This is a genomic window from Kitasatospora sp. NPDC001261 (assembly GCF_042896795.1).
In the GTDB taxonomy this organism is placed as follows: domain Bacteria; phylum Actinomycetota; class Actinomycetes; order Streptomycetales; family Streptomycetaceae; genus Kitasatospora.
Genome location: NZ_JBIAXP010000001.1, coordinates 449823 through 504490 on the forward strand (window position 1 = coordinate 449823; position 54668 = coordinate 504490).

The window sequence follows — 54668 nt, forward strand, 5'->3', positions numbered from 1 at the left end:
CCGGGCGGGTGGCGGGGCGGCGGGTGTTCGGGCCCGCGGCCCCGGGGGCGGCCCCCCCCCGGCCGTGTCACGTACGCCGGTTCTCCTGCGCCGAGCTCCGGTGTACGCCCTCCCGACGGGAGGGGAAGCGGTCAGTCGTGCCCGCGCGTGAGGTGGGGATGCCTACCCTCCTCAGCGCGAGTCGCTGCCCGCCGTCTCGATGGCGGCGCGGCCTGCCTCCAGGCGCGCCACCGGGATCCGGAAGGGGGAGCAGGAGACGTAGTCCAGCCCCACCTCGTGGAAGAAGTGGACCGAGTCCGGGTCGCCGCCGTGCTCGCCGCAGACGCCGAGCTTGAGGTCGGGGCGGGTGGCCCGGCCGGCCTCGACGGCGTGCTTGACCAGCGAGCCGACGCCGTCGCGGTCGATGGTCTCGAACGGGGAGACCCCGAAGATGCCCTTCTCCAGGTAGGCGGTGAAGAACGAGGCCTCCACGTCGTCCCGGGAGAAGCCCCAGACCGTCTGGGTCAGGTCGTTGGTGCCGAAGGAGAAGAACTCGGCGGCCTCGGCGATCTGCCCGGCGGTCACCGCGGCGCGCGGCAGCTCGATCATGGTGCCGAGCTTGATGTCCAGCTTGACGCCGGTGGTCCGGGCGACCTCGGCGAGCACGCGCTCGCACTCGTCGCGGACCAGCTCCAGCTCCTGGACGGTGCCGACCAGCGGGATCATCACCTCGGGGCGCGGGTCCCCGCCGGCCAGCCGGCGCTCGGCGGCGGCCTCGGCGATGGCCCGGACCTGCATGCCGAACAGGCCGGGGATCACCAGGCCGAGGCGGACGCCGCGCAGGCCGAGCATCGGGTTCTGCTCGTGCAGCTTGTGCACCGCCTGGAGCAGGCGCAGGTCGTTCTCGTTCGGGTCCTTGCGGGCCTCGGCGAGGGCGACGCGCACCGACAGCTCGGTGATGTCCGGCAGGAACTCGTGCAGCGGCGGGTCGAGCAGCCGGACGGTGACCGGCAGGCCGTCCATCGCCTGGAAGAGCTCCAGGAAGTCGCCCTTCTGCAGCGGCAGCAGGGTGGAGAGGGCGAGCTCGCGGTCCTTGTCGTTGTCCGCCAGGATCAGGTGCTCGACCTCCTTGCGGCGCTCCTCGCCGAGGAACATGTGCTCGGTGCGGCACAGGCCGATGCCCTGGGCGCCGTAGCGGCGGGCGCGCCCGCCGTCCTCGGCGTTGTCGGCGTTGGCGCGCACCGCGAGGCGGCGGCGGCCGTCGGCGTGCGACATCAGCCGGTGCACGGCCTGGACGAGGCCGCCCTGGACGTCGGCGCCGGCGTGCAGGGTGCCCTCGAAGTACTCCACCACCGCGGAGGGGAGCACGGGCACCTCGCCGAGGTAGACCTTGCCGGTCGCGCCGTCGATCGAGACGACGTCGCCCTCCTCCAGCACCAGGCCGTCGGCGGTGGTCATCCGGCGGCGCTTGGTGTCGACCTCCAGCTCCTCGGCGCCGCAGACGCAGGTCTTGCCCATGCCGCGGGCGACGACGGCGGCGTGCGAGGTCTTGCCGCCGCGCGAGGTGAGGATGCCCTCGGCGGCGATCATGCCGTCCAGGTCGTCCGGGTTGGTCTCGCGGCGGACCAGGATGACCTTCTCGCCGGAGCGCGACCACTTCACCGCGGTGTAGGAGTCGAAGACGATCTTGCCGATCGCGGCGCCGGGCGAGGCCGCGAGGCCCCTGGCGATCTGCTTCGACTCGGAGTCGGGGGCGAAGCGCGGGAACATCAGCTGCGAGAGCTGGCCGCCGGTGACCCGCATCAGGGCCTCGTCCAGGTCGATCAGGCCCTGGTCGACCAGCTGGACGGCGATCCGGAAGGCGGCCGCGGCGGTGCGCTTGCCGACCCGGGTCTGGAGCATCCAGAGCTTGCCGCGCTCGATGGTGAACTCGATGTCGCAGAGGTCGCGGTAGTGGTTCTCGAGCGTCTGCATGATCGCCATCAGCTCGTCGTACGACTTCTTGTCGAGCTTCTCCAGCTCGGACAGCTGCAGCGTGTTGCGGATGCCGGCGACCACGTCCTCGCCCTGGGCGTTGGACAGGTAGTCGCCGTAGACGCCCTGGGTGCCGGTGGAGGGGTCGCGGGTGAAGGCGACGCCGGTGCCGGAGTCCTCGCCGAGGTTGCCGAAGACCATGCTGCAGACGTTGACCGCGGTGCCCAGGTCGTTCGGGATGCGCTCCTGGCGGCGGTACAGCCGGGCGCGGTCGCCGTTCCAGGAGTGGAAGACGGCGTGGATCGCGAGGTCCATCTGCTCGCGCGGGTCCTGCGGGAAGGCCCGGCCGGTCTCGCGCTCGACGATGCCCTTGAACACCTCGACCAGCGTCTTGAGGTCGGCGGCGTCCAGGTCCAGGTCGTTGACGGTGCCCTTGGCGTGCTTGGCCTCGTCCAGGGCCTCCTCGAACAGCTCGCCGTCGACGCCCAGCACGGTCTTGCCGAACATCTGGACCAGGCGGCGGTAGGAGTCCCAGGCGAAGCGCTCGTTGCCGGACTGGGCGACGAGGCCGGCCACCGAGGCGTCGGAGAGACCGATGTTGAGGACGGTGTCCATCATGCCGGGCATGGAGAACTTCGCGCCGGAGCGGACCGAGACCAGGAGGGGGTTGTCGGCCTGGCCGAGCTTCTTGCCCATCTCCTGCTCGAGGGCGTCCAGGTGGGCGCTGATCTCCTCGTGCAGGGAGGACGGCTCGCTGCCGGTCTCCAGGAAGACCTTGCAGGCCTCGGTGGTGATGGTGAACCCCGGAGGGACGGGGAGGCCCAGGTTGGTCATCTCGGCCAGGTTCGCGCCCTTGCCGCCAAGAAGATCCTTGAGGTCCTTGTTTCCTTCGGTGAAGGAGTAAACAAACTTCTGCTGGGACGGCACGGGTCGGTCTCCTCGTACGCGGTTGCCCTGACGCCGGAGAACATACCCATTTCGAAGGCACTTCTCTGCCCTGAATAGGCCACCCGAGGCTGGTACCCAGCGGTAACCCGCTAGATCGAAAGCACATAAAGGCGTTCACCTCTGTTGGTGAAATCGTCCGCCTGACGCGAGCAAGCATTCAACTCTTGAAGGCATGCACCCGCGAAGATCGTGCGATCCGGACGCACCGTAGCGACCGCGGGTCCATGGCGTTGCCCCGGCTTGATTTCCTGCACCCGGATCGCCCGATCACCGGTCGACCGACTTCGGGAAGCGATTCACAGCCGACCTGTCCATTTCGTCCACTGACCGGCCGTCAGCCCCCACCGCGTGTGGCAAGCGTCACCAGAGCGTCTCACCGGTCGAACGTAGAGCGCCTGCGCCGATCGTCGCACTGTGTCCAGAAACGTGCCCGCTCCGTGATGATCGGACACCGAAAAGGAGCCCTCTTGTCCAGGATGGACAAGAGGGCTGGGACCGGGTGGCCATCGACCCGAACGGGTCATTTTCGCCAGGTCGTACAGATCATCCGCCGGAGGTGTCCGATTCGGCGTCAGCACCCGGGCGGGCGCAGTCGTACGGATCGTCCAACCAGCCCTCCGGCAGGACCACCCGGTTGTTGCCGCTGGTCCGCCCGCGCGGGCCGTCCGCACCGTCCGGCCAGCCCTGGGACTGCTCCACCTGGGCGAGGGTTTCGGCCAGTTCGGCCAACGAGGAGGAGCCGGCCAGCCGCACCCGCAGCTCGGAACCGACCGAGAAGCCCTTGGTGTACCAGGCCACGTGCTTGCGGAAGTCGATCACGCCGCGCGCCTCGTCGCCCAGCCACTCGCCGAGCAGCTGCGCGTGCCGCACCATCGCCGCGGCCACGTAGCCGAAGTCGGGGCGGGCGTAGTCCACGTCGCCCTCGAAGATCGCGACCAGGTCCTTGAACAGCCACGGCCGGCCCAGGCAGCCGCGGCCCACCACCACGCCGTCGCAGCCGGTCTCGCGCATCATCCGCAGCGCGTCGTCGGCCGACCAGATGTCCCCGTTGCCCAGCACCGGGATGTGCGCCGGGACGGACTCGCGCAGCCGGGCGATCGCCGACCAGTCGGCCGTGCCGCCGTAGTGCTGGGCGGCGGTGCGCCCGTGCAGGGCGATCGCGGCCACCCCCTCCTCGGCGCCGATCCGGCCGGCGTCCAGGTAGGTGAGGTGGTCGTCGTCGATGCCCTTGCGCATCTTCATGGTCACCGGCAGGTCGCCCGCGTTGGCGACGGCCTCGCGCAGGATCTCGCGCAGCAGGTTGCGCTTGTACGGCAGCGCCGAGCCGCCGCCCTTGCGGGTGACCTTGGGGACGGGGCAGCCGAAGTTGAGGTCGATGTGGTCGGCCAGGCCCTCCTCGGAGATCATCCGGGCGGCCTTGCCGACGGTCAGCGGGTCCACCCCGTACAGCTGGATGGAGCGCGGCTTCTCGCTCGGGTCGAACTTGATCAGCTGCATGGTCTTGGCGTTGCGCTCGACCAGCGCCCGGGTGGTGATCATCTCCGAGACGTACAGCCCCTTGCCGCCGCTCTGCTCGCGGCACAGGGTGCGGAACGGCGCGTTGGTGATGCCGGCCATCGGCGCCAGCACGACGGGCGGCCACACCTGGATCGGGCCGATGTCGAGCGGCGCGAACTCGGTGCCGGACGCGGTGCCGGACGCGGTGGGTGCGGGCGTGACTGTCATGCGCGGCTGACCTCGGGTGGTGGGGACGGGACTCTCCATTGTCCCCCACCCGGGTGAGCGGCCTCCGCCCGCGCCGGGGCTCCCCCGGTACGGGGCGCCTCGGCCACCGGCCGCCTCCCCTTACCGGCTACCTCCGCTACCGGCCACCTCCTCTACCGGACGCCTCCGGAACGGGCCGCCTCCGCTACGGGGCCGGCGAGGCCGACGGAGCCGCCGGGGCGGTGGGCGCCGACGAGGCCGGCGCCGGAGCGATGGAGATCGACCCGGAGGTGACCGCGGCGTGCACCCGGTTCGGGCTCGCCGAGTCCGCCAGCCCCGGGTCGATCCGGCCGTTGCCGCTGCCGACCTCGCTGGAGACGGCGTAGCGACTGTCCTTCGGCAGGCTCATCTCCACCGAGCCGGAGGTGGCCGTGGCGTCCACCTCGCGCGGCGCCCTCGCGAAGCTCAGCTGCACCGAGCCCGAGGTGAGCTGCGCCGTCAACCCCGGGGCGCTCAGGTTGGTGCCCTGCACCAGACCGGAGGTGGCGTGCACGGTCACGTTCCCGGAGGTGTCGGACAGCAGCAGCTGGCCGGAGGTCAGGTCCAGCCTCACGTCCCCGCTCAGGCCCTCCACCTGGACGGAGCCGGAGGTCACCGAGCCGGACACCTCGGTCGCGGCCGGCACCTCCAGCTCGATCTCGGCGCCGCAGCCGAGGTCCACGAACGGCAGGATCAGCCGGCAGTGCATCCCGACCGTGAGCACGCCCTTGTCGAAGACGGCGGACACCACCGGCTTGCGCACCAGCCAGTCCAGGCTCTGCCGGACCACCACGTGGCCCTCCCGTCCGGCCCGCACCCGGACCGACGCGGGGCCGGTCTCCAGCTGGACCCGGTGGATCTCCTCGTCGTACGGCCGACTGCTGCTGGTGCGCTGCTGCACCGCCATCGACCAGGTCTGCAGTCCGGCACCGATCATGACCAGGACGATCACGAGCGTCCCGGTGGCCCGCCAGCCCTTCACCCCCTTCACCGCTACCCGACCTCCAGGAAGCGCAGCACCGCCATCACCCGGCGGTGGCTGTCCTCGGCCTGCGGCAGTTCGAGCTTGGTGAAGATCGAGTTGATGTGCTTGGCCACCGCGCTGTCGCTGACCACCAGCGAGCCGGCGATCGCCGCGTTGGAGCGGCCCTCCGCCATCAGGGCGAGCACGTCGCGCTCGCGCGGGGTCAGCTTCTCCACCGGGTCCCGGTGCCGGCGGCGCACCAGCAGCTGGGCGACCACCTCCGGGTCCAGCGCGGTGCCGCCCTCGGCGACCCGCTGGAGCGCGTCCACGAAGTCGTCGACGTTGGCCACCCGCTGCTTGAGCAGGTAGCCGACGCCGCTGGTGTTGGTCGCCAGCAGGTCCGCGGCGTAGCGCTCCTCCACGTACTGGGAGAGCAGCAGGACGGCGGTGTCCGGCCACTGCCGGCGGATCACCATCGCCGCCTTCACCCCCTCGTCGCTGAAGCCCGGGGGCATCCGGACGTCGGCCACCACCACCTTCGGGCGGTGCTCCTCGACGGCGGCCAGCAGTTCGGTGGCGTCCCCGACGGCGGCCACGACCTCGAAGCCCACCGCCTCCAGGACCTTGACCAGGCCGACCCTCAGCAGGACCGAGTCCTCGGCGATCACAGCGCGCACGGCAACTCCACGGTGATGGTGGTGGGGCCCCCGAGGGGGCTGAGAACGGACATCGTGCCGTCGACCGAGGCGGCTCGCTTGCGCAGACCGGTGAGCCCGGTGCCGCGCGAGGCGTCCGCGCCGCCCACGCCGTCGTCGCTGATGACCAGGCGCAGCCGGCCGCCGGTCGTCCGCACCGAGAGGTCGACCCGGCGGGCCCTGGCGTGCTTGGCCACGTTGGTGAGCGCCTCGGAGACGGTGAAGTAGGCGACCGCCTCGACGGTCGGGGCGATCTGCTCGGAGAGGTCGACGTCCAGGTGCACCGGCAGCGGGGCGCGGGCGGCGATGCCGGACAGCGCCGCGTCCAGGCCGCGGTCCTCCAGGACGGCGGGGTGCAGGCCGCGGACCAGGTCGCGCAGCTCGTCGATGGCCGCCTGGGCCTCCTCGTGCGCGTCGATGATCACCTGCATCACCTCGGGCGGCACGTCCTTGAGGGTGCGCCGGGCCAGGCCCAGGTTCATCGCGAGGGAGGTGAGCCGCTGCTGGGCGCCGTCGTGCAGGTCGCGCTCGATCCGGCGGCGCTCGGCGTCCACCGCGTCGACCAGGCCGGCCCGGCTCTCGGCGATCTCCTCGACCCGCCGCTCCAGCGCCTCCGCCCGGTCCGGGCCGAGCAGCCGCCGGGCCACCCACACCTCCAGCCGGGCCAGCTGGGTGCCCGACAGCGGGAGCACCGCCAGCAGCAGCACCCCGCCGAGGGTGAGCAGGACGTCCTCCCCGGCGAGGCCGGTGCGCAGCGCGGTGCCGGCGGGCAGCAGCCAGATCCAGCCGTACACGGTGGCCAGCACCACGGCGGCCGCCCAGGCGTACAGCACCACCAGGGCGCCCGCCGCCAGCAGCGGGCCGGCCACCAGGTGGTGGAGGACCTGGCGCCAGGTCACCCCGAGCAGCCAGACCCGGCGCCCCGTCGGCGGGCGCAGCCGCGGCACCTCCACCCCGTACAGGGCGCGCAGCCGGCCGCGCTGGACGGCGGTCAGCGGGTGGGTGCAGAGCAGGACGGCGGCGAGCACCGGGAAGAGCAGCTTCGACTCGGTGACGGCCAGCCAGACCGGCAGCGCCACGGGTATCCCGGCGGCGGTGAAGCGGACGTCCCGCCAGACCTCGAGCGACCACGGGGGGCGCCGGAGGCTCCTGACGAACGCTCGGCGCAACGTGGTGGAGGGCATGGCCGACAGCGTAGGGCCCGGTGATCACGAGCCGCCATGAAGGGGGGTTCCCGATGGGGGTGTAGCTAGCTACACCCCCGATTCGGTGTGGAGCACCACCGACAGGAGGGGGGTCCGGGCGGAAGGCTTGAGGGCATGACGAGCACTGCACCGCACTCCGCCACTCCGCCGCACGGGCGGCCCGGCCCCGGGAGTGCCGCCGGAGCGGCGGCGGCCCAGGAGGCGCTGCCGGAGCGGGCGCTGCCGGCAGGAGCCCTGCCGGAGGAGACGCTGCAGGAAGGGGAGCTGCCGGAGGGCGCGCTGCCCGCCGGAGCCGGCCCCTGGTCGGTCCGCTGCGTCGCGTCCGGCCGCGGCCGCGCCGCACTGGAGCTGTACCAGTACGGGGAGTTGGCCGACGTCCTGGTCGCCGCCCGGCTCACCCCGCACCTGCTGCGCGGGGCCCGGCACTGCCCCTCCGCCGGGCGGAGCCGGCACGTGCTGGCCTGGGGCCGGCTGGCGGCCGACGGCACGGCGCCCGCGGTGGTGTTCACCGGGCGGCGGCCGTTCCGCCGGGTGTGCTCGACGGCCGAGGCGGTCACGGTGGCCGACCGGTTCTGGGTCGCCTGGGCCGAGGGGCCGTTCGACGCGGTGCGGGTCGAGCACACGGCGGGCGGGGCCGCCGAGCGGCTGCCGCTGGAGCGGGTCCGGGAGCGCGGCCGGGGTGCGGCGTGAGCGGCACCTTCGCCCTTGCCCTCGGCCCCGCCCGTTCGTCCGTCCTGCCCGCGCGCTTCGCCCAGGTCCCGGTCCTGGCCGCGGTCGCGCTGCTGCCCTGGCTGGCGGTCCTCGCCGTCTGCCACGAGACCCCGTGGGTCGTGCTCGACCTCACCGAGTTCGCCGCCCTGCTCTCGCTGGACGCGCTGCTGCGCCGCCGCAGCCCCGCCGCGCTGTGGGCGGGCGCGGCGGTGGCCCTGCTGCTCACCGGGGACGCGCTGGCCGACATCGCCTGCGCCGGGCCGGGCCACGCGGTGCTCGCCGCGCTGGTCATGGCCTCCTGCATAGAGCTGCCGCTCGCCGTGGTGTGCCTGCGGCTCGGGCGGGACGCGGCGGTACGGGGCTGAGGCACGTCGACGCCGCCCGGCCGACGCGAGCCCGAGGAACTCCCTAGGCCCCGGTGGGCAGGCGGTCCATCAGCGCGCGGGTCTCGTCGTCCAGCGGGGTGTACGTGATCATCCGTGTCCCCAGCTGCGGGCTGAGCCAGAAGTTGGTGTACTCGCAGCGCAGCAGCCCGACGTCCGGCACCTGGAAGCGCTTGATCCCGTTGCCCGGCCGCATCACGTCGTGCCGCTGCCAGACCTCCGCGAAGTCCGGCGAGGCCTTGAGCAGCCGGGCCAGCAGCGCCTTCCAGGCCGGCTCCGAGCTGTGGTCGGCCATCGCCGAGCGGAACCGGGCCACCATGCCGAGGCGCTCGGTGCGGTAGTCGATCAGCACCTCGCGGAACTGCGAGGGCGTGAACGCCATCCACATCAGGTTCCGGTCCTCGGGAGCCATCCGGTCGAGGTCGCCGACGACCGCGGTGTACTGGGCGTTGTACGCCAGCACCTGGTAGCGGGAGTTGAGCACCACGGCGGGGTACGGCGCCAGCCGCTCCAGCAGCAGCCGCACGCTCGGGGTCACCGAGGGGCACTCCTTCACCGGCGCCGGGTCGTCCGTGCCGGCCAGGGTGAACAGGTGGGCGCGCTCACTCGGGTCCAGCAGCAGCGCCCGGGCCACCGCGTCCAGCACCTGGGCGGACACCTGGATGTCCCGCGCCTGCTCCAGCCACGTGTACCAGGTCACCCCGACCGCGGCGAGCTGGGCGACCTCCTCCCGGCGCAGCCCCGGTGTCCGGCGGCGGCCGGTCATCGGCAGGCCCACCTGCTCGGGCCCGAGGCGCTCGCGGCGGCTGCGCAGGAACGCGGCCAGCTCGTGCCGACGGGCTTCGCCGGGGGCGCTCCGGCGCTGTGCGGCGCTGTGCGCGGCGTCTTGCGCGGCGGGGGTCATCAGGCTCATGCTCCCCAGCATGCGCCAGCCGTAAGCCTGTTGCCAGGTACTTCTTATACCTGGATAACCACACTCTGGTACCAGGGTACGGCGCGGCGGATCGTAGGACCCGTGACCCAACCACTCACCGTCGCCCCCGCATCGAGCCGCGCCGCCACCACCCCGGGCACCGCGGCCGCCCGTACCTCCGGCACCGGGCCGGCCGGCTCCACCGGTCCTGCCGGTCCTGCCGGTCCCGCCACCGGCTCCACCCGTCCCGCCGCCACCCTCGGCACCGCCGGACTGGTCACCGTCCTGCTCGGCGCCTTCCTGCCGATGCTCGACTTCTTCATCGTCAACGTCGCCCTGCCCACCATCGACCACGACCTGGCCGCCGGACCCGCCGTCCTGGAACTGGTCGCCGCCGGCTACGGCATCGCCTTCGCCGTCCTGCTCGTCCTCGGCGGACGCCTCGGCGACAGCTACGGCCGCCGCCGGCTCTTCGTCATCGGCGCCGTCGCCTTCGCCCTCACCTCGCTGGCCTGCGGCCTCGCCCCCGGCGCGTGGTCCCTGGTCGCCGCCCGGGCCGCCCAGGGCGCCTCGGCCGCGCTGCTGATCCCGCAGGTGCTCGGCACCATCACCGCCGCCACCGAGGGCGCCCGGCGCGGCCGCGCGCTCAGCGTCTACGGCGCCGTCGGCGGGATCTCGGTGGTGATCGGGCAGGTGCTCGGCGGGATGCTGGTCGCCGCCGACCTGTTCGGCACCGGCTGGCGCTCGGTGTTCCTGCTGAACGTGCCGTTCGCGCTGCTCGCCGTGGTGCTCGCGGTCCGCTACGTCCCGGAGAGCCGGTCCACCACGGCCGCCCGGGTCGACGTCCCCGGCACCGTCCTGCTCACCGCCACGCTGCTCTCCCTGCTCGTCCCGCTGATGGAGGGCCGGGCCGCCGGCTGGCCGCTCTGGTCCTGGGTGCTGCTGGCGCTGTTCCCCGTCTTCGCCGTCGCCTTCGGTGTCGTCGAGCGGCGCGCCGAGCGGCGCGGGGACACCCCGCTGGTGCCGCCGTCCCTGCTGCGCATCCCGGAGATGCGGCGCGGCCTCGGCATCGCGCTCCCCTACTTCGCGGGCTTCGGCGGCTTCATGTTCGTCATCGCGGTCGCCCTCCAGCAGGGCCTCAGGCTCGGCCCGGTCGCGGCCGGCTGGGCACTCGTCCCGATGGCCGTCGGCTACTTCTCCGCCTCGCTCGCCGGCCCGCGGCTGATCGGCCGCTGGGGCAGCCGGGTGCTCAGCGCGGGCGCCGTCGTCCAGGCCACCGGCCTCGCCACCCTCGCCCTGACCGTCCTGGCCGACTGGTCGCACTTCTCCCCGCTGCGGATGGCCCCGGGCGTCGCCCTCGCCGGCATCGGGCAGGGCCTGATCGGCACCCCGCTGTTCCGGGTCGTCCTCGCCAAGGTGCCCGCCGCCCGGGCCGGCGTCGGCAGCGGCGTCCTCGCCACCGGCCAGCAGTCCAGCCTCGCGCTCGGCGTCGCCACCCTCGGCACCCTCTACCTCTCCCTCTCCCCCGTCCTCGGCATGGACCGCGCGCTCGCCCTCTGCCTGGGCATCCAGCTCCTCGGGTCCTTCACCATCCTGTACCTGACCACCCGCCTGCCCCGCTCCATCGGCTGAGCCGTGGCTCCGGGGGCTCCGGGGGCCGGTTTCCAGGTTCTGGGCTCCGGGCTCCTGCTTCCGGGTCCGGTTTCCGAGCTCCGGGCTCCGGGCTCCGGGCTCCTGCGACGGCGGTGGACGGCCTCGCGACCGGTACGACCGGTCGCGGGGCCGTCGGCGTTCCCGGGGCCGGCCCTCAACGCGGGAGCGCGTCGAGCCAGTGGCCGACCAGGGAGCGGACGGTGCCGGCGGCCTCGACCTGGGGGTTGTGGCCGACCCCGTCGAGGACGGCGGCGGCCATCCGGGGGTAGTGGTCGAGCAGGGCGAGCTGGTCGCGCCAGCCGACCAGGGCGTCCTGCCGGGTGGTGACCAGCAGGTGGCGGCCGCGGTGCCGCGCGGCCCGGTGCTCGGGCCAGTGCGGCAGCAGGAAGTCGGCTTCGAGCTCGGCGGCGGCCGCCCGGTCGTGCGCCTCCCAGCCGGGCCGGACGTACCGCTGGAACAGCTCCCAACTCGGGCTGGTGTGACGGGCCATGACGTACCGGAACAGGTCGCGGTCGGCCGCCGGGAGACGGGCGAGGAGGTCCTCGTCGCGTTCGACCACGGACTCCTCCGGCAGGTCGCGGTCGGCACCCCAGCGCACCACCGGCACCAGCAGCGCCGAGCCCAGCACCTGCTCGCCGAAGCGCGCGGTCACCGCCCGGGCCAGCTGGCCGCCGAAGGACTGCCCGACCACGGCGAAGGGCCGCCCGCCGACCTGGGCCTCGATCCATTCGGAGAGCGCCTCGGCCAGGGCGGCCGCCGAGGTCGGGCCCGGCAGCCGGGGGCTGGCGCCGTGGCCGGGGAGGTCGAGGTAGAGGCGCCGCCAGCCGGGGCGGTCGGCGAAGGCGGGTTCGAGCGGGAGCAGGACGCGGTGGTCGACGGTGTAGCCGTGGATCAGGACGATCGGGGTGCCGTCGCCGAAGGCGGTGTGGTGGATCGCGGGGGCGGTCGCGGCGGTCGTGTCGGTCGCGGCGGCGTGGTTCAGGTCGGTCATGACGGCAGCGTCCAACCCTGACACCCGTGGCAAGGTCAAGCCGTCGAGTTCGGGTGGTGGATCAGGAGAGGCCCTTGACCACGTCCAGGTACTCCCGGATGGCGTCCCGGTTGCGCGTCAGGCACAGGATCCGGCGGGTCATCCGGTCCGTCTCGGACTCCAGGGTGGCGAGCATCTCCGGTGTGGCGTCGGCGAAGTGGATCGTCCGCGGGGCGTCCAGGGTGTCCAGGCAGGGCAGGATCTGCTTGATGATCCGGGTCGGCAGCCCCGCGTCCAGCAGCCCGCGGATCTGCAGCACCCGGTCCACGAGGTACTCGTCGTACGCGCGGTAGCCGTTCGCCTCACGGCGCGGTGTGATCAGCCCCTGCTGCTCGTAGTAGCGCAGCAGGCGCGGAGTGGTCTCCGCCCGCCGGGCGAGCTCGCCGATGCGCATGTGTGACCACCCTCACCCCGGGCCGGCGCCATCCCGGCTGGACCTTGACACGAATGTCAACGATAGACGATCGGGCCCATGCCCACTCCCGAACTCCGCGCCCCCGCACAGCCGGTGACCCCCGCACCGAGGCTGCCCTGGCCCGCACTGCTGGCCATGAGCACCGCCGGATTCGTCACGATCATGACCGAGGCCCTGCCCGCCGGAGTACTGCCCGCGATGAGCGCCGACCTCGGCGTCGGCCAGTCCGCCGCCGGGCAGTCCGTCACCCTCTACGCCGTCGGCTCCATCGCGGCCGCCATCCCGCTGACCGCCGTCACCGGCCGCCTGCCGCGCAAGCGCCTGCTGCTGGTCGCCGTCGGCGGCTTCGCCGCGGCCAACGCCGTCACCGCCGTCTCACCCGACTACCCGCTCACCATGGCCGCCCGGTTCGCGGCCGGCCTGGTCGCGGGACTGCTCTGGGCACTACTGGCCGGGTACGCCCGGGGCATCATCGCGCCGGAACAGCGCGGACGGGCGATGGCCGTCGCCATGGCCGGCTCGACGGTCGCCCTGTCGGTGGGCGTACCCACCGGCACCCTGCTCGCCGGCCTGGTGGGCTGGCGGGTCACCTTCGGGCTGATGAGCGTGATCGCCGTGGCACTGACCGGCTGGATGCTGCTCGCGCTCCCGCCACTGCCCGGCCGCGCCGACCAGGCCCGCGTCCCCGTCCGACGGGTGCTGCGGACGCCGGGCGTGGCCACCGTCCTGGCCGTCACGGCGACCTTCGTGCTCGCCCACAACGTCCTCTACACGTACGTCGCCGCCCTGCTCGCGCCGCTGGGGCTCGACGGCCGGACGGACACCGTCCTGCTCGTCATCGGACTGTCCTCGCTGGTGAGCATCCTCGGCACCGGCGCCCTGATCGACCGGTACCTGCGCCCCCTGACCATCGCCGCCTCCGTCCTCCTCGCGGCCGCGGCCCTGCTCCTCGCCGCCGCCCTGCTCGGCTCGACCGGCCGGCCCGCCTACGCCGCCGCCGCACTCTGGGGCCTCGGCTTCGGCGGCGCCGCCACCCTCCTCCAGACCGCCGTCGCCGACGCGGCCGGCCCGGCCGGGGACATCGCCCAGTCGCTGCTCGTCACCTGCTGGAACCTCGGCATCGCCGTCGGCGGCCTGGCCGGCGGCCTCCTCCTCGACCACGCCGGGCCGACCGCCCTGCCCTGGTCCGCCCTCGTCCTGCTGGCCGCCGCCCTCGCCACCACCATCGGCGGGCGCCGGCACGGGTTCCCGGGGCATGGCGGCACTCGTTCGTGTGAAATCGACGCACATTCCTCGTGATCGCCGCACGCTTGGCTCTACCGTGAGTCGTATGGCAGCCAGAGTCCCCATCCGACAGCTCCAGCAGCACGCCAGCGAGTTGATCGACCGGGTCGCGGCCGGCGAACGCGTGGAGATCACCCGCAACGGGCGGCTGATCGCCGTCCTCGCGCCGCCCGACCCGGAACAGCGGGTGCTGGAGGACCTCGTTCGAGACGGCACGATCGCCCCCGAGAACGCCGCCACCGCGCGTGGCCTGGCCGACTGGACGTTGCCCGAATCCGGCGCCGGGCTCGCGTCGGCCGCCGACGCCCTGCACGCCATGCGGGAGGAGGAAGGCCATTGATCTACCTCGACTCACGCGCGATCCTCAAACTTCTGGTACCTGAGGACGAATCCACCGCACTGCGCACATTCCTCTCCTCGCACGGCTCCGAGGGCCACGCGACCAGCGCGCTGGCCCAGGTCGAGGTGCCGCGCGCGCTGATCCGGGTCGGCGCACCACAGGAGTTGCTGGACGCATCGGTGGACCTGCTCGACCGGCTTCTCCGCATCCGGCTCTCCGAACCCGTCCTCAGGGCCGCCTGCCAGTCCCCCACCCGACACCTCCGCACCCTCGACGCCATCCACCTCGCCACTGCCGAGCACCTCGAGCACGCGCTCACCGCCTTCATCACCTACGACAAGCGCCTGGCCGACGCAGCCGAGGAGCGAGACCTGCCAGTGGTCGCGCCCGGGCGGCCGACCGACTCCCGGTAAGCGGGCATCCGGGCGCCCTTGGCCACGTCGGCGCCGGACGGTGGCACCGGCGGACGATGACCGGCTCGCTGCCGCGCTTCCACGAAACCAGGCAGTGATACCTGTCGACGTCGTAGCCGCGGTCGGGAACAACCGCTGCGGATGCGCGGAATCGCGTGCGGCAGCGGCGACAGCCGATCCCCTTGGATCCCGGTATGCGACACGAACAGGCTCCCCTGCGGACAGCCCCGGTCGCCCGGCGGCCGACGGCCGGGCTCCGGAGGTCGTCCGGTAACGACCACGGCCGTCTCTTCCCCCGGGGCTTCCTTCCCTACTCTCCCTTCGTCAGGGAGGCGACGAAGCGGTCCAGGCGGGAGGTGACCTGCCGCAGGACGTCGATCGAGCCCAGGGGGTCGTCCGGCAGCTCCAGACCGTGGTCGGCGGCGGGTACTTCCAGGACCTCGTGTCCGGTCGATTCGGCGGTCCGGCGGTCCCACAGCTTGTCGGCGCCGCCGCCGACGAGGAGGGTCGGGGCTTCGGCGCGGGCGAGGGCGCGGGCGACCAGCTCGGAGGTCAGGACGGGGGTCAGCCAGGCTGCGGCGAGGCCGCGGTCGGCGGCGACGCCGCAGGCGAAGGAGGCCAGGGACTTGCCGACGAGCAGGCGGCAGGCGCCGCGCTCGGCGTCGACGGCCTCGGCGACCTGCCGCTCGACCCAGGCGGTCCGGTCCTCCGGCTCGAACGCCCGGAAATCGTCCGGGAGTTGCCACCACAGCTCCTGGACCGTCCAGCCGTGCCGGAGGAGCACCGAGCGGGCGAAGTGGAGGAGGGGCCTGGCGGGCGTGTACCCGACGCCCGGGACGACGAGCGCGACGCGGTCGGGGGCTCCGTCGAAGCGGGTGGGGACGGCGAGCGGGGAGGGATCCGGCATGGGCGCAGGGTACGTGGCCGACCGCTGTGACGTGATGTCAACCCTGACCATCGTCAGGGGCATTGCTTGACTTTCGGGTCGGGCGCCAAGGGGGTCTCGGCCTCTACCGTCCGGACCATGACGTACACGGACAGGGATTCGAGGCAGACCGGCGCCGCCAGGGCCACCGCCAGGCCCAGGGCCAAGCCCAGGGTGAGGCCCAGGCCCGTCCTCGCCGTGGCCCTGCTCTGCGCGGGGGCCGGGGTGGTGGCGTGGCTGGCGCCGGAGCGGGGTGGCGGGGCGGGGCCGGTGCGGGTGTCTGCCGGGTGGTCGGCCGGCGGCTACCAGCGGGTGGCGGAGGCCGTCGGCGAGGCCCCGCACGCGGTGGCCTCGCTGCTGGAGCCGGCCACCGAGGTCGGGCTGCTGGTGCTGGGTCTCCTGCTGGCGTTCTGCTGGTGGACGGCCCGGGCCCGGCGGGCCACCGGGGTGGTCGCGGGGGTGGCGCTGGTCGGGCTGGGCACGGTGCTGGCCTACGGGGCGAGCGAGGTACTGAAGGTGGTCCTCGACGAGGAGCGGCCTTGCCGGGCGCTCACCGGGCTGCCGGGCACGGCGGTCGCCGCGTGTCCGCCGCCGGGCGACTGGTCCTTCCCCAGCAACCACGCCACCCTGGCGGTCGCGCTGGCCACGGGGCTGGTGCTGCTGCGCCCGCACTGGGCGGTGCTGGTCATACCCGTCGGCGGCGCCACGGCAGCGCTGCGGGTGGCGGCCGGGGTGCACTACCCGCACGACGTGATCGCCGGTGCCGCGCTCGGCGGCACGGTCACGGCGGCGGCGGTCCTCGCCCTGCGGCTGGCGGCCACCACCGCCATGACGGCCCTGGCCGGGGTGCCGGTCCTTGGGCGGCTGCTGTCGGCACCGCCGATACCGTCGGCCCCGGGCGCGGGCGCAGGCGCGGGCTCCGGCACCGCCCCGGGCGCGGCGGCCTCAGTCCCGTGGACCGCCCGCGCAGGTCGCGCCGAGGGTCAGTCCGGCCTCGTGCGCGAGGACGGCGGCGGCCGCCCGGTTGGCCACGCCCAACCGGGCCAGGATGGAGCTCACATGGGCCTTCACGGTGCCTTCCACCACCCCCAGCCGACGGGCGATCTGACCGTTGGACAGCCCGGCGGCGATCAGCGTCAGCACGTCCCGTTCCCGGGTGGTCAGGGCGGCCACCTGCTCCCGGGCGCCGGCACGCCGGTCGGCGGGGCCGCCGGCCCCGGTGGCGGCCAGGTGGGCGACCACCCGGGCGGCCACTTTGGGTGAGAGGTAGGCCGCCCCTCCGGCCACCGCGTGCACCCCGGCGAGCAGTTCCTCGGGCTCGCCGGACTTGATCAGGAAGCCGTTCGCGCCGCCGCTGAGCGCGCGCAGGATGTAGTCGTCCTCACCGAAGGTGGTCAGCATGAGTACTCCGGTGGCCAGGCCGTTCCGGCGGATCTCGGCGGCGGCCGTGATGCCGTCCGTCCCGGGCATCCGGATGTCCAGTACGGCGACGTCCGGCCGGTGGCGCCGGACCAGTTCGACGGCCTCCCGGCCGTCCCCGGTCTCGGCGACGATCTCGATGCCCGGGTCGGTGGCGAGCACCGCGCGCAGTCCCGCGCGGATCATGGGCTCGTCGTCGGCGAGCAGCACCCGGATCGGTGCGGTGGTCATCGGCGGCTCCTGTCGGTCGCTCGGTACGGAGGTGGTGGGGAAAGGGAGTTGCGGCGGGAGCGCGGGAGGTGGAAGGCCGGAAGCCAGGGCTTCAGGAGACGAGCACGTCCCGCGAGACCAGCCGGGAGTCCTGGAAGCAGAGCCGGTAGGCATCGCCGGCCCGGTCCACGAACAGCTGGGCGGTGATGGCGTAGTACGCGCACGAGACCCCTTCCCCCGTCGGCGGCGCGGGCGTCGCCGGCCCGCTCGGCGGGCGGTACGGCAGCCGGTGGCCCGGCAGCAGACGCTCGACGGAGGCCTGGTTCTGCCCCACCTGGAGGGCGGCGTAGACCTCCGGGTCCAGCACCGACAGGCTGACCACGTAGAGCGTCCATACTCGCAGCGCCACGGTCAGCAGTACGGCCGTCACCAGCGGGACGAGCACCACGGCGGCCAGCGTACGGCCCACCCTGCGCCGCGCCCGTCGCAGCTCGCGCACTGGCGACGACGGGGCGGCGGGCGGCAGCGGGACGGGCCCGGCGGCGCGGCGCGGCAGAGTGGCCGTGACCTCGAACCCGCCGTCCGGGCGGGCCCCGTGGGCGAAGGTGCCGCCCGCGAGCCGGACCCGCTCGGCCAGCCCGACCAGGCCGCGGCCACCGGTGGGCGGCACGGCAGGCGTCGAGGCGGACCTTCCGGCGGGTGCGGCGGACGTGCCGACGAACGCTCCGGTGAACGTTCCGGTGGGCGTTGCGCCGCGCGGGGTTGACGCAGGTGCCGAGCCCGTCGCCCGGGCGACGGTGAGCGCGGGCGCAGGTGCGGGCATGGGCACGGGCGCAGATGCAGGCATGGGTGCAGGTCCGGGCACAGGCCCGGGGCCGTTGGCCACCCGAAGGCGGGCGCCGTCGGCCGAGTACGCCACCTCCACGGTGACGGCCGCTCGTGGTGCGTGCTTGGCGGCGTTGGTCAGCGCCTCCTGCACCACCCGGTACGCGGCGTGCTCGGTGGCGCGCGGGAGTCCGTCCGGCTCACCGGTGACCTCCGAGCGGACGTCCAGGCCGGCGGCGGCCGCCTCGGCGACCAGGTGCGGGATGTCCGAGTCGGCCGGTCCGTGGGCCGTGCGGGCGGCGCCACCGCTCTCGTCCCCGTCGCGCAGGATGCCGATCACCTCGCCGAGCCGGTCGACGGCGGCGGCCGCGCCCGCCCGGATCTCCTGGACGGCCTCCCGGTGGGGCGGGGCCAGATCGGGGGCGAGCTTGAGGGCCCCGGCGCGCAGGGCGATCAGGCTGAGGTCGTGGCCGAGGGCGTCGTGCATGTCCTGGGCGATCCGGGCCCGTTCGCGCAGTCGGGCCTGCTCGGCGACGAGTTTCTGCTCGCGCTCCAGCCGCTCGGCCCGCTCCCACCCGGCGCGCACGAGTTCCTGCGACTGCCGCCAGAACCGGCCCAGCAGCCAGGGGCCCATCCCGGTGCTCACGGCGAGCGCGACGAACCGCAGTCCCAGGACGATCCAGGAGGGCACCGCCCCGACCACCAGCACCCCGGCCGCGACCAGCACGGCGAACACCACCGCCGCCGGCCGCACCCGTTGCATCCGCAGCCCGGCCAGGAAGGAGAACCCGATCGCTGGCAGCGCCCACCAGAGGCTCGTGACACCGAGCCCGATACACACCGACGCCACCACGGGCAGCGCCGCCCCACTCATCCGCATGCCCACGACCCTACGAGGGCCGCCGCCGCACCGGATCTGTCGAAAGTCATGCCCGAGGCGCTCCGCCCGGCACCCCGAGCCCCATTCCCCGGCCCCGGCCCCGGCCCCGGCCCCGAAAAATAGTAGCCATGGACATAGTAGCTATGTACTGTATCCGCCGTGAGTTCAACAGCTGAGGGCGCCACCGCAGGATTCCTGGTCTGGCGCCTGTCGATGAAGTGGCGGGTGGCGGTCGACCGGGCGGTCGCACCGCTGGGTCTGACGCACGCCCAGTACGCGGTGCTGGCCTCCCTGTACGGCATGTCGCGCTCCGGGCTGCGCCCCAGCCAGCGCCGCCTCGCCGACCACACGGGCCTCGAAGCGCTCTACGTCTCCAAGCTCGCCCGCGCCCTGGAGGCCGCCGAGCTGGTGGCCCGCACCCGGGACCCGGACGACCCGCGCGCCATGCAGCTGTCGCTCACCGAGCAGGGCGGCGACGTCACCCGCCGCGCGATCACGCTGGTCCAGGGCCTCCTGGACCAGCTGCTGACGCCACTCGGCGGCCAGGACAGCCCCCGCGCCCGGGAGTTCACCCGCGAACTGGCCGCCCTGCTCGACGCACCTCTGGATCCGCCGCACGCCGAGACCGACGAGAACGCCGAGGAGCCGTCATGACCACCGCCGCCGCGCCCGACACCGCCACCAACACCGCCGCCACGGCCAACGCCGCACCGGCGACGGCCCCCGCCGCCCCCACCGCCCCCACCGCCGTCAACGGCCGGGTCATCGCCCTGGCCCACTACGCGGCGCGCGCCCTCCTGGAGGGCGTGCTGGACCGCCACGGAGCGACCTTCCACCAGAGCGTGACGCTCCGGGTCGTCGCGGTCGCGGGCGGCTCCATCGCCCGGGACGCGCTCGTCCGCGACGTCACCGGTTCACTGAAGGCCGAGGAGTCGGTCGTCCACGGCGTGATCGGGGAACTGACCTCCGCCGGGCTGCTGTCGCAGGACCCGGCGGAGGCGTCCCGGCTGCACCTCACGGCGGCCGGCCGCGAACTCTACGAGCGCACCACCGCCGAGGCCGCCGAGATCACCGCCCGCATGTACGCCGGCATCCCGGCCGAGGACCTCGCCGTCGCGGGCCGCGTCCTGGCGCTGGTCACGGAGCGCGCGAACGCCGAACAGGCCCGCCCCTGACGCCCCGTACGGTCGCCGGAACAGTCGGCCGTCGCGACGGTCTGCCGTCCCGACCACCCGACTGTGCCGGCTGTTCCGACTGTTCCGACGACTCGGGTGCGACCGCCCTACGCCCGTGAGATAAAGGTTGGACGCATTCGAACGGGGGGAAGGTGACGGCATGGTCTTCGTCACGGTGTTCCTGGTCGCGCTCGTCGGCGCCATCGTCGGTGCCACGGCCTTCCTGGTACTCCGGGAACGCGCGCGGCGGCACCAGTCCGACAACGCCGAGGGAATGCTGATCGAACAGCACCGGACGGCTCACGCCACGCGCATGCGGGCGACGTACTCCAGCGTGTCCGTCCACCACGGGAACGGCGTGATCGGCGACGAGGGGAACCACCACCGCTCCTGACCGCTCACGGCCCGGCTATCACCTCAGCGGCACAGGGCGGCGTCGACGACGCCTTCGAGGTGCCGGGTGACGGCGTAGTCGGCCGGGATGGTGGTCATCGCGATGTTCACGGCACGGCCGTCGTCGGTGGCGCCGCCCCGGGTCTCGTAGCCCGGGATGTCGCCGCCGTGCCCCCAGTAGACCCCGCCGCAGGTGAGCGTCCGGCTGAAGATGCCCAGTCCGGCGGCCATGCCGTCCCCGACCGGGACGGTGGTGCGCATCTGGGCGAGTTGGGCCGCGGGCAGCAGGCGGTCCGGGACCAGCAGTTCGGTGAAGAAGCGGTTGAGGTCCGAGTTGGTGGAGATCATCTGCCCGGCCGCCCAGGCCGCCGACGGGTCCAGCTCCGTGAAGTCGGCCAGCGGCGCGTCGGCGGAATCCCTGCGGTAGCCCTTGGGGTGGGCCTCCCGGATCGTCCGGTCGCCCACGGCCGGGAAGTAGGTGTGCCGCAGCCCGATGCGCCGGATGATCCGTCGGTCGATCTCCTCGGCGATCGGCCGGCCGGTCACCCGCTGAACGATCAGGCCGGCCAGCACGTAGTTGGTGCTGCTGTAGCCGAACTTCTCCCCGGGCGCGAAGGCGGGCTTCTGCCCGAGGGCCATGTCCAGCAGCTCCCGGGGCTCGAAGTACCGGGTCCGCAGGGCGGTTTCCTCCAGCAGCCCCTCGTAGTCGGGCAGTCCGCTGGTGTGCTGGAGCAGCTGCCGGACGGTGATGCCGTGCCCGTCGATGCCCTCGCCGCGGACCAGGCCGGGGAGGTAGGTGTCGACGGAGGCGTCGAGGTCGACCTTCCCCTCCCCCACCAGCTGGAGCACGACGACGGCGGTGAAGGTCTTGGTGTTGCTGCCGATCCGCACCTGCCCGTCGACGGGGACCTTGGCGCCGGTGGCCAGGTCCCCCACCCCCGCGGTGTAGTCGCGGGTCCGGCCGCGCCCGTCCCGGACGGTCGCGAGCGCGGCGGGTATCCCGTCCGTCCGCACCAGCGCGTTCAGTCCCTGCTGCACGGCGTCCGAGGAGGCCGGGGCCGACGTGGCCGGCGCGGCCGCCGGTGCCGCCATGGCGGACGGTGCCGACGCCCCGACGGCCGCGACGGCCCCGGCGGTCGAGAGCGTGAGGGCGAGTGCCATGTGGCGGATGCGCGAACGACGCACGGGTCAACTCCTGTGGAATCGTGGGGGGTAGGAAACCCCCGGTCACGATCGCCAGTCTGTCCGCGCGACGGCCGGCCGACCTCCCCCGATCGAGGGAGCACCTTTCCCTCCCGACTCCCCTCCGACATCAGAGCCGGGTCCGACTCCCCTCCGACATCAGGGCCGAGCGGGCCCGCGCAGCGGCAGCGTCCGGCTGTAGACGACGCTCGTGGTGGTGCTGCCGAAGCCGGCCAGCTCGTCCACCAGAGTCTCCAGGTGCTCCATGGAGGTCGCCGCCACCTTGAGGGTGTAGCAGTCGTCGCCGGTGGTCCGCAGGCACTCCAGGACCTCCCGCCGCTCGGCGAGCAGTCGCCGCAGCGGCTCGTGCCGGTTGCCCGGGTACTTCAGCCGGACGACGGCGAGCACCGGGTAGCCGACCTTCGCCAGGTCCACCGTCGCGTGGTAGCCGGTGATGACGCCCAGCGACTCCAGGTTCCGCACCCGTTCCGTGGTCGCCGACGGGCTGAGGGACACCCGCCGCCCCAGCTCGCTGAGCGAGATGCGGGCCTCCTGTTGCAGCTGCTCGATGATCGCCCAGTCGGTGTCGTCAAGATTCACGGCCATGGCGCGAATCTACCGGGAAATCCCCGGCGATCCGCAGGTGACAGAGGGAGGATGCCGTTCCGTCCGCCATGATCACGGGGATAGCCTCGATCCATGCAACTTGGCGTCAACGTACCGAACTTCGGCCCCGGGACCGACCCCGGCGTGCTGCGCGAGTGGGCCCGGACCGCGGAGGGCCTCGGCTTCGACCTCCTCATGGTGTCGGACCACGTCGTGGTGACCCCGGACGTGGCCGAGCGGTACCCGGAGCCGTTCTACGAGCCGTTCACCACGCTGTCCTGGCTCGCCGGGACCGCCCCCGGCCTGCGGCTGGGCACGACCGTCCTCGTCCTGCCCTACCGGCACCCGCTGCTGGTGGCGCGGACGGCGAGCACCCTCGACCGGCTCAGCGGCGGCCGGTTCGTCCTGGGCGTGGGGATCGGCTGGGCGCGCCGGGAGTTCGAGGCCCTCGGCGTGCCGTTCGGCGCCCGCGGCAGACTGACCGACGAGTACCTGGCCACGCTGCGGGACACCTGGGCGGGCGATTCGGGCCACCGGCCGGTACCGGTGTGGGTCGGCGGCCACAGCGAGGCGGCGCTGCGCCGGGCGGTCCGGTTCGGCGACGCCTGGCACCCGCTGCGGCTCCCCGTCGCCCGGATGCGGTCGGTCCTGGCCGAGCACCCGCTGCCGGGGTTCGCCCCCCGCATCGCCCTGCGGCTGACCACCGCGCCGGTCGACGACCCCGAACGGCCCGCCGGCGTCGGCACCCTCGACCAGGTCCTCGACGACCTGCGCCAGTTGCGCGACCTCGGGGCCGAGACCGTCGTGTTCGACCCCTACCACGGCGATCCGGAGGACACCCGCCGACCGCGGCAGGCCTGGCGGACCCTCACCACCGTCGCCACCCACTGGAGGACCGCGTGATCACCGAAGCCGACGAGGCCCTGCTGCGCCGCGCCATCGCCCTCGCCGCCAACGCGGTCGCCCTCGGCGACGCCCCGTACGGCTCGCTGCTGGCCGGCCCGGGCGGCGAGGTCCTCGCCGAGGCCCACAACACCGTCCGGCGCGACGACGACATCACGGCCCACCCCGAACTGAAGCTCGCCCGCTGGGCCGCCCGCGAACTCGCCCCGGGCGCCGCCGCGCGCACCACGATGTACACCAGCTGCCAGCCCTGCGGCATGTGCGAAGGGGGCATCCTCCGCTCCGGCATCGGCCGGGTCGTGTACGCGCTCGCCACCGAGCAACTCGTCGAGCTCAACCCCGACTCGGGCGCCTGGCCGGCGGTGCCGACGGACGGCCCCGCCCTGCCCGAGGAGGCCCGGGCCCCGATCGCGGCCTACTACCGGCGCACCTGACCACCGGCCCCCGCGCTGAATCCGCTCCCGTCCGCCCGCACTCCGGCGAGGAATGTCAGTGGCACCGGGGACACTCGGTGGCCCGCGCCGTCGAGCAGGAGAGCCCGCACATGCCGATCCACATCGCCGGCCGTCGCCGTACGGCGGCCGCACTGACCGCCGCGTTCCCCGGCGCGGAGATCGTCGACGTCACCTCCAGGGCGCCGGACCCGTGGGTGCGGCTGAGCCCGTTCTACCCGCACGGCGGCATCCCGGTCCCCTACGGCGACGGCGCGACCAGCCAGTCCGTGGAGGGGATCTGGCAGGCCCTCAAGGTCTTCCGGGACGCCGATGTCGACCCCGCCAAGCTGCACGTCACCTCGATGAAGGGCCTCAAGCGAACGGTGCGCCGCTTCGGCCCCGTCCAGGGCCACCGGACCGGCCTGCACGGCGACCGGCTCCTGTCGTACGAGACGGCCCGCCGCCGGATCTACCTGCCGGCCTACCGATGGGTCCTCGAACACCGCGCCGCCGACCTGGTCGAGCGGCTCCGGGAGAAGGACGAGGTCGTGCTCCTAGACTACACCACCAACGGCGACGTCGCCGACCCCACCAGCCCGCTCTCCCACGCCGCGCTCGTGCGGCTGTACGCGGAGGGCCGCTGGCCCGCCGAGGACGGCACGGACCCGCACGCCGAGTAACCCCGGGGTGGGCGATGGAGCACCGAAGCCGTGCCGCCGGAGGGTGGGCTGATGATCATTCACTGAGTAGGGTGAATCACCGGACCGTGGGCAGCCGTTCGCACGCCGCCCTCGCGCGTCCGCAGGTGACCGCCGGCGCCTGCCACGCACGATGCAGTCCCCGCAGCCGGCCCAGTGCGCCGCAGGGGAACGGAAAGTGAGCAGTAGACAGATGCAACCCACCTTCGTCCTGGTCCACGGGGCTTTCGCGAACTCCTTCTCCTTCGCGCCGCTCCAGGCCGAACTCGGCCTCCTCGGACACCGCTCCGTCGCCGTCGACCTCCCGGGGCACGGCTTCGCCGCGACGTACCCCCGGGCCTACCAGGCGCCGCAGGACCTCGAAGGGCTCTCCACCGCGCCCGGGGCCATCAAGGGCGTCACGCTCGCCGACAACGTCGCGCACCTCATCGGGATACTGGAGCGGGCCAAGCGGAACGGGCCCGTCGTCCTCGTCTCCCACAGCCGCGGCGGCCTGACGGCCACCGCCGCGGCCAACCAGCGGCCCGACCTGGTCGACCGCATCGTCTACGTCTCCGCCTGGTGCCCCGTCGACCTCGACGTCAACGCCTACTACGCCGAGCCCGAGATGGCCACGGCCGACGCCGCGGGGCTGATGGCGGCGCTGGTCGGGAACCCGGCCGAACTCGGTCTGCTGCGCATCAACTTCCGCACCGCCGACCCCGGCGTCCTCGCCTCCTTCAAGGCGTCCTTCCTCGCCGACGGCACGGACGACGAGTTCATGCTCTTCCTCAATACCTTCCAGCCCGACGAGAACCTCGACACCGGCACCCCCGACGACCGGGCCCGGCCCGACACCTGGGGACGGATCCCCAAGTCGTACGTCCGGCTGGCCGAGGACGCCGGCATTCCGCTCGCCATGCAGGACCGCATGATCCGCGAGGGCGACGCGCTGACCCCGGAGAACCCCTTCGACGTCCACACGCTCCCCGGCAGCCACCTGAAGTGGCTGGTCGACCCGGCGCCGGCGGCCCGGCTCCTGGGGGACATCGCCGCGCTGCTGCCCGCCGCGTCCTGACCGGAGTCGGAGGCCGTCCGCCGCGTCGATCCCGGCGTGGGCGGACGGCCTCGCGGCCCCGACCCGCTCCGGCCCCACCCCGAGGAGGACGATGAACCCCGACGGCCCGCGGAACATCCTGGAGGTCGGCTCCCCCACCGCCGCCGCCCACCCGCCGTACGACGGGGTCCGCGCCACCGACCCGGTCCGCCTGGTCCCCTACAGCTGGGTGCGGCAGACCAGGCCCGGCGGCACCGTCTCGGCCGTCCTCGGCACCTGGCAGGAGGGCGCCGGCCGGGTCGAGCTGACCGTGCTCCCCGACGGCACCGCCGAGGGCCGGGTCACCGGCCGGGCCGCCGTCCCGCGCCCGTCCCGCCCGCCGTTCCTGCCCGGCTGGTCCGGCGCCGACGACACCGGGCGTCCGACCGACACCTCCCCCACCCTCCTCAACGACCCGACGCCCGCCTTCCTGGTCCAACTCGCCTTCCCCGAGGCGTGGTTCTGGGTCACGACGGGCGAGGACCTGGAGTCGGTCTACTGCCTCTCCGTCCCCGGCGCCTCCGCCCAGATCCAGGACGACACCTACGGCTGGACGGTCCACCAGGGCGGCCGACCCGCCCTCTGGGACGAGATCGAGCAGCTCCTCGCCGCCTGGCAGGAGGCCGGGCGCCCCGACCTCACCGCCGTCCGGCTCCGCGTCACGGCGGACACCCAGACGGCGTGGGTACCCGGACACCCCGCCCTGCGGTGGGAAAAGCGGTTGGTCTGACCGCGCCACCGGGCTGACAATCGCCGGATGACCGACGACCAGAGTGAGTTCCACCGGCGCCGCGCTGCCCGCATGACCTGCGAGCGCTTCCTCTCCACCGACCGCGTCCTCAGCATCCGCGAACGCCTCGCCCAACTCTCCGCCCTGGACGATCTGGACGTCCTGCCCGACTTCTACGGCAGCGGCGGGCCGGTGCGGCAGCTGGAGGAGCGGACCGCCGCACTGCTCGGACAAGAGGACGCGGTCTTCTTCCCCACCGGGACGATGGCCCAGCAGGTCGCCCTCCGCCACCACGCCGAACGCACCGGCAACCCGGCCGTGGCGCTGCACCCGCTCAGCCACATCGAGCGGCACGAGCGGCACGCCTACACCCAGCTCACCGGCCTGCGCGGCCTCTGGCCCACCGCCGAACAGCGCCAGCCGACCCCCGGGGAACTCCACGCGGTCGGCGAGCCCTTCGGCACCCTCGTCGTCGAACTCCCGCTGCGCGACCCCGGCTACCTCCTCCCCACCTGGGACGAGCTGACCGCCCTCGTCGCCGCAGCCCGCGAGACCGGCGCCCGGGTGCACTTCGACGGCGCCCGGCTCTGGAACACCACGGTCCACTTCGACAAGGGGCTCGACGAGATCGCCGCCCTCGCCGACAGCGTCTACGTGTCCTACTACAAGGACCTCGGCGGCATCAGCGGCGCCGCCCTCGCCGGCGACAAGGCCCTCACCGCCTACGCCCGCACCTGGCGCCACCGCTACGGCGGCCAGCTCTCCCAGCAGTGGCCGGCCGCCCTCGCCGCCCTCCACGGCCTGGACACCGCCCTGCCCCGCATCCCCGCCCACATCCACCACGCCGCCACCGCCCTCACCCCGGCCCTGGCCGCCCTCCCCGGCGCCCGCCTGTACCCCGAGGTGCCGCCCACCCACGAGTACCAACTCTGGCTCCCCCACCCGGCCGAGGCCCTCAACGCCGCCCACCTGGCACTGGCGGAGGAGGAGGGCATCTGGTTCGTCTCCCACTGGGAGGACGCCGCCCCCGGCCTCGCCATGGCCGAAGTCAGCCTCGGCGAACCGGCCCTGGGATGGACGGCGGACGAGGTGACGGAGGTCGGCCTGCGCTTCCTGGACATGGCCGCCAAGGCCTGACCGGGGAAGTCTCGCCGGGTCACCACCCCGAGGGTGATTCACCGCGAAACGGTTCGCGGCACCCACCCCTTCATGTCAGACTGACGATATGAGCGAGATGCACGTGGGGGACCTGTCCACCGTCCGCAGCCGCGAGGAGTTGGCCGTGGCGATGGCCGACGGGGTGCGGCCGAAGTGGGTGATGTTCTGGGGGCACACCGAGCGCAAGGGCGGCGGGACCCGGCAGGAGTGCCTGAGCCAGTGGTGGCCCGGCGAGTTCACCGTCGACGGGGTCGCGTACGCCTCCGCCGAGCACTGGATGATGGCCGGCAAGGCCCGGATGTTCGGTGACGAGGAGATCGTGCGGCAGGTGCTGGCGGCCCGCACGCCCGCCGAGGCGAAGAAGCTGGGGCGGCTGGTCAAGGACTTCGACGAGAAGGCCTGGGTGGACGGCCGGTTCGAGCTGGTGGTGGCGGGCAACGTCGCGAAGTTCGGGCAGGACGAGGCGCTGCGCAGCTACCTGCTGGGCACGGGTGACCGGGTGCTGGTCGAGGCCAGCCCGGTGGACCGGATCTGGGGCATCGGGCTCGCCGCCGACGACATCCGGGCCCAACAGCCCGCCGAGTGGCGCGGGTTGAACCTGCTCGGCTTCGCCCTGATGGAGGCGCGGGCGCGACTGGCCGCATGAGCGGGATCGCTCCGCTGCTGGACGGGACGGTCGCGGCCTCGGCCGCCGCCGCCCTGTTCCTGGCGCCGAGGGTGCTGCGGCGGGAGGCCGGGCCCGCGCGGCGCGGGCGCTCGTACGGGCCGGAGCCGGTGCTGGCGGCCGTCGTCGCGCTGATCTACCTCAACCAGGTGCTCGTCGCGGTCTACGTGAACCGCGTCCACCACGGCGACGTCTCCTTCATCACCCGCTACCTCCAGCCCGGCTGGTTCGACGTGCCCCGCCTCGACGCCCTCGCCGCCCGCTTCCCCGCCCCGGAGCTCCTCGCCCCGTCCGTCCTGCGGGTCCAGGCGTTCCTCGAACTGCCGCTGGCACTGCTGGCGTTCGTCGCCGTCGTCCGCCGGCTGGACCGCGCGCTGTACGTCCGGCTGGCCCGCTCGCCGCTGGTCCCACTGGCCGCCGCCTCGTACACGGTGGCGTTCTGCGCGGTGGAGTGGGACCTGCGGAACCCGTACACCGTGGACGACCTCGTCCTGCGTACGCTCGCGGCCTGCCTCACCCCTCCCCTGATCGCCTGGCTGGCCCGACGCGAAACCGGAGCCGACCCCGGAGCCGGAGCCGAGCCCGGCTCCGAGGCCAAGCCCGTACCCGAACCCGAACCCGCCCGCGGCCTGTTCCGCTTCGCCCTCGACCTGTGGGCGTACGGCCAGCTGATGCTGGTGCTGTACGACACCGCGCTGCTCTACAACCTCGCCCGGCTCGGCGACCATCTCCCCTCCGCCGCGGCCGCGTTGGCGGTGCTCGTCGCCACCCGCACCGTCCCGCCCCGAGGCCCGCACCCGCGCCCGCAACCCGGCCCGTACACCGCCACCCTCGCGGGGACGATCGGTCGGGCGCTCGCGCTGTTCCTCGTCCCCGCCCTGTCGATCCGCTACGCGGAGTCCTTCGGCACGCCCGAACTCGCCGCCCTGGCAGGGCTCCTGGTGATCGGCGTGGCGGCCCGCCGGGACGCGCCGCGGCTCCTGCTGCCCGCCCTGGCGGGCGCGGTGGTCGGATACGCCGTCGCGGCCCTCGCGCCCGGCCCGTACTACGAGGCGACCCTCCTGCGGAGCGCGACCGGCGCACTTCTCGCAACGACCGCCCTCTGCGCGCTCCTTGACACCACTCGGGCACGACTGGTCGTGCGCTCGTAACTCCCCAGCCACATACTGTCGCCAAGATGTCACGCAGTCAGGGTCCGGATGGACAGGTTGGGGCGATCATGCGCATGCGGCCGACGGAACAACCCGCGGGCGGGCAGCCGGAGGGCGAGCTGCAGGCCGCCGAACTCCGCGCGGAGCTGGACGAATTACTCCGCGCGAGCCGCTACGCGAGCCAACGCGAACGGCGCCTGAACGAGGCGATCCGGGCCACCCCGGGCCGTCAGCGGCCGGACGGGGAGCTGCTGCGCCAGCTCGCCCAGGCCCGGACCCTGCGCGAGGGCCTGGGCGCCCGCTGCCTCCAACTCAGCGACCAGCTGGAGGCGTTGGAGAGCCGGATCCGCCACCGGCACCAGCCGCCACCGCCACAGCAGCAGCAGCACCAGCACCCCCAGCAGCAACAGCAACAGCCGGCCCCGCAGGCCCCGCAACCGCCGCGACAGCACCACCAGCCACCCCGGCACCAGGCCCCGCCGCCGCCCGTCCGCCCCGACCTCGGCGCCCTCACCGAGCGGATCACCGCCCTCCACCGGGCCGGCTCCCTCGCCGAGGCCACCGAGGTGATCGACACGGCCGCCGCCCGCCTCACCTCCGCCGACGCCGCGCTGCTGGTCGGCATGCTGGCCCGGTACGGCCCGACCGGCGGCTCGCTCCACCTCGCCCGCAGCATCGCCCGGACCGCGCCCGACCACTCCGTCGCCGTGCTCGCCGAGCTGCGCGAACTGGGCCTGGCCGAGGAGGCGGCCGAGGTGTTCCACGCCTTCTGGGGCTACCCGGCCGCCTCCGTGCCCGGCCTGCTCTCCGCACTGGACCAGGCCGGACTGGCCGCCGACAGCGCGACCCTGCTCTGGGAGTGGGGGTCGGCGCCGATGCCCGAGCTGACCTCCCTGGCCGCCTGCCTCCAGCAGCACGGCCGCGCCGACGACGTCCGGACGCTGCTGCGCCAGGCCGCCGGCCGCTCCACCGCCGACCTCGCCGCCCTCGCGACCGGACTGCCGCCCGCACTCGCCACCCTCCTGCTGGGCGAACTGGCCGTCCTGCGCCCGCCCGCCGAGGTGGTCGGGCTGGCCACCGCCCTGGACGGCGCGGGCAACTCCGAGCTGTACGCGCAGCTGCTGGCCGCGCTGCTCGCCGACGAGGCCCGCCACCGCACCACCCTCGCCGCCCTGCGCACCGCCGGCCTGCCGACCCGCCCGCCCGCGGCCCCGCGCTCCCGCTGGGGACGCCGGTAGCGGCCGCACCGGCAGGCGGCCCGAGGACAGGGCCGCAGGCAAGCGCAGGAGGCACACCAAGGGATCCGAAGCCCCCCGAACAGCAAGGAGCCCCCGCCCGCCCCACCAGGGCGGACGAGGGCTCCCCGAGCAAAGCTCGGCCACCCGCTGCTAGCAGCCGATCAGCCGCGCGCCCAGGTACGCCTTGACCTGGTCCAGCGACACGCGCTCCTGCGACATGGTGTCGCGGTCGCGGACGGTCACCGCGTTGTCCTCGAGGGTGTCGAAGTCGACCGTGACGCAGAACGGCGTGCCGATCTCGTCCTGGCGGCGGTAGCGCTTGCCGATGGCGCCGGCGTCGTCGAACTCGACGTTCCACGCGGTGCGCAGGTCGGCGGCGAGGCCGCGGGCCTTCGGGGACAGGTCGGCGTTGCGCGACAGCGGCAGGACGGCGACCTTGACCGGGGCCAGGCGCGGGTCGAGCCGCATGCCGACGCGCTTCTCCATGACGCCCTTGGCGTTCGGCGCCTCGTCCTCGAAGTAGGCGTCGATCAGGAAGGCCAGCATGGCGCGGTTGAGGCCCGCCGCCGGCTCGATGACGTACGGGAAGTACCGCTCGCCGGACTCCTGGTCGAAGTACTTCAGGTCCTGGCCGGAGGCCTCGCTGTGCACCCGGAGGTCGTAGTCGGTGCGGTTGGCGACGCCCTCCAGCTCGGAGAACTCGCTACCGCCGAAGTTGAAGCGGTACTCGATGTCCACCGTGCGCTTGGCGTAGTGGGAGAGCTTCTCCTTCGGGTGCTCGAAGAAGCGCATGTTCTCGGTGCGCAGGCCGAGGCCGACGTACCAGTCCCAGCGCTGCTGGAGCCAGTACTCGTGCCACTGCTCGTCCTCGCCCGGCTTGACGAAGAACTCCATCTCCATCTGCTCGAACTCGCGGGTCCGGAAGATGAAGTTGCCGGGGGTGATCTCGTTGCGGAAGCTCTTGCCGGTCTGGGCGATGCCGAACGGCGGCTTCTTGCGCGAAGTGGTCTGGACGGCCTTGAAGTTGGTGAAGATGCCCTGGGCGGTCTCGGGGCGCAGGAACGCCAGGCCGCTCGCCTCCTCGGTGACGCCGAGGTGGGTCTTCAGCATGCCCGAGAAGTCCTTGGGCTCGGTGAACTGGCCCTTGGTGCCGCAGTCGGGGCAGTTGACGTCCTTGAGGCCGTTCGGCGGCGGGAAGCCGTGCTTGGCCTCGTACTTCTCCTCCAGGTGGTCGGCCCGGTGGCGCTTGTGGCAGGAGAGGCACTCGGTCAGCGGGTCGTTGAAGGTGGCGACGTGGCCGGAGGCCTCCCAGACCTCGCGGGCGAGGATCACCGACGAGTCGAGTCCGACGACGTCCTCGCGGGCCTGCACCATCGCGCGCCACCACTGGCGCTTGATGTTCTCCTTGAGCTCGACGCCCAGCGGCCCGTAGTCCCAGGCGGCACGCGTGCCGCCGTAGATCTCGCTGCAGGGGTAGACGAAGCCACGGCGCTTGCTCAGGCTGACGATCGTGTCGATCTTGTCGGCGGCCACAGTGCTCTCTTCAGTACGTACGGCACGGTCAGGGCACGGCTGGTTGCGCGTACCCGAATACCTCAGGTTACCGGCCATACGGGTACGTGATTCAAATCGGTATCGTCCGGCCGCTCCCACCCTCCGTCACCTCTCGTTCACCCGTCCGAGTGATTTGACAATCATTTCCATGTGAGATGAGAATGATTGTCATGATGATCGGACTGCCTCGACTCGGACTCTCCCGCCGCACCCGCCGCTCCATAGCCCTCGGCACCACCGCGCTCGCCGCCTCCCTCGCCCTCACCGCCTGCGGAGGCAGCAGCAGCGCCGACAGCGGCGGCGGCCGGCTGAAGGTCGTCGCGTCCTTCTACCCGATGGAGTTCCTGGCCCAGCAGATCGGCAAGGAGCACGTCGCGGTCACCGACCTGACCGCCGCCGGCGTCGAGCCGCACGACCTGGAGCTCACCGCCAAGCAGGTCGGCACGGTCCAGAAGGCCGACGCGATCATCTACCTCAAGGGCCTCCAGCCCACCGTCGACCAGGCCGTCGCGCAGTCGTCCAGCAAGCACAAGATCGACGCCACCGCCGCCAGCCCGCTGGTCGACCACCACCTCGACGAGGGCACCGAGGCCGGGGGCGGCGCCGACGGGGCCCACGGGGCCGACGGCCACAAGCACGAGGACACGGCCGGCGACCCGCACATCTGGCTCGACCCGACCCGCTACGCGGCGATCGCCAAGAGCGTCGGCGACGAGTTCGCCAAGGCCGACCCGGCGCACGCCGAGGACTACCGGAAGAACACCGACGAGCTGGTCGGCAAGCTCACCGCGCTCGACCAGGAGTTCCGGGACGGGCTGAAGGACGCCGGGACCCGGACCTTCGTCACCAGCCACGCCGCCTTCGGCTACCTCGCCGAGCACTACGGCCTCACCCAGGTCGCCATCAACGGCGTCGACCCGGAGTCCGAGCCCACCCCGGCCCGCCTCGCCGCGGTGCAGAAGGCCGCCAAGGACAACGGCGTCACCACCGTCTTCTTCGAGACCCTGGTCAGCCCCAAGCTCGCCGACACCGTCGCCAAGGACCTCGGCCTCAAGACCGCCGTCCTGGACCCGCTGGAGGGCGTCAAGGACCCCGCCAAGGACGACTACCTGACCGTCATGAAGCAGAACCTGGCCAACCTCCAGGCCGCCCTCGGCGCCCCGGCCGGAACCGCCGGAGCTGCTGGCACCGCCGGCACCACCGGCACCGCCCCGACCGCGCCCGCCACGGCCGACGCCACCACCCCCGCCCCCGCGAACTGACGGGACCGAGCACCATGACCGACCCGATACCCCCGGCCGTCCGCCTCCGTGACGCCGTCGCCTCGCGCGGCGGCCGGCCGGTGCTGCGCGGCGTCGACCTCACCGTCCGCCCCGGCGAGGTCGTCGCCCTGCTGGGCGCCAACGGCTCCGGCAAGTCGACCACCGTCAAGGCCGTGATCGGCTCCGTCCCGCTGGAGCGGGGCACCCTGGAGCTGTTCGGCACCCCGTACGGCTCCTTCCGCGCCTGGCACCGGATCGGGTACGTCCCGCAGCGCACCACCGCCGCCTCCGGCGTCCCCGCCACCGTCCGCGAGGTGGTCTCCACCGGACGGCTGCCGCAGCACCGGCTGCTGCCCTTCCGCCGCCGGGACCGCGAGGCGGTGGACCGCGCGCTGGCCGCCGTCGGCATGCTGGAGCGCGCCGGGGACGGCGTGGCCGACCTGTCCGGCGGCCAGCAGCAGCGGGTGCTGATCGCCCGCGCCCTGGTCGGCACCCCCGACCTGCTGATCATGGACGAGCCGATGGCCGGCGTGGACGCCGCCAGCCAGCAGGTGCTCGCGGACACCCTGCGCGCCGAGGTCGGCCGCGGCGCCTCCGTCCTCCTCGTGCTGCACGAACTCGGGCCGCTGGAGCCGCTGATCGACCGCGCCGTGGTGCTGCGGGACGGCTGCGTCGCCCACGACGGCCCGCCCGTGCCCAACACCGGGCTGCACGCGCTGCCCGGCCACGACCACGTCCACCCGCACGCCGACCTGACCCCGCCGAGGCTGCTGGCATGACCGAGATGCTCTCCTACGACTTCATGCAGCGGGCCCTGCTCGCCGCCGTCCTGGTCGGGATCACCGCCCCGGCCGTCGGCATCTACCTGGTGCAGCGCCGCCAGGCGCTGATGGGCGACGGCATGGGCCACGTCGCGATGACCGGCGTCGGCCTCGGCTTCATCTTCCAGACCAGCCCGGTCTGGATGGCCGTGCTGGTCTGCGTGCTCGGCGCCGTCACCATGGAGCTGGTCCGCTCGCGCGGCAACCAGCGCGGCGACATCGCCCTCGCGATGCTCTTCTACGGCGGCATGGCCTGCGGCAAGCTGCTGGTCTCGATGTCCGCCCAGGCCGGGGCCGGCTCGCTGGAGAGCTACCTGTGGGGCTCGATCCTCACCGTCGCCCCCGCCGACCTGGCCACCATCGCGGTGCTCGGCGCGGTGGTCGTCGCGGTCACCGTGGGCCTGCGCCGCCAGCTCTTCGCGATCTGCCAGGACGAGGACTTCGCCCGGGTCACCGGTGTGCCGGTGCGCACCCTCAACCTGCTGCTCGCGGTGATGGCCGCGGTCACCGTCACGGTCGCCATGCGCGTCGTCGGGCTGCTGCTGGTCAGCGCGCTGATGGTGGTCCCGGTGGTCGCCGCCCAGCAGCTCACCCGGTCCTTCGCCGCCACCCAGGCCGCCTCGATCGCGCTCGGCGTGGTCGTCTCGCTGGCCGGCGTCACCGGCTCCTACCACCTGGACGTGCCCTCCGGCCCGGCCATCGTGCTGCTCGCCATCGCGGTCTTCGCGGTGTTCAGCCTGCTCGCCGCGCCGCTCGCCCGGCGGCGCCACCGCGGCACCGGCGAACACGGGCCGAAGGTGTGCGACGTCGAACTGCCGGAACAGGCCTCCGGCGAACCGTCCGGCACGACCACACCTGAGGGGCGGGCGGGGCTGGCACAATGATGTGCGAGACGCCCACGACCCCAGGAGGACCCACGGTGACCACCGCAGGCCCGTCGCCGCGCGCCCGCTCGACCCGGCAGCGAGCCGCCGTCTCGGCGGCCCTGGACGAGATCGCGGACTTCCGCAGCGCGCAGGAGCTCCACGACCTGCTCAAGCACCGCGGGGACTCCGTCGGTCTGACCACGGTCTACCGCACGCTCCAGTCGCTCGCGGACGCCGGCGAGGTGGACGTGCTGCGCACCGCCGACGGCGAGGCGGTCTACCGCCGCTGCAGCAGCGGGCACCACCACCACCTGGTCTGCCGGCACTGCGGCGCGACCGTCGAGGTGGAGGGTCCCGCGGTGGAGCGCTGGGCCAACTCGGTCGCCGCCGAGCACGGCTTCAGCGACATCGCGCACACCCTGGAGATCTTCGGGACCTGCGCGGAGTGCGCCAAGAAGGTCTGAGGCTCGTCCGCGCGCGTACGGCGAAGGGGACCCACCGGGCAGATCCCGGTAGGTCCCCTCCGTCGTATGCGCCCGTCAGCGCGGGGACGGCACCGGCGCGCCGACCTCGTTCGGGATCGCCCCGCCGAAGCGCCGGTCGCGCATCGCGTACTGCTCGCAGGCGCGCCACAGGTCGCGGCGGTCGAAGTCCGGCCAGAGCACGTCCTGGAACACGAACTCGGCGTAAGCCGACTGCCAGAGCAGGAAGTTGGAGGTGCGCTGCTCCCCGCTGGGGCGCAGGAACAGGTCCACGTCCGGCATGTCCGGGTGGTACATGTACTTGGCGAGGGTCTTCTCGCTGACCTTCTTCGGGTCGAGCTTCCCGGCCGCGACGTCCAGGGCGAGCGCCTGCGCCGCGTCGGCGAGTTCGGCCCGGCCGCCGTAGTTGACGCACATGTAGAGCGTGACGGCGTCGTTGTCCTTGGTCTGCTCCTCGGCGACCTGGAGCTCCTGGACGACGCTCTTCCACAGCTTGGGCATCCGGCCGGCCCAGCGGATCCGCACGCCCATCGCGTCCATCTCGTCGCGGCGGCGGCGGATGACGTCCCGGTTGAAGTTCATCAGGAACTTCACCTCGTCGGGCGAGCGCTTCCAGTTCTCGGTGGAGAACGCGTACAGCGAGATGTTCCTGACCCCGAGCTCGATCGCGCCCTTGAGGACGTCCAGCACCACGGACTCGCCGACCTTGTGGCCCTCGGTGCGGGGCAGTCCGCGCTCCTTGGCCCAACGGCCGTTGCCGTCCATCACGATGGCGACGTGGTCGGGGACCAGCTCGCCGGGGATCTTCGGGGGCTGTGCGCCGCTGGGGTGGGGGGTCGGGGGGACGTACGTCCTCTGCTTGCCGCCGCCGAAGAGCCGTCGCGCTGCCATGTGCTCACTTCTCCACGTATCTCATCGAGCGGATGCCCCGCTCCAGGTGCCACTGCAGATAGGCCGCGACCAGGCCGCTGCCCTCCCGCCAGTACCGCGGCTCGCAGGCGTCGGCCGTCTGCCAGTCCCCTGACAGCAGCGCCCCGAGCAGTACCAGTGTCTCAGGGGAGGGTACGGCACATCCGGGCACTCGGCAGTCGCCGCAGAGCACCCCGCCCGCGGGGAGGGAGAAGAAACGGTTCGGCCCCTCCAGGCCGCATTTGGCGCAGTCGGTGAAGCTCGCGCCGTACCCGTTCACCGCGAGCGAGCGCAGCAGGAAGGCGTCCAGCACCAGGTGCGACTCGTGCACCCCGGCCGCCAGCGTGCGCAGCCCGCCGACCAGCAGCAGGTACTGCTGGACGGCCGGTTCGCCCTCGTTCTCGGCGAACCGCTCGGCCGTCTCCAGCATCGCGGTGCCGGCCGTGTAGCGGCCGTAGTCGGTGACGATCGAGCCGCCGTACGGGGCGATCGTCTCCACCTGGGTGCAGAGCGGCAATCCGCGGCCGAACAGCTCACTCCCCCGGCTGAAGAACTGCACGTCCACGTGCGAGAACGGCTCCAGCCGGGCGCCGAACTTGGACTTGGTCTTCCGCACCCCGCGCGCGACCGCCCGCACCTTGCCGTGCTGGCGGGTCAGCAGGGTGATGATCCGATCGGCCTCGCCGAGCTTCTGCGCCCGCAGCACGACGCCGTCGTCCCGGAAAAGACTCATGGGGACCATTCTCCCCCACCCGCCCCCGGCTCCGGACGGCCCCGCCCGCCCGCACCGGGCTCCGGACAGCCGTGTTGCCCGCACCGGCGGTCGTGGGGGAGACCACGGCGGTGCGGGTCACGGCGGGCCCGGGGTGGGGAGGCCAGGCCCGTTGTGGGGGATTCCGAGGTGGTCTGAGGTGGTCCGCGGATCTTCGGAGGTGGACGGTACGGAGAGGCGGTCGCTACTGGTACGGCGTCCGGGTCGCCGCCTCCAGCAGCGCCCCGACCCGGGACCGCGGCAGGTCCAGGCAGCGCCCGACCGCGGCCAGCGCCTCGCGCTCCTGCGGCAGGTAGCGGCCGTCCGCCAGCGCGATCGCCGCGCCCTGCAGCAGCAGCCGCTCGCGGCCGGAGTGGGCCAGGTGCGGGGTGAGCGGTTCGACCACGGCGTGCAGTTCGACGGCCAGGCCGCCGGCCTCCGCCAGCCCCCGGCCGGGGGGCGCCTCCAGGTCGTGGGCGTGGTAGAGCTCGCCGCCGAGCCCGGAGAGCGCGGCGAGCGCGGCCAGCACCTGGGCCTCGCCGCAGTCCTCGAACCCGGCCTCGCGGACCGCCGCGCAGGCCGCCTCGCGGGCCGCCCGGTGGGCGGTGCCGCCGGCCGCGAGCATGGCCAGCGCGATGGTGTACTGGGCGTCCCGCAGCATCGCGCCGAGGCGCACGCAGGTGGGCTGCTCCAGGCTCTCGACGCCGTACCGGCCGTGGCAGCTGGTGCACTGCACGCTGCCGAGCACCGGCCCGAGCGGGACCACCGGGGTCCCCAGCAACCGCAGCCACCGCCGGCCGTGCTGCCGGCGGTAGTTGCGGTCCCCGCCGCAGCCCGGGCAGAAGAAGTCACCGAGAACGTCAGTCCGCCACCGCGGGCGAACACCCCACAACCTGGTCACGGCGCCACTCCCCAGACATGGCAGGCGGCCTGCTCGACTATGGGCAGGTCACGCGACCGGACACCGAGGCCGTCCCACCGACCCGGCTTTCCGGTGGATCGATGTTGCCACGGTTACCGGCACGTGTCAGTACCTCGAACGGCTTCCGATTCGAAAAAATGTGGCGCAGGCCACAATCCGGGGCGGGGACGACGAAGGGCCGCCCCGTGGGGCGGCCCTTCGCATACCACCCGTTCGAATTAGCCGCGCTGCGAGCGGTTGACGGCGCTGATCATGGCCTTCAGCGAGGCCAGCACGGTGTTGCCGTCGATGCCCACGCCCCACAGCACCTTGCCGTCCACCGCGCACTCCACGTACGCGGCGGCCTGGGCGTCGCCGCCCTCGCTCAGCGCGTGCTCGGCGTAGTCCAGGACGCGTACGTCCACGCCGATCCGGGCCAGCGCGTCGGCGAAGGCCGAGACCGGGCCGTTGCCGGTACCGGTCAGGGTCACCGGGACGCCGTCCACCCGGGCCTCGGCGGTCAGCGCGTCCCGGCCGTCCTCGGTGGTCAGGGTGCGCGAACCGCTCAGCGAGATCCGGCCCCACGGGTTGCCGGTGGTCGGCAGGTACTCGTCCTCGAAGACCCGCCAGATCTCGGCCGGGCTGACCTCGCCGCCCTCGGCGTCGGTCTTGGCCTGGATGATCCGGGAGAACTCGATCTGCATCCGGCGCGGCAGGTCCAGCTTGTGGTCGTTCTTCAGCACGTACGCCACGCCGCCCTTGCCGGACTGGCTGTTGACCCGGATGACCGCCTCGTAGGTGCGGCCGACGTCCTTCGGGTCGATCGGCAGGTACGGCACGCCCCAGGTGTGCTCCTCCAGCGGCACCCCGGCCGCCTTCGCGTCCGCCTCCAGGGCGTCGAAGCCCTTCTTGATGGCGTCCTGGTGGGAGCCCGAGAAGGAGGTGTACACCAGGTCGCCGGCGTACGGGTGGCGCGGGTGCACCTCCATCTGGTTGCAGTACTCGGCGGTGCGGCGCACCTCGTCGATGTCGGAGAAGTCGATCTGCGGGTCGATGCCCTGCGAGAACAGGTTCATCCCCAGCGTCACCAGGTCGACGTTGCCGGTCCGCTCGCCCTGCCCGAACAGGCAGCCCTCGATCCGGTCCGCGCCCGCCATGTAGGCCAGCTCGGCGGAGGCGACGGCGGTGCCGCGGTCGTTGTGCGGGTGCACCGACAGGCAGACGAACTCGCGGCGGGACAGGTGGCGCGACATCCACTCGAACTGGTCGGCCTGGACGTTCGGGGTGGCCCGCTCGACGGTGGCGGGCAGGTTCAGGATGATCTCGCGGCCCTCGCCCGGCTGCCAGACGTCCATGACGCCCTCGCAGACCTCCAGCGCGAAGTCCAGCTCGGTGTCGACGAAGATCTCCGGCGAGTACTGGTAGCCGAAGACGGTGTCGTCGCCCAGCAGCTTCTCCGCGTACTCCATCACCAGCCGGGTGCCCTCGGTGGCGATCGCCTTGGTGGCCGCCCGGTCGTTGCGGAACACCACCCGGCGGAACAGCGGCGCGGTCGCGGCGTACAGGTGGACGGTCGCCCGCGGGGCGCCGACCAGCGCCTCCACGGTCTTCTCGATCAGGTCCTCGCGGGCCTGGGTCAGCACCGAGACGGTGACGTCCTCGGGGATCGCCCCCTCCTCGATCAGCGACCGTACGAAGGCGTGGTCGGTGGCCCCGGAGGCGGGGAAGCCGACCTCGATCTCCTTGTAGCCCATGGCCACCAGCAGGTCGAACATCTTGCGCTTGCGGGCCGGCGACATCGGGTCGATCAACGCCTGGTTGCCGTCCCGCAGGTCGGTGGACAGCCAGCGCGGCGCCTTGGTGATCACCTTCTCCGGCCAGGTGCGGTCCGGCAGGTCGACGGTGCCGAACGGCAGGTAGCGCCCGTGCCGCATGCCCGAGGGCTGCTGGCGCACCGAGGCGGCGGTGATCGGGGTGGGGCGGTCGACGAAGGGGCGGCCGGCGGGGACGGACGCGGCGGAGTTCTGCTCGGTCATGGAGGTGACTCGGCTTCCTGTGATGCGTGGTGCGGGCGGGTCGGGGGTGGTCAACACCTGGTCAACACCGACTGGCCGGCCTCTGCTGCCGCTCGCGATACACCCTTGGATCGCCGATTGCGCGCACAGCACGTTCCCCGCGGCGAGGGTGCCGGCCCCAGTGGACTACAGGCCCTCGACGCGGCAGCTAAGAAGAAGCAGCCCGTTGCGCATGATGGGCCCAGCGTAACCCAGCACCGCGCGCCCCCGAAGTGATCCGGGCCACCGTTCCACTCCTTGAGACGCCGACCGGTCGTGCCGGAGGTGGTGACAATCGGTCATCGAAGCCTCACCCTGGGCAACATGACCGCAGCAGCACCGTTCTGCACGATCGTCCCGCCGTTCGTCCTGGACCGCCTCGCCGAGGCCGGCCACGAACCCGCCGTCCACTCCCTGGCCCTCGACGCGGCGCACCGCGCGGCCCGCCTCTCCCCAACCCCGCCCGTCGCCGTCCCCGGTCTCAACCGGGTCGTCTACGACGCCGGCCACGGCCAGCGGCTGCCCGGCCGCTCCGTGCGCACCGAGGGCCGCGCGGCCTCCTCCGACAGCTCCGTCAACCACGCCTACGACGGCCTCGGCGCCACCTTCGCGCTCTACGCCGACGTCTTCGGCCGGCACTCGATCGACGACCGCGACCTGCGGCTGGACGCCAGCGTCCACTACGGCCGCGACTACGACAACGCCTTCTGGAACGGCCACCAGATGGTGTTCGGCGACGGCGACAACGTGGTGTTCGGCGACTTCACCGCCTGCGTCGACGTCATCGGCCACGAACTCACCCACGGCGTCACCCAGTTCACCGCCGGACTGGACTACCAGGACCAGCCCGGCGCGCTCAACGAGTCGGTCTCCGACGTCTTCGGCTCGCTGGTCAAGCAGTACGCGCTGCGCCAGGCCGCCACCGACGCCGACTGGCTGATCGGCGCCGGACTGCTCGCCCCGGGCGTCCAGGGCGTGGCGCTGCGCTCGATGAAGGCGCCCGGCACCGCCTACGACGACCCGCGGCTCGGCAAGGACCCGCAGCCCGCGCACATGCGGGACTACGTGGACACCTCCCAGGACAACGGCGGGGTGCACATCAACTCCGGCATCCCCAACCACGCGTTCTACCTGCTGGCCACCGCGCTCGGCGGCTCGGCCTGGGAGCGCGCGGGGCGGATCTGGTACGACGCGCTGACCGGGCGCACGCTGCCCGCCGACGCCGACTTCACCGCCTTCGCCCGGGCCACCGTGGCCGCCGCCAGGGCCCGCTACCCCGACGACAGGTCGGTCGTGGACACCGTCACGGCCTCCTGGGCGCAGGTCGGGGTCAGCCCGGGGTGAGCGGGGCCGCGGACGACCCCGGGAGTACGCCTGAAGGGTGGTTGAGACCGGGTTGAGGCGGGCTTAAGGTCACGGTCCGGGAAAAGCCCGGCAAACCCCCTCCCCGGGTAGCACCATGGACACCATGCGTATCCAGGTGACCCGGACCGGCGGCTTCGCGGGGATCGTCCGCCAGGCGGAGATCGACACCGCCGACCGCACGGACGCCCCGCACGTGCACGCACTCGCCCGCGAGGCCGTCGCGGGCGGGCTGCGCGCGCCCTCGTACGGGGTGCCGGACGGCTTCCACTACGAGATCACCGTCGACGGCCGGTCGGTGTACTGCGCCGACCCGAAGCTCACCGACTCGCAGCGCGAGCTGGTCTCCCTGGTGCTGCGCGAGGGCGCGTAGCACCAGGGAGCCCGCGGTCGGGGCCTTATGGGGCCTGTCGGGCGGCGGCCCCCGGGGTCAGAGCCAGCCGTCGAGCGCCGCCAGGAAACCGGCCGGGTCGTCCCGGTGGACGGTGTGGCCCGTGCCGGGGACGGTGCGCACCTCGAAGCCGCGGGCGCTCAGCTCCTCGGCGCTCGCCGCGTCCACCAGCATGCTGCCGTCGGCCAGGACCACCAGCGAGGGCACCGCCGGCCGGGCCGGCAGGTCCGAGCGCTGGTCGGCCAGGGCCAGCGCCGAGTCCTCGTCCCAGGCGGCCGCGGCGGCGATCTCGTCGTCCACGTCGGCCGGTTCCCAGGTCGGGCTGAGCGCCACGACCTGCTCCCGGGTGAGGTGCCGCAGCTGCGCCATCACCCGCGGGTCCATCCCGGTCTGGACGAACCGCCAGGCCGGGTCGACGTACACCGCGCGGGCCGGCTTCAGCCGCTCGACCGCGTCCGCCAGGACGATCCCGCCCAGCGAGTGGCCGATCGCGAGCTCGACGCCGGCCGGCAGGCTCTCCAGCAGGTCCTCGGCGTACGCCGCCAGGGGGTAGCGCTCCAGCGCGGTGGCGCCGGTGCCGCGCTGGCTGGCGCCGTGCCCGCGCAGGTCCACGGCGAGCACCCGGTAGCCCCTCCCCGCCAGGGCCGGGCCGACCAGCCGCCAGGTGCGGTGGTCGGACATGATGCCGTGCACCAGCACGGCCAGCCGGTCCCCGCTGCCCCACTCCCGGGTGTGCAACTCCATCGCGGTGTAACCCTTCTGACGTCGCGTACGGCCGGACCACGGCGAAGGCCCGCCCGGACGCACAACGTCCGAACGGGCCCCAGGCCTCCCGGCGGCCCGAACTCCCTCGTCGGGAGCCCGGGTTCAGAAGCCGAGCTTGCGCAGCTGCTTGGGGTCGCGCTGCCAGTCCTTGGCGACCTTGACGTGCAGGTCCAGGTAGACCGGCGTGCCGAGCAGCGCCTCGATGTGCTTGCGGGCGGTGGTGCCGACGTGCTTGAGCCGCGCGCCCTTGGCGCCGATCACGATCGCCTTCTGGCTCTGCCGCTCGATGTAGACGTTGGCGTGGATGTCCAGCAGCGGGCGGTCCGCCGGGCGGCCCTCGCGCGGGAGCATCTCCTCGACCACCACGGCCAGCGAGTGCGGCAGTTCGTCGCGCACGCCCTCCAGCGCGGCCTCGCGGATCAGCTCGGCGACCATGATCTGCTCGGGCTCGTCGGTGAGGTCGCCCGCCGGGTAGAGCTGGTCGCCCTCCGGCAGCAGCTTGGTGAGCAGGTCGGCGACCAGCTCGACCTGCTTGTCGCCGACGGCGGAGACCGGGATGATCTCGGCCCACTCGAAGCCCAGCTCGATGCCGAGCTGGTGAATGGCGATGAGCTGCTCGGCCAGGCGCTTGGAGTCGACCAGGTCGGTCTTGGTGACGATGGCGACCTTCGGGGTCTTCTTGATCCCGGCGATCTCCTTGGCGATGAACTTGTCGCCGGGGCCGATCTTCTGGTCGGCGGGCAGGCAGAAGCCGATCACGTCGACCTCGGCCCAGGTGGTGCGGACCAGGTCGTTGAGGCGCTCGCCGAGCAGGGTGCGCGGCTTGTGCAGACCGGGGGTGTCGACCAGCACGAGCTGGGCGTCCGGGCGGTGCACGATGCCGCGCACGGTGTGCCGGGTGGTCTGCGGGCGATCGGAGGTGATCGCGACCTTCGTCCCCACCAGGGCGTTGGTCAGGGTCGACTTGCCCGCGTTGGGCCGGCCGACGAAGCACGCGAACCCGGAGCGGTACGAGGAGGAAGGGGCATTCATGGGCTCCATTCTCCCTGATCACCGGAGCCCCGCCGTCCGGGCCCACCCCGCGGGGGTGTCCGGGGCGCGCTCAGCCCTTCTTCCCGGCCTTCCCGCCCTTGCCGGAGGTGGGGATCAGCGAGACCACCACCAGCACCAGCAGGAAGCCCAGCGAGCCGTACAGCCAGAGCTCGGACCCGGTCTCCTGCCACTTGCCCAGCCCCATCACGAACAGCACCAGCCCGGCGAAGAACGCCACCGCCCCCATGCCCCAGTCCCCTCACCGAGTCCACTCCCCCGGTGAGATTATCTGCAAGGCCTGGGCTCCAAGACCATGCCGTCCGACAGCGCCGTACGGGGCACACGGCGGGGCCGCCGAAGGCCCGCCAACGGCCCCCGGCGGCCCCGTACGGGCCCCTCGACGGGCCTCAGCGCGCCTCGGCGGACACCCGCAGCGTCCCGTCCGGCCCGGCCAGCAGCACGGGCGTCCCGGCCCCGCCCAGGTCCCGTACGGCCGCCAGGTCCGTCTCGGCCGGCTGCTCCGCCTCGCTCACCACGGCCGCCGCCTCCAGCGACCGGGCGCCGCTGGCCACCGCCATCGCCACCGCCGTCTGCAGGGCGCTCAGCCGCAGCGACTCCAGCGCGACCGTCCCGGCCACGTAGGTGCGCCCGGTCTCGTCACGCACCGCGGCCCCCTCGGCCACGCCGTTGCGGGCGCGGACCGAGCGGGCCAGGGTGATGATCTTCTTGTCTTCGGGGTCGAGCTCGACGATGTCACTCATGCCGCCGAGCATAGGCACCCGGCGCCGTTCAGTGGCCGACCGGGTGGGTGGGCCCCGGGTTCGGCTTGAGGACCTTGACGAAGGTCTTCGCGGCCCCGCTCGGCCGAGCCTCCTCACGCTCGATCCGCTGCCGCCAGTACGGGTTGTCGTGCGGCAGGTGGCCGCTCACCCGGCCGTACATGCCGAAGGTCGTCAGGACGATGCCGAAGATGAACGCGAACAGCACGTTCGACATCCGGAAGTTGAGGATGTTGGCGTCCGGCCGCCCGAGCACCGTCAGGCCGTAGAAGCCCGACAGGACGAACAGCACGCCCACCGCCATGTTGAGGTTGGACGCGAAGTTCCCGCCGACCACCGCCCCCAGCACCAGGACCGCGCCCGCCACGATGGACAGGATGCTCAGCGCCCCGTTGGTCGACAGCCCGGCGATCCGGTCGCCGTGGGTGGCCAGGAAGCCGGGCTCGCCGGCCAGCCCCAGACACCCGAACACGATCAGGAAGACCCCCCCGAGCCCCGCCCCGACCCGCCACACCATGGCGAGCCGACGGTCGACGGTGGGCAGTTCGTCTTGCAGCTTCATGGCGACCTCCAGAGCTCGGCCATGGTCCAGCCGGGTGCCTAGCTGTAGGGGTGGCTCCCCTGCATGTGCGGCACCTCGTGCATGTAGAGCGAGCCGCACTGCTGGCAGCAGCGCAACCCGGTGCCCCACTCCTCCTCGGGCCGCGTCTCGGCGTCGTCGGACATGGTCCGGCCGCAGAGCGCCACCGACAGGTCCTCGTCCCGCACCACGTGCCAGGACTTGACTCCGCCGGCCGCCCCCTGCGGGCCGTACTCCGCGCGAAGTTTGTGCGTCATGCCCTCCATGGTCGCTCGGCGACCGCCCACCCGCTACTCGCCCGCCGGCTCCTCGGCGTCCTCGGTGCGGCGGACGGGGGCGGCGACCATCGAGCCGATCCGGTTGCGGCGGCCCGCCGAGGACTCGGCGGTCAGCAGGATGCCGGACAGGCCGCCCTCCACCGGGTCGGGCAGCGGGATCTCGCAGGAGGAGCCGGGGATCGGCACCCGGCCCAGGTGCTTGGCCAGCAGGCCGCCGACGGTCTCGACGTCCTCGTCCTCCAGCTCGATGCCGAACAGCTCGCCCAGGTCCTCCACCAGCAGCCGGGCGGTGATCCGGTACGAGCCGTCCCCGAGGTCCTCCACCGGGGCGATCTCCCGGTCGTACTCGTCGGTGATCTCGCCGACGATCTCCTCCAGGACGTCCTCGATGGTGACCAGGCCGGCCGTGCCGCCGTACTCGTCGATCACGATCGCCACGTGCGAACGGCGCTGCTGCATCTCGCGCAGCAGGTCGCCGGCCGGCTTGGAGTCCGGGACGAAGACGGCCGGCCGTATCACCGCGCCGACCTCCTCGGACTCCGCCTCCCGGTTGATGTGGGTGCGCCGCACCAGGTCCTTGAGGTAGACGATGCCGACCACGTCGTCCTCGTTGTCGCCGACCACCGGGATCCGCGAGAAGCCCGAGCGCAGCGCCAGGGTCAGCGCCTGCCGGACGGTCTTGTGCCGCTCGATCATCACCAGGTCGGTGCGCGGCACCATCACCTCGCGCACGATGGTGTCGCCCAGCTCGAAGACCGAGTGCACCATCCGGCGCTCCTCGTCCTCGATCAGGTCGTCCTTCTCGGCGAGGTCCACCAGGGCCCGCAGCTCCGCCTCCGAGGCGAACGGACCCTCCCGGTAGCCCTTGCCCGGGGTCAGCGCGTTGCCGAGCAGGATCAGCAGCCGCGGGATCGGGCCCAGCACCGCGGCCAGCGGCAGCAGCACGAAGGAGGCCGCCGTCGCGGTGGTGAGCGGGTGCTGGCGCCCGATCGTGCGCGGCGAGACCCCCACCGCGACGAAGGACACCAGCACCATCACGCCGAACGCCAGCAGGACGGCCTGCCAGGTGGGCGTCACGTTGCGCACGCACACCACGGTGACCAGGACGGCCGCCGCCATCTCGCTGGCCACCCGGATCAGGGTGGCCAGGTTGAGGTAGCGGATCGGGTCGGAGGCGACGGTCAGCAGCCGCGCGGAGCCGCGCCGACCGCTGCGCACCGCCTCCTCCGCCCGGAACCGGGAGACCCGGGAGATGCCCGCCTCGGCGCACGCGGCCAGCCAGCCGAGCACGACCAGCAGCACGGCACCGAGGATGAAGCTCGTACTCTCACCACTCACAGGGGTTCGGGCTCCGCGCTCAGTGGGTGGTGGGGGCCGGGGAGATGCCGCCGAGGCCCCGGCCCGTCCGCCAGTCGTCCAGGATGCGCTTCTGGAGGGCGAACATCTCCTCCTCTTCCTCCGGCTCCTCGTGGTCGTAGCCGAGGACGTGCAGCACGCCGTGCACGGTGAGCAGTTGCAGCTCCTCGTCCATCGAGTGCTTGGAGGGGGCCGCCAGGCCCTGCTGCTCGGCGACCTCGGGGCAGAGCACGATGTCGCCGAGCAGGCCCTGCGGCAGCTCGTCGCCCTCCTTGCCGGGACGCAGCTCGTCCATCGGGAACGACATCACGTCGGTCGGGCCGGGCAGGTCCATCCACTGGATGTGCAGCTCCTCCATCGCCGCACTGTCCACCAGGATCACGGACAGTTCGGACTGCGGGTGGATCCGCATCTTGTCCAGTGCGAAGCGGGCGACGTCGAGGATGGCTTCCTCGTCGGCCTCCCAACCGGACTCGTTGGCGATGTCGATCGACATGACGGGCTGTGTGCTCAGCTTTCGGTGCGATGGGACTGGCGGGGTGCGCGGGGTGCGCGGGGCGCCGTGGCCTTGCCGGGGCGCCGCTGGGCGGGCTTGCGGGCCGCCGGGGCGGCCTCCTCCGCCTCCTGGCGGGCGTCCCAGCGCTCGTAGGCGTCCACGATCCGGCCGACCAGCTTGTGGCGGACCACGTCGGTGCTGGTGAGGACGGAGAAGTGGATGTCGGGCACGTCGGCCAGGATGTCCTGGACGACCTTGAGACCGCTGCGGGTGCCGCCCGGGAGGTCGATCTGGCTGGTGTCGCCGGTGACCACCACCCGGGAGTTGAACCCGAGGCGGGTGAGGAACATCTTCATCTGCTCGGGCGAGGTGTTCTGGGCCTCGTCGAGGATGATGAAGGCGTCGTTGAGGGTGCGGCCGCGCATGTACGCGAGCGGGGCGACCTCGATGGTGCCGGCCGCCATCAGGCGCGGGATGGAGTCCGGGTCCATCATGTCGTGCAGCGCGTCGTACAGCGGGCGCAGGTACGGGTCGATCTTCTCGTAGAGGGTGCCGGGCAGGAAGCCCAGCCGCTCCCCCGCCTCGACCGCCGGGCGGGTCAGGATGATCCGGTTGACCTCCTTGGCCTGGAGGGCCTGGACGGCCTTGGCCATCGCCAGGTAGGTCTTGCCGGTGCCCGCCGGGCCGAGGCCGAAGACGATCGTGTGCTTGTCGATCGCGTCGACGTAGCGCTGCTGGTTGAGGGTCTTCGGGCGGATCGTCCGGCCCCGGTTGGACAGGATGTTCGCGGTGAACACCTGCGACGGCGCCGGGCTGTCCGGGTCCTGGCTGCGGATCATGGCGATGGAGCGCTCCACGGAGTCCTCCGTCAGCGGCTGGCCGGTGCGCAGCACCAGCATCATCTCGGTGAAGAGCCGTTGCACGAGGGCGACCTCGGCCCGGTCCCCGGTGGCGGTCACCTCGTTGCCGCGGACGTGGATGTCCGCGGCGGGGAAGCCCTGCTCGATCACGCGCAGCAGCGAGTCCGCGGTGCCGAGCAGGGTGACCATCGGGTGCTTCTCGGGGATCACGATCCGGGCGCTCACACGGCCGTCGTCGGTCGTTTCGGGGCGCGACTGTCCGTTGGTACGGGTCTGCGATGTGTCACTCATAGGTCGGCGCTGGGGCCTGCCTCATCCCATCCGTGGTCTCGGGTGCCGCTGGGTGTCTCCGGGGCACCAGGGTACGCCGCGAGCGTGATCGCCGTGGCGGGCGGCGGGGCCGCACCCGACGATGCTCCGGCAGATCGCAGGCCGGCGCGAGCCCATTTTTTTCACCGGGGACACTGCCGGGACTCTCCCGTGCCGCTCCGGTTCCCCGGGCCGGTCACGACGGGCGGCGGGCCGGCACCGGCACCCGGTCGAGGTCGGCGGCCAGCACCAGCTCCCCGTCGAAGTGCTTGCGGGCGTCGGCCAGGTGCTGGCCGAGGTCCGGGTAGCGCTGGGAGAAGTGGGTCAGCACCAGGGTGCGCACCCCGGCCTCGGCGGCGGCCTTGGCGGCCTGCCCGGCGGTGAGGTGGCCGTGCTCCTCGGCGAGCCGGGCGTCGGCGTCGGTGAAGGTCGCCTCGACGACCAGCAGGTCGGCGCCCTCGGCGAGCGCGTACACGCCGTCGCACAGCCGGGTGTCCATCACGAAGGCGAACTTCTGGCCCGGCCGCGGCTCGCTGACCTCGGCCAGGGTGACGGTGCGGCCGTCCGCCTCGATCGCGCCCTCGTGCTGGAGCCGGCCCACCGCCGGGCCGCGCACGCCGAGGGCGGCCAGCCGCTCCGGCACCAGCCGCCGGCCGTCCGGCTCGGAGAGCCGGTAGCCGAAGGACTCCACCGGGTGGTCCAGCCGGACGGCGTCCAGCGCGAAGCGGGCGCCGGGCGCCGGCAGCGGCCCGGGCTCGTCGATCGGCCGGGGCCGCAGCACGGCCGTCTCGTGGTAGGCGGTGGAGTGCCGCAGCCGCTCGAAGTAGACCTCGCCGGAGGCCGGGAAGTAGACGTCGACCGGGTGCGGGACCCGGTCGAGGTTGATCCGCTGGATCACCCCGGCGAGGCCCAGGCAGTGGTCCCCGTGGAAGTGGGTGACCGCGATCCTGGTGATCTGGGTGGCCGTCACCCCGGCGTGCAGCATCTGGCGCTGGGTGCCCTCGCCGGGGTCGAACAGCAGGCCCTCGCCGTCCCAGCGCAGCAGGTAGCCGTTGTGGTTGCGGTGCCGGGTGGGCACCTGGCTGGCGGTGCCGAGGACGACGAGTTCGCGCTGGGACACCTGCGGTCAGACCATGCGCTCGGTCATCGACATGCCGCCGAGCACGTGGACGTGCGCGTGGAAGACGGTCTGCCCCGCGCCGGCACCGGTGTTGAAGATCAGCCGGTAGTCCTCGATGCCCTCGTCCGCGGCCACCGCGCCCGCCTCGGCGAGCAGTTCGCCGGCGGTCTCCGGCTCGGCGGCGGCCAGCGCGGCCGCGTTCGGGTAGTGCGCGTGCGGGATCACCAGCACGTGCACGGGAGCCTTGGGGGCGATGTCGCGGAAGGCGAGGGTGCGCTCGGTCTTGCGCACCACGGTCGCCGGGATCTCGCCCGCCACGATCTTGCAGAACAGGCAGTCGGGCTGCGGCTCGCCGGCCATGGCTCTCTCCTCGGGATCGGTGTGTCGGGTGGTGGGGCCGTACGGGCGCAGCCTAGCCGAGCCGGGCGACGGCCTGCTGGCGCTTCCGGCGCCCCGGGGCCGCACCCGCGGGGCGGGACGCCGGACCGGCCGGCGTCCCGCCCCGGAGCTGCTACGCCCAGGGCAGCGGCGGCGCGGTGCGCGCCGGGGCCCCGGCGAGCTTCGCCAGGGCGAGCCGGACGCCCTCGGACAGCTGCGGGTCCTCGCCGGCCGCCCAGTGGTGCGGGGCGAACGGCACCTCGACGTCCGGGTCGACGCCGTGGTTCTCCAGGCCCCAGCCGTACTTCTCCAGCCACAGCGCGTACTTGGGCTGGGTGACGAGGGTGCCGTCGACCAGCCGGTAGCGGCTGTCGATGCCGATCACCCCGCCCCAGGTGCGGGTGCCGACCACCGGGCCGATGCCGAGCACCTGGATGGCGGCGCTGACCACGTCGCCGTCCGAGCCGGTGAACTCGTCGGCGAGCGCGACCACCGGGCCGCGCGGGGCGTCCGCCGGGTAGGGCACCGGGTGGTCGGTGTCCCGGATGACGTCCCAGCCGATGATCCGGCGGGCCAGCTTCTCGATCACCAGCTGCGAGGTGTGGCCGCCCCGGTTCCCCCGGACGTCGACGACCAGGCCCTCCCGGGCCATCTCGGTGCTCAGGTCGCGGTGCAGCTGGGCCCAGCCGGCCGTCTGCATGTCGGGGATGTGCAGGTAGCCCAGCCGCCCGCCGGACAGCTCGCGCACCGCGGCCCGCCGCCCGGCCACCCAGTCGTGGTAGCGCAGCGCCTCCTCGTCGGCGAGCGGGACGACCACCGGGTGGCGCCGGTCGGTGCCGTCCTTCCCGGCCACCGTCAGCTCGACCGGCTGCCCGGCGGTGCCGGCCAGCAGCGGGGCCGGGCCGGTCACCGGGTCCACCGGGCGGCCGTTGACGGCGAGCACCGCGTCGCCCGGGCGGATCGCCGCACCGGGCGCGGCCAGCGGCGAGCGGGCCCTGGGGTCGGAGGACTCCCCGGGCAGGATCCGGCCGATCCGCCAGTGCCCGCCGTCCCGGACGAGGTCGGCGCCGAGCAGGCCCTGGCGCCGGGCGGGCTCGGTGTACCGGCCGTACGGCATCACGTAGGCGTGCGAGGTGCCGAGTTCGCCGTGCACCTCCCAGAGCAGGTCGACCAGTTCGTCGTGCGAGCCGACCCGCTCGACCAGCGGCCGGTAGCGCTCCAGCACCCCGTCCCAGTCGACGCCGGAGAGGTCGGGGCGCCAGAAGTTGTCCCGCATCAGCCGGCCGTTCTCGGCGTACATCTGCCGCCACTCGGCGGCCGGGTCGACGGTGATCCGCAGCCGGGCGAGGTCGACGGCGGCCTCCTCGTCGTCGCCGCCCTTGTGGTCCGCCGGGACGACCCTCAGCTCGCCCTGGTCCAGCACGGCGACCCGGGTGCCGTCCGCGCTGACCGAGAAGTCGTCCACGCCGTGCACCAGCTGCTCGACCCGGCGCTTGCGCAGGTCGAAGCGCTCCAGCACCGGACGGGGCCGGTCGTCGTCCAACGAGGCCGCCTCGTCGCCGAGTTCGCCCGTCAGCGGGGCCCTGGTCCAGAGCACGCCGTCCTTCGCGGCGGCCAGCTCCTCGAAGCGGCCGCCCTCGACCGGGAAGGGGATGATCCGGTCGGCGATGCCGTCCAGGTCCACCCTGGTCACCGGCGCGGCGTCGGCGGCCGCCGCCTCGCCGTCCGCCTTCCGGGCCTTCGGCTCGTCCTCCTCCCCGCCGAGCGGGCGCCCGGCCCGCTGCGGCCCGAACGGGGAGGGCGTGTCGGCGGCCAGCGTGACCAGGTGGGGGCGGCAGCCGTTCGGGAAGGACAGGTCGAAGACGTGCGCGTCGTAGACCGGGTCGAAGTTGCGCACCGACAGGAAGGCCAGGTAGCGGCCGTCCGCGGTGAACGAGGGCGAGGTGTCCACGAAGCGCGGCTGGGTGACCTCGCCGACCGTCCGGGTCGCCAGGTCGGCCAGCACGATCTGGCGCAGCGAGTGCGGGCCCATCCCGCGCACCGGGCGCGACCAGGCCAGCCAGGCCGAGTCCGGGCTGAAGGCCGGGGTGCCTGGCTCGCCGTCGGCGCTGCGGTCCAGCTCGTGCACGGCGCCGTCGGCGAGCGTCACCAGCAGCACCCGGCCGTCGTGCGCGCCGAGCGCGGCCTGCTTGCCGTCCGGGGAGACCGTCAGCGCGTTGACCCGGCCGAGCCGCCCCGCGGCCAGTCGGCGGCGCTCGGCGCCGTGCAGGTCGGGGGCGAACTCCAGGGCGTCCCCGCCCTCGGCGTCGGACACCCAGAGCACCCCCTGGGCGCCGTCCTCGCCGGGCACCACCCGGGCCAGCCGCCCGCGCACGCCCGGGGTCTCGTCCAGCACCCGGGCCGGTCCCTCGCGGTGGGTCAGCCAGTGCACGCCGCCGCGCACCACCACGGCGCTGCCCCGGCCGGTGCGGTCGGGGGCGACGGAGTCCAGCCAGTGCGCGGCGGGCACCGGGCGGGGGCGGCGCCCGGCCCGCGGGCCGGCCAGCCGGACGTCCAGCCGGCGCGGCTCGGCACCCGCCAGGTCGTCCAGCAGCCAGAGGTCGCCGGCCCGGTGGAAGACCACCCGGGTGCCGTCGGTGCCGGCGCCCCGGGCGTAGAAGCCGTCCGGGTCGGTGGTGTGGCGGCGCAGGTCGGTGCCGTCCGGGCGGCTGGACCACAGCTCGCCGACGCCCTCGTGGTCGGACAGGAAGGCGATCCGGTCCCCGACCCACAGCGGGGAGTCCAGCTGCCCGTCCAGCTCCGCGTGGACCCGGGCGAACTCCTCCCGGCCGAGCCACAGCTTTCCGGCCCGCCCGCCCCGGTACCGCTTCCACCAGGCCGGATCGCGGCCGTTGACGCTGCTCAGCAGCACCCGGTCACCACCCGGCTCGAAGGCGAGCCCGCCGACCGGCCCGTACGGCAGCCGCTGCGGCTCGCCGCCGTCCAGCGGCACGGCGTGCGCCCAGGTGCGGCGCAAGCTGGCCTCGCCGGCCCCGGTGGCGGCGATCGGACGGCCGTCGGCGGTCCAGCCCAGCACCCGGGTCTGGTGGCTGCCCCAGTGGGTGAGCCGGCGCGAGGGGCCGCCGTCCACCGGCACCACGTGCACCTCGGGGGCGCCGTCCCGGGTGGAGGTGAAGGCGAGGTGCCGCCCGTCCGGGGAGAACCTCGGGTGGTGGACCGGCAGGTGGTCCGCCGTCAGCCGCCAGGCCCGGCCGCCGTCCAGCGGGGCGAGCCAGAGGTCGTCCTCGGCGACGAAGGCGAGCAGGTCGCCGTGCAGGTGGGGATGGCGAAGGTAGGCGCCCGCCGAGGAGTTCGGGGAGGTGCTCTGGGAGTCCGTCACCCGGCCAGCCTAGGCAGGTACACGGACCGTCCGCGCCGTTTTTCCCAGACTCCCGGCGCCGTCCGCGGGCGGCCGTGCCGCGGTCGCCGCCGGGGTGTACGGGGGCGCGCCGACGGCCTGCCGGGGGTGCGCCCGGGGTGCTACGACCAGCGGCCGGTGCGCCCGAGCAGCAGCGCGCCGGCGGCCACCCCGGCGGTGGAGGTGCGCAGCACCGAGGGGCCCAGCCGGTACGGCCCGGCGCCCGCCCCGGCGAAGGCCGCCAGCTCCTCCGGGGAGACCCCGCCCTCCGGGCCGACCACCAGGACGATGTCCCCGCCCTCCGGCAGCACGGCGTGCGCCAGCGGTTCGGCGCCCTCCTCGTGCAGCACGGCGGCGAACGCGGCCCCCGCCAGGACGGGCGCCAGCTGCCGGGTGGTCATCGGCTCGCGGACCTCGGGGAAGCGCAGCCGGCGGGACTGCTTGCCCGCCTCCCGGGCGGTGGCCCGCCACTTGGCGAGCGCCTTGGCGCCGCGCTCGCCCTTCCACTGGGTGATGCAGCGCGAGGCGGCCCACGGGATCACCACGTCCACGCCGACCTCGGTCATGGTCTCCACGGCCAGCTCGCCGCGGTCGCCCTTGGGCAGCGCCTGGACCACGACGATCCGCGGCGCGGGCTCCGGCTCGCGGCGCACGGCGGCGACCCGCACGTCGATCGCGTCCTTGCCGAGCACCTCGGCGACCGTGCCGTCCACGCCGAGCCCCAGCCCGTCGGCCAGGGTCACCGCCTCGCCCGGCTCCAGCCGCTTCACCGCGGCCGCGTGCCGCCCCTCCGGGCCGTCCAGGCGCACCACGGCCCCGGGCGCGGCGGCGGCGATCCGCTCGGTCTCGACGACGAAGACGGGCGCGGTCATGACGGGGAACCTCTTTCGTGCGGAAGTGGGACGGACACGCGAAAGGGGTGCCGGGGTCATTGCCCCCCGGCACCCCTCCGCGGACGGCTACCGGCCGTTGAAGGCGTCCTTCAGCCGGGAGAAGAGGCCCTGCTGGCCCGGCGCGAACTGGCCGGACGGCCGCTCCTCGCCGCGCAGCACCGCGAGGCGGCGCAGCAGCTCCTCCTGCTCGGGGTCGAGCTTGCTGGGCGTCTTCACCTCGACGTGCACTATCAGGTCGCCCCGGCCGCCGCCGCGCAGGTGGGTGATGCCCCGGCCGTGCAGCGGGATCGACTGGCCGGACTGGGTGCCGGGCCGGATGTCGACCTCCTCCAGGCCGTCCAGGGTCTGCAGCGGCACCTGGGTGCCGAGCGCCGCCGCCGTCATCGGGATGGTGACGGTGCAGTGCAGGTCGTCCCCGCGCCGCTGGAAGATCGTGTGGGTGGTCTCGGCGATCTCGACGTACAGGTCGCCGGCCGGGCCGCCGCCGGGGCCGACCTCGCCCTCGCCGGCCAGCTGGATCCGGGTGCCGTTGTCGACACCGGCCGGGATCTTGACGGTCAGCGTGCGGCGGGCGCGCACCCGGCCGTCGCCGGCGCACTCCGGGCACGGGGTCGGCACGACGGTGCCGAAGCCCTGGCACTGCGGGCAGGGGCGGGAGGTCATGACCTGGCCCAGGAAGGACCGGGTGACCTGGGAGACCTCGCCCTTGCCGCGGCACATGTCACAGGTCTGCGCCGAGGTGCCGGGGGCCGCGCC

57 protein-coding genes and 1 pseudogene (1 of these 58 only partly in view) are annotated in these 54668 nt (G+C 73.5%); 25 read left to right on the plus strand and 33 right to left on the minus strand.

Annotated elements, in window-relative coordinates; genetic code table 11:
• Window positions 1–171: 171 nt before the first annotated feature.
• The 5 genes from ppdK to ACFY4B_RS02075 form a co-directional block, all read right to left on the minus strand.
• A complete protein-coding gene (ppdK, locus tag ACFY4B_RS02055) occupies window positions 172–2880 on the minus strand; it encodes a pyruvate, phosphate dikinase (protein WP_074000751.1) in 2709 nt (902 codons plus the stop codon).
• Between the two features lie 564 nt (window positions 2881–3444).
• The gene (dusB, locus tag ACFY4B_RS02060; protein WP_387966232.1) at window positions 3445–4626 is read right to left on the minus strand and encodes a tRNA dihydrouridine synthase DusB; all 1182 of its coding nucleotides are present in this window, start codon (window positions 4624–4626) and stop codon (window positions 3445–3447) included.
• Window positions 4627–4810: 184 nt separating this feature from the next.
• Window positions 4811–5635 (minus strand): DUF4097 family beta strand repeat-containing protein, encoded by an 825-nt coding sequence (locus tag ACFY4B_RS02065; protein ID WP_387966233.1) that lies wholly within the window; start codon window positions 5633–5635, stop codon window positions 4811–4813.
• 2 nt (window positions 5636–5637) lie between these two features.
• Window positions 5638–6285, minus strand: a complete 648-nt coding sequence (locus ACFY4B_RS02070; RefSeq protein ID WP_074000749.1) for a response regulator transcription factor — start codon at window positions 6283–6285, stop codon at window positions 5638–5640.
• Window positions 6273–7487 (minus strand): histidine kinase, encoded by a 1215-nt coding sequence (locus ACFY4B_RS02075; protein ID WP_387966234.1) that lies wholly within the window; start codon window positions 7485–7487, stop codon window positions 6273–6275. The genes ACFY4B_RS02070 and ACFY4B_RS02075 overlap by 13 nt, the downstream gene beginning before the upstream one ends.
• Before the next feature lie 135 nt (window positions 7488–7622).
• Here ACFY4B_RS02075 and ACFY4B_RS02080 point away from each other — a divergent pair, with 135 nt between their 5' ends.
• Both ACFY4B_RS02080 and ACFY4B_RS02085 read left to right on the plus strand, forming a co-directional pair.
• A complete protein-coding gene (locus tag ACFY4B_RS02080; RefSeq protein WP_387966235.1) occupies window positions 7623–8198 on the plus strand; it encodes a hypothetical protein in 576 nt (191 codons plus the stop codon).
• The gene (locus ACFY4B_RS02085; RefSeq protein ID WP_049657058.1) at window positions 8195–8584 is read left to right on the plus strand and encodes a hypothetical protein; all 390 of its coding nucleotides are present in this window, start codon (window positions 8195–8197) and stop codon (window positions 8582–8584) included. The genes ACFY4B_RS02080 and ACFY4B_RS02085 overlap by 4 nt, the downstream gene beginning before the upstream one ends.
• A 43-nt stretch (window positions 8585–8627) precedes the next feature.
• On the opposite strand, the gene ACFY4B_RS02090 is transcribed toward ACFY4B_RS02085, so the two are convergent.
• Window positions 8628–9506, minus strand: a complete 879-nt coding sequence (locus ACFY4B_RS02090; RefSeq protein ID WP_074000746.1) for a helix-turn-helix transcriptional regulator — start codon at window positions 9504–9506, stop codon at window positions 8628–8630.
• A gap of 111 nt (window positions 9507–9617) precedes the next feature.
• On the opposite strand from ACFY4B_RS02090, the gene ACFY4B_RS02095 reads away from it, so the two are divergent.
• Window positions 9618–11147 (plus strand): MFS transporter, encoded by a 1530-nt coding sequence (locus ACFY4B_RS02095; protein ID WP_387966236.1) that lies wholly within the window; start codon window positions 9618–9620, stop codon window positions 11145–11147.
• Between the two features lie 175 nt (window positions 11148–11322).
• Here the strand turns inward: ACFY4B_RS02095 and ACFY4B_RS02100 are convergent, their stop codons facing one another.
• The gene (locus ACFY4B_RS02100; RefSeq protein WP_387966237.1) at window positions 11323–12159 is read right to left on the minus strand and encodes an alpha/beta fold hydrolase; all 837 of its coding nucleotides are present in this window, start codon (window positions 12157–12159) and stop codon (window positions 11323–11325) included.
• A 61-nt stretch (window positions 12160–12220) separates the two neighbouring features.
• A complete protein-coding gene (locus ACFY4B_RS02105) occupies window positions 12221–12592 on the minus strand; it encodes a MerR family transcriptional regulator (RefSeq protein WP_117487704.1) in 372 nt (123 codons plus the stop codon).
• A 78-nt stretch (window positions 12593–12670) separates the two neighbouring features.
• On the opposite strand from ACFY4B_RS02105, the gene ACFY4B_RS02110 reads away from it, so the two are divergent.
• The 3 genes from ACFY4B_RS02110 to ACFY4B_RS02120 are packed head-to-tail and all read left to right on the plus strand — an operon-like array spanning window position 12671 to window position 14650.
• Window positions 12671–13912 carry an MFS transporter gene (locus ACFY4B_RS02110; protein WP_387966238.1) on the plus strand — a complete coding sequence of 414 codons (1242 nt, stop codon included), beginning with the start codon at window positions 12671–12673 and terminating at the stop codon, window positions 13910–13912.
• A 31-nt stretch (window positions 13913–13943) separates the two neighbouring features.
• Window positions 13944–14237, plus strand: a complete 294-nt coding sequence (locus tag ACFY4B_RS02115; RefSeq protein WP_387966239.1) for a type II toxin-antitoxin system Phd/YefM family antitoxin — start codon at window positions 13944–13946, stop codon at window positions 14235–14237.
• On the plus strand, window positions 14234–14650 hold the full coding sequence (locus tag ACFY4B_RS02120; RefSeq protein ID WP_387966240.1) for a type II toxin-antitoxin system VapC family toxin: 417 nt from the start codon (window positions 14234–14236) through the stop codon (window positions 14648–14650). The genes ACFY4B_RS02115 and ACFY4B_RS02120 overlap by 4 nt, the downstream gene beginning before the upstream one ends.
• 310 nt (window positions 14651–14960) lie before the next feature.
• Here ACFY4B_RS02120 and ACFY4B_RS02125 read toward each other — a convergent pair whose 3' ends face one another.
• Window positions 14961–15557 (minus strand): alpha/beta hydrolase, encoded by a 597-nt coding sequence (locus ACFY4B_RS02125; RefSeq protein ID WP_387966241.1) that lies wholly within the window; start codon window positions 15555–15557, stop codon window positions 14961–14963.
• Window positions 15558–15877: 320 nt separating this feature from the next.
• Window positions 15878–16057, minus strand: coding sequence for a hypothetical protein (locus tag ACFY4B_RS02130; RefSeq protein ID WP_387966303.1), 180 nt, complete (start codon window positions 16055–16057; stop codon window positions 15878–15880).
• 34 nt (window positions 16058–16091) lie between these two features.
• Between ACFY4B_RS02130 and ACFY4B_RS02135 the strand changes: the two are divergent.
• Window positions 16092–16316, plus strand: a pseudogene (locus tag ACFY4B_RS02135) (phosphatase PAP2 family protein); the annotation flags it as partial.
• A gap of 204 nt (window positions 16317–16520) precedes the next feature.
• On the opposite strand, the gene ACFY4B_RS02140 reads toward ACFY4B_RS02135, so the two are convergent.
• Together ACFY4B_RS02140 and ACFY4B_RS02145 are read right to left on the minus strand one after the other, a co-directional pair.
• Window positions 16521–17225, minus strand: coding sequence for a response regulator transcription factor (locus ACFY4B_RS02140; RefSeq protein ID WP_074000739.1), 705 nt, complete (start codon window positions 17223–17225; stop codon window positions 16521–16523).
• 91 nt (window positions 17226–17316) lie between these two features.
• Window positions 17317–18909: a sensor histidine kinase gene (locus ACFY4B_RS02145; RefSeq protein WP_387966242.1), complete on the minus strand. Its 1593-nt coding sequence runs from the start codon at window positions 18907–18909 to the stop codon at window positions 17317–17319.
• A gap of 159 nt (window positions 18910–19068) precedes the next feature.
• Between ACFY4B_RS02145 and ACFY4B_RS02150 the strand changes: the two genes are divergently transcribed.
• From ACFY4B_RS02150 to ACFY4B_RS02160, 3 genes are all read left to right on the plus strand, one after another.
• On the plus strand, window positions 19069–19563 hold the full coding sequence (locus tag ACFY4B_RS02150; RefSeq protein WP_387966243.1) for a MarR family winged helix-turn-helix transcriptional regulator: 495 nt from the start codon (window positions 19069–19071) through the stop codon (window positions 19561–19563).
• On the plus strand, window positions 19560–20084 hold the full coding sequence (locus tag ACFY4B_RS02155) for a MarR family winged helix-turn-helix transcriptional regulator (protein ID WP_387966244.1): 525 nt from the start codon (window positions 19560–19562) through the stop codon (window positions 20082–20084). The genes ACFY4B_RS02150 and ACFY4B_RS02155 overlap by 4 nt, the downstream gene beginning before the upstream one ends.
• Window positions 20085–20244: 160 nt before the next feature.
• Window positions 20245–20478, plus strand: a complete 234-nt coding sequence (locus tag ACFY4B_RS02160; protein ID WP_049656043.1) for a hypothetical protein — start codon at window positions 20245–20247, stop codon at window positions 20476–20478.
• Between the two features lie 23 nt (window positions 20479–20501).
• Here the strand turns inward: ACFY4B_RS02160 and ACFY4B_RS02165 are convergent, their stop codons facing one another.
• Window positions 20502–21638, minus strand: coding sequence for a serine hydrolase domain-containing protein (locus ACFY4B_RS02165; RefSeq protein WP_387966301.1), 1137 nt, complete (start codon window positions 21636–21638; stop codon window positions 20502–20504).
• A gap of 180 nt (window positions 21639–21818) precedes the next feature.
• Window positions 21819–22265 (minus strand): Lrp/AsnC family transcriptional regulator, encoded by a 447-nt coding sequence (locus ACFY4B_RS02170; RefSeq protein ID WP_074000737.1) that lies wholly within the window; start codon window positions 22263–22265, stop codon window positions 21819–21821.
• A gap of 93 nt (window positions 22266–22358) precedes the next feature.
• On the opposite strand from ACFY4B_RS02170, the gene ACFY4B_RS02175 reads away from it, so the two are divergent.
• The 9 genes from ACFY4B_RS02175 (at window position 22359) to ACFY4B_RS02215 (ending at window position 30316) form a co-directional block, all read left to right on the plus strand.
• A complete protein-coding gene (locus ACFY4B_RS02175; RefSeq protein ID WP_387966245.1) occupies window positions 22359–23168 on the plus strand; it encodes an LLM class flavin-dependent oxidoreductase in 810 nt (269 codons plus the stop codon).
• Window positions 23165–23602 (plus strand): nucleoside deaminase, encoded by a 438-nt coding sequence (locus ACFY4B_RS02180; RefSeq protein ID WP_387966246.1) that lies wholly within the window; start codon window positions 23165–23167, stop codon window positions 23600–23602. Before ACFY4B_RS02175 ends, ACFY4B_RS02180 begins: the two co-directional genes overlap by 4 nt.
• A 110-nt stretch (window positions 23603–23712) precedes the next feature.
• Complete coding sequence (locus ACFY4B_RS02185; protein WP_387966247.1) at window positions 23713–24282, plus strand: DUF6939 family protein; 570 nt, start codon at window positions 23713–23715, stop codon at window positions 24280–24282.
• Window positions 24283–24493: 211 nt separating this feature from the next.
• On the plus strand, window positions 24494–25357 hold the full coding sequence (locus tag ACFY4B_RS02190) for an alpha/beta fold hydrolase (RefSeq protein WP_387966248.1): 864 nt from the start codon (window positions 24494–24496) through the stop codon (window positions 25355–25357).
• Window positions 25358–25448: 91 nt separating this feature from the next.
• Window positions 25449–26105: a hypothetical protein gene (locus ACFY4B_RS02195; RefSeq protein WP_387966249.1), complete on the plus strand. Its 657-nt coding sequence runs from the start codon at window positions 25449–25451 to the stop codon at window positions 26103–26105.
• 27 nt (window positions 26106–26132) lie between these two features.
• Window positions 26133–27242, plus strand: coding sequence for a threonine aldolase family protein (locus ACFY4B_RS02200; protein ID WP_387966250.1), 1110 nt, complete (start codon window positions 26133–26135; stop codon window positions 27240–27242).
• 88 nt (window positions 27243–27330) lie between these two features.
• Window positions 27331–27909: an NADAR family protein gene (locus tag ACFY4B_RS02205; RefSeq protein ID WP_079271723.1), complete on the plus strand. Its 579-nt coding sequence runs from the start codon at window positions 27331–27333 to the stop codon at window positions 27907–27909.
• Window positions 27906–29078 carry a hypothetical protein gene (locus ACFY4B_RS02210; RefSeq protein WP_387966251.1) on the plus strand — a complete coding sequence of 391 codons (1173 nt, stop codon included), beginning with the start codon at window positions 27906–27908 and terminating at the stop codon, window positions 29076–29078. The genes ACFY4B_RS02205 and ACFY4B_RS02210 overlap by 4 nt, the downstream gene beginning before the upstream one ends.
• Before the next feature lie 68 nt (window positions 29079–29146).
• Window positions 29147–30316, plus strand: coding sequence for a hypothetical protein (locus ACFY4B_RS02215; protein WP_387966252.1), 1170 nt, complete (start codon window positions 29147–29149; stop codon window positions 30314–30316).
• 150 nt (window positions 30317–30466) lie between these two features.
• Here ACFY4B_RS02215 and ACFY4B_RS02220 read toward each other — a convergent pair whose 3' ends face one another.
• Entirely contained in the window at window positions 30467–31849 is a 1383-nt protein-coding gene (locus ACFY4B_RS02220) for a glycine--tRNA ligase (RefSeq protein ID WP_030233601.1), read from the minus strand.
• 191 nt (window positions 31850–32040) lie between these two features.
• Between ACFY4B_RS02220 and ACFY4B_RS02225 the strand changes: the two genes are divergently transcribed.
• From ACFY4B_RS02225 to ACFY4B_RS02240, 4 genes are read left to right on the plus strand one after another with little or no spacing between them, the layout of a single operon-like run.
• Window positions 32041–33132, plus strand: coding sequence for a metal ABC transporter substrate-binding protein (locus tag ACFY4B_RS02225; protein WP_387966253.1), 1092 nt, complete (start codon window positions 32041–32043; stop codon window positions 33130–33132).
• Between the two features lie 14 nt (window positions 33133–33146).
• Window positions 33147–33911, plus strand: coding sequence for a metal ABC transporter ATP-binding protein (locus tag ACFY4B_RS02230; RefSeq protein ID WP_049651099.1), 765 nt, complete (start codon window positions 33147–33149; stop codon window positions 33909–33911).
• On the plus strand, window positions 33908–34837 hold the full coding sequence (locus ACFY4B_RS02235) for a metal ABC transporter permease (protein ID WP_049651098.1): 930 nt from the start codon (window positions 33908–33910) through the stop codon (window positions 34835–34837). Before ACFY4B_RS02230 ends, ACFY4B_RS02235 begins: the two co-directional genes overlap by 4 nt.
• A gap of 35 nt (window positions 34838–34872) precedes the next feature.
• On the plus strand, window positions 34873–35283 hold the full coding sequence (locus ACFY4B_RS02240; protein ID WP_049651097.1) for a Fur family transcriptional regulator: 411 nt from the start codon (window positions 34873–34875) through the stop codon (window positions 35281–35283).
• A 75-nt stretch (window positions 35284–35358) separates the two neighbouring features.
• Here ACFY4B_RS02240 and ACFY4B_RS02245 read toward each other — a convergent pair whose 3' ends face one another.
• From ACFY4B_RS02245 to leuA, 4 genes are all read right to left on the minus strand, one after another.
• Window positions 35359–36192 carry an isoprenyl transferase gene (locus ACFY4B_RS02245; protein ID WP_049651096.1) on the minus strand — a complete coding sequence of 278 codons (834 nt, stop codon included), beginning with the start codon at window positions 36190–36192 and terminating at the stop codon, window positions 35359–35361.
• Between the two features lie 4 nt (window positions 36193–36196).
• A complete protein-coding gene (gene recO / locus ACFY4B_RS02250) occupies window positions 36197–36943 on the minus strand; it encodes a DNA repair protein RecO (RefSeq protein ID WP_049651095.1) in 747 nt (248 codons plus the stop codon).
• Between the two features lie 223 nt (window positions 36944–37166).
• Window positions 37167–37862: a hypothetical protein gene (locus tag ACFY4B_RS02255; protein ID WP_049651094.1), complete on the minus strand. Its 696-nt coding sequence runs from the start codon at window positions 37860–37862 to the stop codon at window positions 37167–37169.
• A 239-nt stretch (window positions 37863–38101) separates the two neighbouring features.
• A complete protein-coding gene (gene leuA, locus ACFY4B_RS02260) occupies window positions 38102–39898 on the minus strand; it encodes a 2-isopropylmalate synthase (RefSeq protein ID WP_375876395.1) in 1797 nt (598 codons plus the stop codon).
• 342 nt (window positions 39899–40240) lie between these two features.
• On the opposite strand from leuA, the gene ACFY4B_RS02265 reads away from it, so the two are divergent.
• Both ACFY4B_RS02265 and ACFY4B_RS02270 read left to right on the plus strand, forming a co-directional pair.
• Window positions 40241–41260, plus strand: coding sequence for a M4 family metallopeptidase (locus ACFY4B_RS02265; RefSeq protein ID WP_387966254.1), 1020 nt, complete (start codon window positions 40241–40243; stop codon window positions 41258–41260).
• Window positions 41261–41384: 124 nt separating this feature from the next.
• Window positions 41385–41651, plus strand: a complete 267-nt coding sequence (locus ACFY4B_RS02270; RefSeq protein WP_049651101.1) for a protealysin inhibitor emfourin — start codon at window positions 41385–41387, stop codon at window positions 41649–41651.
• Between the two features lie 57 nt (window positions 41652–41708).
• Here the strand turns inward: ACFY4B_RS02270 and ACFY4B_RS02275 are convergent, their stop codons facing one another.
• The 14 genes from ACFY4B_RS02275 to dnaJ all read right to left on the minus strand — a co-directional run.
• Complete coding sequence (locus ACFY4B_RS02275) at window positions 41709–42413, minus strand: alpha/beta fold hydrolase (protein WP_387966255.1); 705 nt, start codon at window positions 42411–42413, stop codon at window positions 41709–41711.
• 123 nt (window positions 42414–42536) lie between these two features.
• The gene (era, locus tag ACFY4B_RS02280; protein WP_049651090.1) at window positions 42537–43466 is read right to left on the minus strand and encodes a GTPase Era; all 930 of its coding nucleotides are present in this window, start codon (window positions 43464–43466) and stop codon (window positions 42537–42539) included.
• A gap of 70 nt (window positions 43467–43536) precedes the next feature.
• The gene (locus ACFY4B_RS02285) at window positions 43537–43713 is read right to left on the minus strand and encodes a hypothetical protein (RefSeq protein ID WP_158077653.1); all 177 of its coding nucleotides are present in this window, start codon (window positions 43711–43713) and stop codon (window positions 43537–43539) included.
• 160 nt (window positions 43714–43873) lie between these two features.
• Window positions 43874–44227, minus strand: a complete 354-nt coding sequence (locus ACFY4B_RS02290; RefSeq protein ID WP_049651100.1) for a cytidine deaminase — start codon at window positions 44225–44227, stop codon at window positions 43874–43876.
• Window positions 44228–44255: 28 nt separating this feature from the next.
• Window positions 44256–44807: a DUF4383 domain-containing protein gene (locus tag ACFY4B_RS02295; protein WP_049651089.1), complete on the minus strand. Its 552-nt coding sequence runs from the start codon at window positions 44805–44807 to the stop codon at window positions 44256–44258.
• A gap of 38 nt (window positions 44808–44845) precedes the next feature.
• Window positions 44846–45082 carry a hypothetical protein gene (locus ACFY4B_RS02300; RefSeq protein ID WP_063780135.1) on the minus strand — a complete coding sequence of 79 codons (237 nt, stop codon included), beginning with the start codon at window positions 45080–45082 and terminating at the stop codon, window positions 44846–44848.
• Window positions 45083–45115: 33 nt separating this feature from the next.
• Window positions 45116–46441: a hemolysin family protein gene (locus ACFY4B_RS02305; protein WP_049651087.1), complete on the minus strand. Its 1326-nt coding sequence runs from the start codon at window positions 46439–46441 to the stop codon at window positions 45116–45118.
• A gap of 19 nt (window positions 46442–46460) precedes the next feature.
• Window positions 46461–46955 carry an rRNA maturation RNase YbeY gene (gene ybeY, locus ACFY4B_RS02310; RefSeq protein ID WP_049651086.1) on the minus strand — a complete coding sequence of 165 codons (495 nt, stop codon included), beginning with the start codon at window positions 46953–46955 and terminating at the stop codon, window positions 46461–46463.
• 14 nt (window positions 46956–46969) lie between these two features.
• Entirely contained in the window at window positions 46970–48004 is a 1035-nt protein-coding gene (locus tag ACFY4B_RS02315; RefSeq protein WP_079271808.1) for a PhoH family protein, read from the minus strand.
• Between the two features lie 316 nt (window positions 48005–48320).
• Window positions 48321–49244: a ribonuclease Z gene (locus ACFY4B_RS02320; RefSeq protein WP_387966256.1), complete on the minus strand. Its 924-nt coding sequence runs from the start codon at window positions 49242–49244 to the stop codon at window positions 48321–48323.
• Between the two features lie 6 nt (window positions 49245–49250).
• Window positions 49251–49604 carry a histidine triad nucleotide-binding protein gene (locus tag ACFY4B_RS02325; protein WP_049651083.1) on the minus strand — a complete coding sequence of 118 codons (354 nt, stop codon included), beginning with the start codon at window positions 49602–49604 and terminating at the stop codon, window positions 49251–49253.
• Window positions 49605–49755: 151 nt separating this feature from the next.
• A complete protein-coding gene (locus tag ACFY4B_RS02330) occupies window positions 49756–53001 on the minus strand; it encodes a PDZ domain-containing protein (RefSeq protein ID WP_387966257.1) in 3246 nt (1081 codons plus the stop codon).
• Window positions 53002–53141: 140 nt separating this feature from the next.
• On the minus strand, window positions 53142–53891 hold the full coding sequence (locus ACFY4B_RS02335) for a 16S rRNA (uracil(1498)-N(3))-methyltransferase (RefSeq protein ID WP_375876393.1): 750 nt from the start codon (window positions 53889–53891) through the stop codon (window positions 53142–53144).
• An 87-nt stretch (window positions 53892–53978) separates the two neighbouring features.
• Window positions 53979–54668: the 3' portion of a molecular chaperone DnaJ gene (gene dnaJ, locus ACFY4B_RS02340; RefSeq protein ID WP_049651911.1), read on the minus strand. Its footprint extends 447 nt past the window's final position; 690 of the gene's 1137 nt are visible here — the last part of the coding sequence; the start codon falls outside the window, past its right edge — the gene reads right to left on this strand; the stop codon is at window positions 53979–53981.

What these genes read in the sequence shown, in the direction of transcription:
- dusB (WP_387966232.1), bottom strand. Translation starts at nt 4,626, where the DNA reads ATGACAGTCACGCCCGCACCCACCGCGTCCGGCACCGCGTCCGGCACC.
- ACFY4B_RS02075 (WP_387966234.1), bottom strand. Translation starts at nt 7,487, where the DNA reads ATGCCCTCCACCACGTTGCGCCGAGCGTTCGTCAGGAGCCTCCGGCGC.
- ACFY4B_RS02080 (WP_387966235.1), top strand. Translation starts at nt 7,623, where the DNA reads ATGACGAGCACTGCACCGCACTCCGCCACTCCGCCGCACGGGCGGCCC.
- ACFY4B_RS02090 (WP_074000746.1), bottom strand. Translation starts at nt 9,506, where the DNA reads ATGACCCCCGCCGCGCAAGACGCCGCGCACAGCGCCGCACAGCGCCGG.
- ACFY4B_RS02100 (WP_387966237.1), bottom strand. Translation starts at nt 12,159, where the DNA reads ATGACCGACCTGAACCACGCCGCCGCGACCGACACGACCGCCGCGACC.
- ACFY4B_RS02105 (WP_117487704.1), bottom strand. Translation starts at nt 12,592, where the DNA reads ATGCGCATCGGCGAGCTCGCCCGGCGGGCGGAGACCACTCCGCGCCTG.
- ACFY4B_RS02110 (WP_387966238.1), top strand. Translation starts at nt 12,671, where the DNA reads ATGCCCACTCCCGAACTCCGCGCCCCCGCACAGCCGGTGACCCCCGCA.
- ACFY4B_RS02115 (WP_387966239.1), top strand. Translation starts at nt 13,944, where the DNA reads ATGGCAGCCAGAGTCCCCATCCGACAGCTCCAGCAGCACGCCAGCGAG.
- ACFY4B_RS02125 (WP_387966241.1), bottom strand. Translation starts at nt 15,557, where the DNA reads ATGCCGGATCCCTCCCCGCTCGCCGTCCCCACCCGCTTCGACGGAGCC.
- ACFY4B_RS02140 (WP_074000739.1), bottom strand. Translation starts at nt 17,225, where the DNA reads ATGACCACCGCACCGATCCGGGTGCTGCTCGCCGACGACGAGCCCATG.
- ACFY4B_RS02145 (WP_387966242.1), bottom strand. Translation starts at nt 18,909, where the DNA reads ATGCGGATGAGTGGGGCGGCGCTGCCCGTGGTGGCGTCGGTGTGTATC.
- ACFY4B_RS02155 (WP_387966244.1), top strand. Translation starts at nt 19,560, where the DNA reads ATGACCACCGCCGCCGCGCCCGACACCGCCACCAACACCGCCGCCACG.
- ACFY4B_RS02160 (WP_049656043.1), top strand. Translation starts at nt 20,245, where the DNA reads ATGGTCTTCGTCACGGTGTTCCTGGTCGCGCTCGTCGGCGCCATCGTC.
- ACFY4B_RS02165 (WP_387966301.1), bottom strand. Translation starts at nt 21,638, where the DNA reads ATGGCACTCGCCCTCACGCTCTCGACCGCCGGGGCCGTCGCGGCCGTC.
- ACFY4B_RS02170 (WP_074000737.1), bottom strand. Translation starts at nt 22,265, where the DNA reads ATGGCCGTGAATCTTGACGACACCGACTGGGCGATCATCGAGCAGCTG.
- ACFY4B_RS02175 (WP_387966245.1), top strand. Translation starts at nt 22,359, where the DNA reads ATGCAACTTGGCGTCAACGTACCGAACTTCGGCCCCGGGACCGACCCC.
- ACFY4B_RS02185 (WP_387966247.1), top strand. Translation starts at nt 23,713, where the DNA reads ATGCCGATCCACATCGCCGGCCGTCGCCGTACGGCGGCCGCACTGACC.
- ACFY4B_RS02190 (WP_387966248.1), top strand. Translation starts at nt 24,494, where the DNA reads ATGCAACCCACCTTCGTCCTGGTCCACGGGGCTTTCGCGAACTCCTTC.
- ACFY4B_RS02195 (WP_387966249.1), top strand. Translation starts at nt 25,449, where the DNA reads ATGAACCCCGACGGCCCGCGGAACATCCTGGAGGTCGGCTCCCCCACC.
- ACFY4B_RS02200 (WP_387966250.1), top strand. Translation starts at nt 26,133, where the DNA reads ATGACCGACGACCAGAGTGAGTTCCACCGGCGCCGCGCTGCCCGCATG.
- ACFY4B_RS02205 (WP_079271723.1), top strand. Translation starts at nt 27,331, where the DNA reads ATGAGCGAGATGCACGTGGGGGACCTGTCCACCGTCCGCAGCCGCGAG.
- ACFY4B_RS02210 (WP_387966251.1), top strand. Translation starts at nt 27,906, where the DNA reads ATGAGCGGGATCGCTCCGCTGCTGGACGGGACGGTCGCGGCCTCGGCC.
- ACFY4B_RS02215 (WP_387966252.1), top strand. Translation starts at nt 29,147, where the DNA reads ATGCGCATGCGGCCGACGGAACAACCCGCGGGCGGGCAGCCGGAGGGC.
- ACFY4B_RS02225 (WP_387966253.1), top strand. Translation starts at nt 32,041, where the DNA reads ATGATGATCGGACTGCCTCGACTCGGACTCTCCCGCCGCACCCGCCGC.
- ACFY4B_RS02230 (WP_049651099.1), top strand. Translation starts at nt 33,147, where the DNA reads ATGACCGACCCGATACCCCCGGCCGTCCGCCTCCGTGACGCCGTCGCC.
- ACFY4B_RS02235 (WP_049651098.1), top strand. Translation starts at nt 33,908, where the DNA reads ATGACCGAGATGCTCTCCTACGACTTCATGCAGCGGGCCCTGCTCGCC.
- ACFY4B_RS02245 (WP_049651096.1), bottom strand. Translation starts at nt 36,192, where the DNA reads ATGGCAGCGCGACGGCTCTTCGGCGGCGGCAAGCAGAGGACGTACGTC.
- recO (WP_049651095.1), bottom strand. Translation starts at nt 36,943, where the DNA reads ATGAGTCTTTTCCGGGACGACGGCGTCGTGCTGCGGGCGCAGAAGCTC.
- leuA (WP_375876395.1), bottom strand. Translation starts at nt 39,898, where the DNA reads ATGACCGAGCAGAACTCCGCCGCGTCCGTCCCCGCCGGCCGCCCCTTC.
- ACFY4B_RS02265 (WP_387966254.1), top strand. Translation starts at nt 40,241, where the DNA reads ATGACCGCAGCAGCACCGTTCTGCACGATCGTCCCGCCGTTCGTCCTG.
- ACFY4B_RS02270 (WP_049651101.1), top strand. Translation starts at nt 41,385, where the DNA reads ATGCGTATCCAGGTGACCCGGACCGGCGGCTTCGCGGGGATCGTCCGC.
- ACFY4B_RS02275 (WP_387966255.1), bottom strand. Translation starts at nt 42,413, where the DNA reads ATGGAGTTGCACACCCGGGAGTGGGGCAGCGGGGACCGGCTGGCCGTG.
- era (WP_049651090.1), bottom strand. Translation starts at nt 43,466, where the DNA reads ATGAATGCCCCTTCCTCCTCGTACCGCTCCGGGTTCGCGTGCTTCGTC.
- ACFY4B_RS02285 (WP_158077653.1), bottom strand. Translation starts at nt 43,713, where the DNA reads ATGGGGGCGGTGGCGTTCTTCGCCGGGCTGGTGCTGTTCGTGATGGGG.
- ACFY4B_RS02290 (WP_049651100.1), bottom strand. Translation starts at nt 44,227, where the DNA reads ATGAGTGACATCGTCGAGCTCGACCCCGAAGACAAGAAGATCATCACC.
- ACFY4B_RS02295 (WP_049651089.1), bottom strand. Translation starts at nt 44,807, where the DNA reads ATGAAGCTGCAAGACGAACTGCCCACCGTCGACCGTCGGCTCGCCATG.
- ACFY4B_RS02300 (WP_063780135.1), bottom strand. Translation starts at nt 45,082, where the DNA reads ATGACGCACAAACTTCGCGCGGAGTACGGCCCGCAGGGGGCGGCCGGC.
- ybeY (WP_049651086.1), bottom strand. Translation starts at nt 46,955, where the DNA reads ATGTCGATCGACATCGCCAACGAGTCCGGTTGGGAGGCCGACGAGGAA.
- ACFY4B_RS02315 (WP_079271808.1), bottom strand. Translation starts at nt 48,004, where the DNA reads ATGGTCACCCTGCTCGGCACCGCGGACTCGCTGCTGCGCGTGATCGAG.
- ACFY4B_RS02325 (WP_049651083.1), bottom strand. Translation starts at nt 49,604, where the DNA reads ATGGCCGGCGAGCCGCAGCCCGACTGCCTGTTCTGCAAGATCGTGGCG.
- ACFY4B_RS02335 (WP_375876393.1), bottom strand. Translation starts at nt 53,891, where the DNA reads ATGACCGCGCCCGTCTTCGTCGTCGAGACCGAGCGGATCGCCGCCGCC.